Annotated in this window: 51 protein-coding genes and 5 tRNA genes (2 of these 56 running past the window's edge); 23 read left to right on the top strand and 33 right to left on the bottom strand. The window is 38.8% G+C overall.

Annotated elements, in window-relative coordinates; genetic code table 11:
* A protein-coding gene (gene mazG, locus GYM74_RS02135; protein ID WP_220218853.1) for a nucleoside triphosphate pyrophosphohydrolase crosses the window boundary here: on the bottom strand, positions 1-37 show its beginning. 761 nt of this gene lie to the left of the window's left edge; 37 of the gene's 798 nt are visible here — the first part of the coding sequence; the start codon lies at positions 35-37; its stop codon lies beyond the left edge, outside the window.
* 229 nt (positions 38-266) lie between these two features.
* On the opposite strand from mazG, the gene GYM74_RS02130 reads away from it, so the two are divergent.
* Positions 267-2,273, top strand: coding sequence for an OPT family oligopeptide transporter (locus tag GYM74_RS02130; RefSeq protein WP_220218852.1), 2,007 nt, complete (start codon positions 267-269; stop codon positions 2,271-2,273).
* 48 nt (positions 2,274-2,321) lie between these two features.
* Here the strand turns inward: GYM74_RS02130 and GYM74_RS02125 are convergent, their stop codons facing one another.
* The 6 genes from GYM74_RS02125 to GYM74_RS02100 all read right to left on the bottom strand — a co-directional run bounded on the left by GYM74_RS02125 (position 2,322) and on the right by GYM74_RS02100 (position 9,353).
* Positions 2,322-3,470 (bottom strand): glycerate kinase, encoded by a 1,149-nt coding sequence (locus tag GYM74_RS02125; protein ID WP_220218851.1) that lies wholly within the window; start codon positions 3,468-3,470, stop codon positions 2,322-2,324.
* 63 nt (positions 3,471-3,533) lie between these two features.
* Positions 3,534-4,415: a 2-hydroxy-3-oxopropionate reductase gene (gene garR / locus GYM74_RS02120; RefSeq protein WP_220218850.1), complete on the bottom strand. Its 882-nt coding sequence runs from the start codon at positions 4,413-4,415 to the stop codon at positions 3,534-3,536.
* A gap of 35 nt (positions 4,416-4,450) precedes the next feature.
* Complete coding sequence (gene garL, locus GYM74_RS02115) at positions 4,451-5,221, bottom strand: 2-dehydro-3-deoxyglucarate aldolase (protein ID WP_220218849.1); 771 nt, start codon at positions 5,219-5,221, stop codon at positions 4,451-4,453.
* Between the two features lie 43 nt (positions 5,222-5,264).
* Positions 5,265-6,599, bottom strand: a complete 1,335-nt coding sequence (gene gudD, locus GYM74_RS02110) for a glucarate dehydratase (protein WP_220218848.1) — start codon at positions 6,597-6,599, stop codon at positions 5,265-5,267.
* Between the two features lie 41 nt (positions 6,600-6,640).
* Positions 6,641-7,978: a glucarate dehydratase family protein gene (locus tag GYM74_RS02105; protein WP_220218847.1), complete on the bottom strand. Its 1,338-nt coding sequence runs from the start codon at positions 7,976-7,978 to the stop codon at positions 6,641-6,643.
* A gap of 43 nt (positions 7,979-8,021) precedes the next feature.
* Positions 8,022-9,353, bottom strand: a complete 1,332-nt coding sequence (locus GYM74_RS02100) for an MFS transporter (protein WP_220218846.1) — start codon at positions 9,351-9,353, stop codon at positions 8,022-8,024.
* A 419-nt stretch (positions 9,354-9,772) separates the two neighbouring features.
* On the opposite strand from GYM74_RS02100, the gene garD reads away from it, so the two are divergent.
* On the top strand, positions 9,773-11,323 hold the full coding sequence (garD, locus tag GYM74_RS02095; protein ID WP_220218845.1) for a galactarate dehydratase: 1,551 nt from the start codon (positions 9,773-9,775) through the stop codon (positions 11,321-11,323).
* A gap of 79 nt (positions 11,324-11,402) precedes the next feature.
* Here the strand turns inward: garD and GYM74_RS02090 are convergent, their stop codons facing one another.
* Positions 11,403-12,563, bottom strand: coding sequence for a sugar diacid recognition domain-containing protein (locus GYM74_RS02090; protein WP_220219609.1), 1,161 nt, complete (start codon positions 12,561-12,563; stop codon positions 11,403-11,405).
* 90 nt (positions 12,564-12,653) lie between these two features.
* Between GYM74_RS02090 and GYM74_RS02085 the strand changes: the two genes are divergently transcribed.
* Entirely contained in the window at positions 12,654-14,573 is a 1,920-nt protein-coding gene (locus tag GYM74_RS02085; RefSeq protein WP_220218844.1) for an ABC transporter ATP-binding protein, read from the top strand.
* Between the two features lie 144 nt (positions 14,574-14,717).
* Here the strand turns inward: GYM74_RS02085 and nusG are convergent, their stop codons facing one another.
* The 9 genes from nusG to tcdA form a co-directional block, all read right to left on the bottom strand.
* Positions 14,718-15,263: a transcription termination/antitermination protein NusG gene (nusG, locus tag GYM74_RS02080; RefSeq protein WP_220218843.1), complete on the bottom strand. Its 546-nt coding sequence runs from the start codon at positions 15,261-15,263 to the stop codon at positions 14,718-14,720.
* Position 15,264: 1 nt separating this feature from the next.
* Positions 15,265-15,666 (bottom strand): preprotein translocase subunit SecE, encoded by a 402-nt coding sequence (gene secE, locus GYM74_RS02075; RefSeq protein WP_220218842.1) that lies wholly within the window; start codon positions 15,664-15,666, stop codon positions 15,265-15,267.
* A 134-nt stretch (positions 15,667-15,800) separates the two neighbouring features.
* On the bottom strand, positions 15,801-16,985 hold the full coding sequence (gene tuf, locus GYM74_RS02070) for an elongation factor Tu (RefSeq protein WP_220218841.1): 1,185 nt from the start codon (positions 16,983-16,985) through the stop codon (positions 15,801-15,803).
* 183 nt (positions 16,986-17,168) lie between these two features.
* A tRNA-Thr gene (locus GYM74_RS02065) sits at positions 17,169-17,244 on the bottom strand.
* A gap of 3 nt (positions 17,245-17,247) precedes the next feature.
* Positions 17,248-17,322: transfer RNA gene (locus GYM74_RS02060), tRNA-Gly, on the bottom strand.
* Between the two features lie 55 nt (positions 17,323-17,377).
* A tRNA-Tyr gene (locus GYM74_RS02055) sits at positions 17,378-17,462 on the bottom strand.
* A 34-nt stretch (positions 17,463-17,496) separates the two neighbouring features.
* Positions 17,497-17,572, bottom strand: a tRNA-Thr gene (locus GYM74_RS02050).
* Between the two features lie 153 nt (positions 17,573-17,725).
* Positions 17,726-20,422, bottom strand: coding sequence for a bifunctional acetaldehyde-CoA/alcohol dehydrogenase (adhE, locus tag GYM74_RS02045; protein WP_220218840.1), 2,697 nt, complete (start codon positions 20,420-20,422; stop codon positions 17,726-17,728).
* A gap of 315 nt (positions 20,423-20,737) precedes the next feature.
* Positions 20,738-21,541 (bottom strand): tRNA cyclic N6-threonylcarbamoyladenosine(37) synthase TcdA, encoded by an 804-nt coding sequence (gene tcdA / locus GYM74_RS02040; RefSeq protein WP_220218839.1) that lies wholly within the window; start codon positions 21,539-21,541, stop codon positions 20,738-20,740.
* 285 nt (positions 21,542-21,826) lie between these two features.
* On the opposite strand from tcdA, the gene GYM74_RS02035 reads away from it, so the two are divergent.
* Together GYM74_RS02035 and dhaL are read left to right on the top strand one after the other, a co-directional pair.
* Positions 21,827-22,831: a dihydroxyacetone kinase subunit DhaK gene (locus tag GYM74_RS02035; RefSeq protein WP_220218838.1), complete on the top strand. Its 1,005-nt coding sequence runs from the start codon at positions 21,827-21,829 to the stop codon at positions 22,829-22,831.
* A 1-nt stretch (position 22,832) separates the two neighbouring features.
* Positions 22,833-23,462, top strand: coding sequence for a dihydroxyacetone kinase subunit DhaL (dhaL, locus tag GYM74_RS02030; protein ID WP_220218837.1), 630 nt, complete (start codon positions 22,833-22,835; stop codon positions 23,460-23,462).
* Positions 23,463-23,557: 95 nt separating this feature from the next.
* Here the strand turns inward: dhaL and GYM74_RS02025 are convergent, their stop codons facing one another.
* From GYM74_RS02025 to GYM74_RS01995, 7 genes are all read right to left on the bottom strand, one after another.
* The gene (locus GYM74_RS02025) at positions 23,558-24,220 is read right to left on the bottom strand and encodes a class II aldolase/adducin family protein (protein WP_220218836.1); all 663 of its coding nucleotides are present in this window, start codon (positions 24,218-24,220) and stop codon (positions 23,558-23,560) included.
* 27 nt (positions 24,221-24,247) lie between these two features.
* Entirely contained in the window at positions 24,248-26,311 is a 2,064-nt protein-coding gene (locus tag GYM74_RS02020; protein WP_065562055.1) for a BglG family transcription antiterminator, read from the bottom strand.
* 87 nt (positions 26,312-26,398) lie between these two features.
* Positions 26,399-27,787, bottom strand: a complete 1,389-nt coding sequence (locus GYM74_RS02015) for a PTS galactitol transporter subunit IIC (RefSeq protein WP_220218835.1) — start codon at positions 27,785-27,787, stop codon at positions 26,399-26,401.
* A 10-nt stretch (positions 27,788-27,797) separates the two neighbouring features.
* Positions 27,798-28,076, bottom strand: coding sequence for a PTS sugar transporter subunit IIB (locus GYM74_RS02010; RefSeq protein WP_220218834.1), 279 nt, complete (start codon positions 28,074-28,076; stop codon positions 27,798-27,800).
* Between the two features lie 9 nt (positions 28,077-28,085).
* A complete protein-coding gene (locus GYM74_RS02005) occupies positions 28,086-28,562 on the bottom strand; it encodes a PTS sugar transporter subunit IIA (RefSeq protein ID WP_065562052.1) in 477 nt (158 codons plus the stop codon).
* A gap of 370 nt (positions 28,563-28,932) precedes the next feature.
* Positions 28,933-30,288, bottom strand: coding sequence for a PFL family protein (locus GYM74_RS02000; RefSeq protein ID WP_220218833.1), 1,356 nt, complete (start codon positions 30,286-30,288; stop codon positions 28,933-28,935).
* Positions 30,289-30,330: 42 nt separating this feature from the next.
* Positions 30,331-30,600: an ACT domain-containing protein gene (locus tag GYM74_RS01995; RefSeq protein ID WP_065562050.1), complete on the bottom strand. Its 270-nt coding sequence runs from the start codon at positions 30,598-30,600 to the stop codon at positions 30,331-30,333.
* 146 nt (positions 30,601-30,746) lie between these two features.
* Between GYM74_RS01995 and GYM74_RS01990 the strand changes: the two genes are divergently transcribed.
* Complete coding sequence (locus GYM74_RS01990) at positions 30,747-31,961, top strand: pyridoxal phosphate-dependent aminotransferase (RefSeq protein WP_220218832.1); 1,215 nt, start codon at positions 30,747-30,749, stop codon at positions 31,959-31,961.
* A gap of 136 nt (positions 31,962-32,097) precedes the next feature.
* On the opposite strand, the gene GYM74_RS01985 is transcribed toward GYM74_RS01990, so the two are convergent.
* Positions 32,098-32,856: a M48 family metallopeptidase gene (locus tag GYM74_RS01985; protein WP_220218831.1), complete on the bottom strand. Its 759-nt coding sequence runs from the start codon at positions 32,854-32,856 to the stop codon at positions 32,098-32,100.
* A 154-nt stretch (positions 32,857-33,010) separates the two neighbouring features.
* Between GYM74_RS01985 and queA the strand changes: the two genes are divergently transcribed.
* On the top strand, positions 33,011-34,051 hold the full coding sequence (queA, locus tag GYM74_RS01980; protein ID WP_220218830.1) for a tRNA preQ1(34) S-adenosylmethionine ribosyltransferase-isomerase QueA: 1,041 nt from the start codon (positions 33,011-33,013) through the stop codon (positions 34,049-34,051).
* Positions 34,052-34,129: 78 nt separating this feature from the next.
* On the opposite strand, the gene GYM74_RS01975 is transcribed toward queA, so the two are convergent.
* Entirely contained in the window at positions 34,130-34,810 is a 681-nt protein-coding gene (locus tag GYM74_RS01975; RefSeq protein ID WP_220218829.1) for a M48 family metalloprotease, read from the bottom strand.
* Positions 34,811-34,948: 138 nt separating this feature from the next.
* On the opposite strand from GYM74_RS01975, the gene tgt reads away from it, so the two are divergent.
* Both tgt and GYM74_RS01965 read left to right on the top strand, forming a co-directional pair.
* Positions 34,949-36,085 carry a tRNA guanosine(34) transglycosylase Tgt gene (gene tgt, locus GYM74_RS01970; protein ID WP_220218828.1) on the top strand — a complete coding sequence of 379 codons (1,137 nt, stop codon included), beginning with the start codon at positions 34,949-34,951 and terminating at the stop codon, positions 36,083-36,085.
* 72 nt (positions 36,086-36,157) lie between these two features.
* Positions 36,158-36,234: transfer RNA gene (locus GYM74_RS01965), tRNA-Pro, on the top strand.
* A 750-nt stretch (positions 36,235-36,984) separates the two neighbouring features.
* Here GYM74_RS01965 and GYM74_RS01960 read toward each other — a convergent pair.
* Both GYM74_RS01960 and GYM74_RS01955 read right to left on the bottom strand, forming a co-directional pair.
* A complete protein-coding gene (locus GYM74_RS01960) occupies positions 36,985-37,308 on the bottom strand; it encodes a hypothetical protein (protein ID WP_220218827.1) in 324 nt (107 codons plus the stop codon).
* Positions 37,309-37,438: 130 nt separating this feature from the next.
* Complete coding sequence (locus GYM74_RS01955) at positions 37,439-38,467, bottom strand: LacI family DNA-binding transcriptional regulator (protein WP_220218826.1); 1,029 nt, start codon at positions 38,465-38,467, stop codon at positions 37,439-37,441.
* Positions 38,468-38,800: 333 nt separating this feature from the next.
* Between GYM74_RS01955 and GYM74_RS01950 the strand changes: the two genes are divergently transcribed.
* The 4 genes from GYM74_RS01950 to rimL all read left to right on the top strand — a co-directional run bounded on the left by GYM74_RS01950 (position 38,801) and on the right by rimL (position 41,706).
* Complete coding sequence (locus tag GYM74_RS01950) at positions 38,801-39,244, top strand: PTS sugar transporter subunit IIA (protein WP_220218825.1); 444 nt, start codon at positions 38,801-38,803, stop codon at positions 39,242-39,244.
* A 31-nt stretch (positions 39,245-39,275) separates the two neighbouring features.
* The gene (locus GYM74_RS01945) at positions 39,276-39,548 is read left to right on the top strand and encodes a PTS sugar transporter subunit IIB (RefSeq protein ID WP_220218824.1); all 273 of its coding nucleotides are present in this window, start codon (positions 39,276-39,278) and stop codon (positions 39,546-39,548) included.
* A gap of 20 nt (positions 39,549-39,568) precedes the next feature.
* Entirely contained in the window at positions 39,569-40,936 is a 1,368-nt protein-coding gene (locus GYM74_RS01940) for a PTS ascorbate transporter subunit IIC (RefSeq protein ID WP_220218823.1), read from the top strand.
* 218 nt (positions 40,937-41,154) lie between these two features.
* Complete coding sequence (rimL, locus tag GYM74_RS01935; RefSeq protein WP_220218822.1) at positions 41,155-41,706, top strand: 50S ribosomal protein L7/L12-serine acetyltransferase; 552 nt, start codon at positions 41,155-41,157, stop codon at positions 41,704-41,706.
* 68 nt (positions 41,707-41,774) lie between these two features.
* On the opposite strand, the gene GYM74_RS01930 is transcribed toward rimL, so the two are convergent.
* Positions 41,775-43,223, bottom strand: a complete 1,449-nt coding sequence (locus GYM74_RS01930; RefSeq protein ID WP_220218821.1) for an APC family permease — start codon at positions 43,221-43,223, stop codon at positions 41,775-41,777.
* Positions 43,224-43,423: 200 nt separating this feature from the next.
* Positions 43,424-44,458: an alcohol dehydrogenase AdhP gene (gene adhP / locus GYM74_RS01925; RefSeq protein WP_220218820.1), complete on the bottom strand. Its 1,035-nt coding sequence runs from the start codon at positions 44,456-44,458 to the stop codon at positions 43,424-43,426.
* A gap of 335 nt (positions 44,459-44,793) precedes the next feature.
* On the opposite strand from adhP, the gene GYM74_RS01920 reads away from it, so the two are divergent.
* Genes GYM74_RS01920 through GYM74_RS01895 form a run of 6 tightly spaced genes read left to right on the top strand, consistent with a single transcriptional unit; the run spans position 44,794 to position 51,534 of the window.
* Positions 44,794-46,389, top strand: a complete 1,596-nt coding sequence (locus GYM74_RS01920) for an ABC transporter substrate-binding protein (RefSeq protein ID WP_220218819.1) — start codon at positions 44,794-44,796, stop codon at positions 46,387-46,389.
* 11 nt (positions 46,390-46,400) lie between these two features.
* Complete coding sequence (locus tag GYM74_RS01915) at positions 46,401-47,381, top strand: ABC transporter permease (RefSeq protein WP_220218818.1); 981 nt, start codon at positions 46,401-46,403, stop codon at positions 47,379-47,381.
* Between the two features lie 2 nt (positions 47,382-47,383).
* Positions 47,384-48,214, top strand: coding sequence for an ABC transporter permease (locus GYM74_RS01910; RefSeq protein WP_267332338.1), 831 nt, complete (start codon positions 47,384-47,386; stop codon positions 48,212-48,214).
* On the top strand, positions 48,211-49,851 hold the full coding sequence (locus tag GYM74_RS01905) for an ABC transporter ATP-binding protein (RefSeq protein ID WP_220218816.1): 1,641 nt from the start codon (positions 48,211-48,213) through the stop codon (positions 49,849-49,851). Before GYM74_RS01910 ends, GYM74_RS01905 begins: the two co-directional genes overlap by 4 nt.
* Positions 49,852-49,863: 12 nt before the next feature.
* Positions 49,864-50,715, top strand: a complete 852-nt coding sequence (locus tag GYM74_RS01900; RefSeq protein WP_220218815.1) for a VOC family protein — start codon at positions 49,864-49,866, stop codon at positions 50,713-50,715.
* A 15-nt stretch (positions 50,716-50,730) separates the two neighbouring features.
* Positions 50,731-51,534, top strand: a complete 804-nt coding sequence (locus GYM74_RS01895; RefSeq protein ID WP_220218814.1) for a pyrroline-5-carboxylate reductase — start codon at positions 50,731-50,733, stop codon at positions 51,532-51,534.
* A gap of 62 nt (positions 51,535-51,596) precedes the next feature.
* On the opposite strand, the gene GYM74_RS01890 is transcribed toward GYM74_RS01895, so the two are convergent.
* A complete protein-coding gene (locus tag GYM74_RS01890) occupies positions 51,597-52,916 on the bottom strand; it encodes an MFS transporter (RefSeq protein WP_220218813.1) in 1,320 nt (439 codons plus the stop codon).
* 255 nt (positions 52,917-53,171) lie between these two features.
* Here GYM74_RS01890 and GYM74_RS01885 point away from each other — a divergent pair, with 255 nt between their 5' ends.
* Positions 53,172-54,206 carry a tagatose 1,6-diphosphate aldolase gene (locus GYM74_RS01885; RefSeq protein WP_370634045.1) on the top strand — a complete coding sequence of 345 codons (1,035 nt, stop codon included), beginning with the start codon at positions 53,172-53,174 and terminating at the stop codon, positions 54,204-54,206.
* Positions 54,207-54,320: 114 nt separating this feature from the next.
* Here the strand turns inward: GYM74_RS01885 and grxB are convergent, their stop codons facing one another.
* Positions 54,321-54,968, bottom strand: coding sequence for a glutaredoxin 2 (gene grxB, locus GYM74_RS01880; RefSeq protein ID WP_220218811.1), 648 nt, complete (start codon positions 54,966-54,968; stop codon positions 54,321-54,323).
* Positions 54,965-55,597, bottom strand: a complete 633-nt coding sequence (locus tag GYM74_RS01875; RefSeq protein ID WP_220218810.1) for a Pr6Pr family membrane protein — start codon at positions 55,595-55,597, stop codon at positions 54,965-54,967. The genes grxB and GYM74_RS01875 overlap by 4 nt, the downstream gene beginning before the upstream one ends.
* 275 nt (positions 55,598-55,872) lie before the next feature.
* Here GYM74_RS01875 and xerD point away from each other — a divergent pair, with 275 nt between their 5' ends.
* The 3 genes in view from xerD to recJ are tightly spaced (at most 50 nt apart) and all read left to right on the top strand, a layout consistent with a single transcriptional unit that may run on beyond the window.
* Positions 55,873-56,772: a site-specific tyrosine recombinase XerD gene (gene xerD / locus GYM74_RS01870; RefSeq protein WP_366518701.1), complete on the top strand. Its 900-nt coding sequence runs from the start codon at positions 55,873-55,875 to the stop codon at positions 56,770-56,772.
* Positions 56,773-56,797: 25 nt separating this feature from the next.
* Complete coding sequence (dsbC, locus tag GYM74_RS01865) at positions 56,798-57,493, top strand: bifunctional protein-disulfide isomerase/oxidoreductase DsbC (RefSeq protein ID WP_220218808.1); 696 nt, start codon at positions 56,798-56,800, stop codon at positions 57,491-57,493.
* Positions 57,494-57,543: 50 nt separating this feature from the next.
* A protein-coding gene (gene recJ / locus GYM74_RS01860; protein WP_220218807.1) for a single-stranded-DNA-specific exonuclease RecJ crosses the window boundary here: on the top strand, positions 57,544-57,671 show its start. It continues 1,609 nt past the right edge of the window; only the first 128 of its 1,737 coding nucleotides appear in the window; the start codon lies at positions 57,544-57,546; its stop codon lies beyond the right edge, outside the window.

Here is a 57,671-nt window from a genome sequence, read left to right as displayed (position 1 = left end):
GTTTGGTAATCGCCTGTAAGCACTTAAGTTGGTTCACTGGTTTTCTCTTAATAGTTTAGATTGGTCATTGAAAAATAAGTGTAACACAACTTGACCATTTTTACTGTCTACTGGCACTTTCAGCTTTAATTTTGTTTTTTAAAGCCTGTTTTTGTTAAAAAACAAGCATAAAAACGGTTAAAAACTGTTAAAAAATATAACTTGTAGCAGATAAACACCAATTAAGTATATAATGTTCACATAACAAATTAACTTAATTACATTTAATGAATAATTTACGCGAACTGACATTGAGAGGTACAATTCTTGGTGCCCTTATTACAATTATATTTACCGCATCAAATGTTTACCTTGGCTTAAAAGTGGGGTTAACTTTTTCTTCCGCTATCCCAGCCGCGGTGATTTCCATGGCGGTATTAAGGCTATTTTCCGGCTCAACCATATTAGAAAACAATATGGTGCAGACTCAAGCATCGGCAGCCGGTACACTTTCCTCGATTATATTTGTTTTACCCGGATTGTTAATGATCGGCTATTGGCAAGATTTCCCGTTTTGGCTCACTTTTGCTATCTGTGCCGCCGGGGGGATGCTTGGAGTACTATTTTCAATTCCACTACGCCATATTATGGTGGTAAAAAGCACCTTACCTTATCCGGAAGGGGTTGCCGCTGCGGAGATATTAAAAGCAGGCTCAAAAACTGAGGGTGATGATTCCAATGCCGGATTGAAAGATATTTTAGTTGGTGGCGTTATTGCCTCTGGTGTGAGTCTGTTTACTAACGGTTTTCGGGTTTTGTCAGAAAGCGCCTCTTATTGGTTTACTGGCGGTAAATCAATCTTCCAATTACCGATGGGCTTTTCATTAGCTTTACTCAGTGCCGGTTATTTGATTGGTATTATTTCCGGTATTGCCGTGTTAATCGGCACCATTATCGGCTGGGTGTTTGGCATACCTATTTTAAGCGCAATTACCGACTATGACACCAGCGAATCATTAGCCAGTGTGGCTATGGGGCTTTGGGCTAAAGATATTCGTTTTATCGGCGCCGGCACCATTGCAATTGCTGCAATTTGGACACTACTGACGTTAATCAAACCCGTGATTGAAGGATTAAAAATCTCATTTAGAACATTACGTGCCGATGTTTCGGTTGATGATATTGCACCAACCGAACGTGACTTATCACCAAAAGCGATCTTTTCGATTATGGCTGGTATGGTTGTTATCTTAGTCGCCACTTTTTATGCGTTTATTTCCGACAGTGGCTTATCCGCTGGTGTTGCTTGGATGTTAGTTATTTGCGCTGTGTTATTTGCATTTATTATGGGCTTTCTTGTTGCGGCGGCGTGTGGCTATATGGCAGGTTTAGTCGGCTCTTCAGCAAGCCCAATGTCCGGTATTGCCATTGTTGCTGCAATTGCCATATCACTTATTTTATTGGTAATTGGGCAAGCCAATGATTTGTTATCTACCCCTGAAGGGACTAATTTTGCAACCGCATTAGCGCTATTTACTACCAGCACAGTTTTAGCCGTTGCCTGCATCTCAAACGATAATTTGCAAGATTTAAAAACCGGTTACTTAGTCAATGCAACACCATGGAAACAACAAGTTGCACTTTTAATTGGTTGTGTTGTTGGTGCCATTGTTATCGCACCTATTCTTGAAATTTTATATAACGCTTATGGATTCACCGGCGCCTTACCTAGGGCAGATATGGATCAATCTCAAGTATTAGCGGCGCCTCAAGCGACACTAATGACCACCATTGCCAAAGGGATATTTTCTCATCAGCTTGATTGGACAATGATTTTAATTGGCTTAGCGGTTGGATCAATTATTATTATTATCGATTTAATTTTAGCTAAAAACCAATCTAAGTTTCGCTTGCCGGCATTGGCTGTTGGTTTAGGGATCTACTTACCACCAACCATTACCACTCCGATTTTTATTGGTACACTACTTTCGTGGATAATTAAGCGTAAAGCTTATGCTAAAGCCAAAAAAGCGAACCTAGATCCGGAAGAACAATTTAAAAACGTCGATCGCAAAGCGGCATTAATTGCATCGGGGTTAATTGTCGGTGAAAGTTTAGTTGGGGTATTGCTAGCTATCGTAATCGTGATTAGCATTACCAGTGGCGGTAGTGATGCGCCGCTTGCAATATCAGCCGATCTAGGGCTATTACCACAATACTTAGGCTTAGCGGTGTTTGTGATTATCTGTTTATATTTTATTCGTCGGGCACTGACTGCGATTAAAAAATCCTAATATTGCGTAAGCAAAAAATAAAGCCCTTTAACTTAAAGGGCTTTTTTATTAGCACAATGTTTTACCGATTTTTAAGGTTAATGCAATATTTTTCGAGGTGTGATAAAGATTCGTTTCGGCGACTTTTCGATCCAGTGCTTGAGATAAACTCGACACTTGACTAAGAATACTAAACATAGCAGTTATGCCATAAGGATAGACCGCCTCAGCTTTATCGCCTAAACTGCCAACAATAGCAATAACCGGTTTATTATACTTTTTGGCGATATTTGCCACCCCAACCGGTACTTTACCGTTGACACTCTGATAATCTAACCGACCTTCACCGGTCACCACTAAATCGGCTTGTTCAATTAAGCTATCTAAATTAAGTAATTCGGTAATAATTTCAATGCCCGGCCTTAATTTTGCTTGCATAAATGCCAATAATGCCGCGCCCATTCCGCCCGCCGCTCCGGTACCGGGAACGGTCTCTATGTCGATATTAAAGCAACCTTTAATCAGACTGGCAAAGTGTTTAAGATTTGCATCAAGTAATTGAATATCTTGCGGTGTTGCCCCTTTTTGTGGACCAAAAATAGCCGATGCGCCATTTTCACCGGTAAGTGGATTGGTAACATCACAAGCGACTTCAAATTCACAATGCTTTATTCTCTCATCCATTTGGCTGATATCGATACTATCAAGTGCACTGAGCGAAACGCCACCAAAACCTATTTGGTGACCAAATTTATCTAACAGTTTGACACCTAATGCTTGTAGCATCCCTGCCCCACCGTCATTGGTCGCACTGCCGCCAATACCGATGATAAATTTTTTACAACCCCGATCTAAGGCATCTTTGATAAGTTCACCGGTACCATATGAGGTGGTAATTTTAGCATCTCGCCGTTCAAACGGAACACGTTCAAGCCCGCTGGCGGTCGCCATTTCGATAATGGCAGTTTGTCCGTCTTGTGATATGCCATAAAAAGCATGTCCCGGCTCGCCTAACGGGTCAGTTACTGTGACTGTCACTTTATGTCCTTTTAATGCATCAACCATTGCATTAACGGTACCTTCTCCGCCGTCAGCGACAGGTAATAACGAGTATGTTGCATCAGGGTAAACCTGTAAAAATCCCGCTTTTATTGTCTTAGCAACATCTATGGCACTCAGACTTTCTTTAAAAGTATCAGGCGCAATGACAATGTTCATAAATATCCTTTTGGAATTGGTCAAGGTGATTGAGTATGTTGCCATACTCAATATTGACATAAATTACTTAATTTCGATTTTCGCTAAAGCTTCATAATAACGAGCAAGGGCACTATGGTCACTTTCGCCCATACCGTCGGTTTTCAGTGCTTGCATCATCTCCATAACAATTGCTGTTAACGGTAATGAAGTCCCCACCCCATGAGAGGTATCTAAAGCATTTTGCAGATCTTTGATATGGAGATCGATTTTAAAGCCCGGTTTAAAATTGCGTTCTAACACCATTGGCGCTTTGGCATCTAACACCGTACTACCGGCAAGTCCGCCGCGTATTGCTTGATATACGAGTTGCGGGTTAACCCCAGCTTTCGTGGCTAAAACCAATGCTTCTGACATGGCAGCAATGTTGAGTGCTACGATGACTTGATTAGCAAGCTTAGTCACATTACCTGCGCCAATTTCACCGGTATAAACCACTGAACCAGCCATAGCTTTCATTAAATCATAATGTTTATCAAATACCGCTTTATCCCCACCAACCATGACAGATAAGGTGCCGTCTATCGCTTTAGGCTCGCCACCGCTCACTGGCGCATCTAACATCACTAAGCCTTTTTTAACGACTTCATCATGAATCTCCCGGCTGGCTAATGGCGCAATCGAGCTCATATCAATAATGGTTGTACCGGCTTTGGCGCCTTCAACAATCCCATTTTCACCTAAGACAACCTCTTTCACATGTGGTGAATTAGGTAACATAGTAATAATCACATCACATTGTTGAGCAACTTGTTTTGCGTTGGTGGCACTTTGTGCACCCGCTTTGATAAGTTCATCAACTGAAGCTTGATTTTTATCGCAAACGACCAGTGAATAACCTGCTTTTAGCAAGTTTTTGCTCATCGGTTTACCCATTATTCCTAAACCAATAAAACCAATTTTCATTTTACTCTCCTTTATTACGCTTATAGTAATGGCTGTTATTTTAGAAATTTATCGGCTAATGATTGCGTTGCCATTCTTAGCAAGCCCAGATCATTGCCGACGGCAACAAACGTTGCCCCCATTTCGATATAATGATGTGCGTCAGCTTCTATCGGGGCTAATATGCCACAAGCTTTCCCTTGTTTTTTTGCTTCATCAAATACCTGTTTGATCGCCGCTTGCACCTGTGGATGTTTTGGATTGCCAAAATGCCCTAACGAGGCAGAAAGATCGCTCGGGCCAACAAAAATACCGTCGACGCCGTCAACAGCGGTGATTTGAGCAACGTTATCCACCGCTTGTTGGGTTTCAACTTGAACGATCACACAAATATTTTGATTAATTTTTTCAAAGTAATCCGGTATTGTGCCAAACGCATTGCTACGATGTGAAACCGACACTCCCCTTAAACCTTCAGGTGGATAGCGGGTATAAGAGACCGCTTGTTTTGCTTGCAAAGCCGTCTCGACATACGGAATTAAGAAGTTATAAAAACCAACATCAAGCAAACGTTTAATCAGTACTTGATCATTCCAGGCCGGGCGCACAATTGGCACGCTCGGGCTATCTTTTAAGGCCATTAATTGCGGGACAAACGACACCACATCATTAATGGCATGCTCGCCGTCCAGCAGTAACCAATCAAAACCGGCTAAGCCCAATATTTCTGTTGAGATCGGACTACCTAATGCAGCCCAACAACCAATCAATTTTTTTCTTGCCAACATGTCTTGTTTAAATTGATTGTGACAAGTGAGTTTTTTCATGCAATTACCTCGATTTTTATCTATTTTTAATCATCCATGCCAACTATCTGACCAAACACGGCCTTTTATTGTCGAATTGCCAGTTAGGGATGAGATATTGCATAGCTACGGCATCATTACGATTGCCCAGCCCCATGCTTTTAAATAGCTCGTGGGCTTTGAGAACTTGATCGATATCAACCTCGATACCTAAACCCGGTTTTTCCGGTACTTTGATTTTGCCATTGACTATTTGTAATGGCTCTTTGGTTAAACGCTGATTACCTTCTTGCCAGATCCAATGTGTATCTAACGCAGTTGGTTCACCCGGCGCCGCTGCACCAACATGGGTAAACATGGCGAGCGAGATATCAAAATGATTATTGGAGTGTGAGCCCCACGTTAAGCCAAACTCATGGCACAGTTGCGCAACCCTTACTGAGCCGTTCATTGTCCAAAAATGCGGATCAGCAAGTGGGATATCGACCGATTGTAACGATAAAGTGTGTCCCATTTGACGCCAGTCAGTTGCAATCATGTTGGTTGCGGTAGGCAAACCTGTCGCACGGCGAAATTCAGCCATAATTTCTCGCCCAGAGTAGCCTTGTTCTGCGCCACACGGATCTTCTGCATAGGTCAAGGTATCTTTTAAGTATTTGCCGATTTGTATCGCTTCATCTAATAACCACCCGCCATTTGGGTCGAGCGTTACGCGTGCTTCAGGGAATTTTTGCTTAATGGCAATCACGGCTTCGGCTTCATCTTGCGCAGATAACACACCGCCTTTTAATTTAAAATCACAAAAGCCATATTTTTCATAAGTTGCCTGCGCTAAACGAGCAATTTTGTCTGGGGTTAAGGCTTCTTCATGTCGCAGTCGATACCAATCGCACTGCTCATTGGGTTGGCTTTGATAAGGTAAATCGGTTTTTTGCCTATCGCCGATATAAAATAGATAGCCAAGCATTTTCACTTCATCACGTTGCTGTCCTTCGCCTAAAAGCGAAGCAACGGTAACGCCTAGATGCTTGCCTAGCAGGTCTAACATTGCCGCTTCAATCGCTGTCACCACATGAATGGTTGAGCGCTGGTCGAATGTTTGATTACCTCGCCCACCGACATCACGGTCAGCAAACGCCGTTCGGACACGATTCATAACATTTTTATATTGGGCAATCGATTGTCCCACAACCAGCGGTTTGGCATCTTCAAGGGTTTGAGTAACTCGGCCTACGCAAGGAACTTCCCCGACGCCAATGTTACCGGAATTATCTTTAAGAATGACGATATTACGGGTGAAGTAAGGGGCGTGTGCTCCGCTTAAATTCAGTAACATGCTGTCATAACCGGCCACCGGATAGACATGCATTTGCGTAATAATCGGCGTTGATGAACTCATAGTTTTTACCTCTTTTATTTCTCAATTTCTTTAAATCTGTTTTAACGAACCATGCATGGGCGCTTGCGGTCAAATTGCCAATTTTCAATGAGATATTGCATGGCAATGGCATCATTACGTGCCCCATTTGGTAATTTTTTATAAAGCTCATGTGCGCAATTGACTTGCTCCATATCCAATTCAATCCCAAGACCGGGCTTGTCGTGTAATTTGATCTTGCCATGGCGAATTTGCAGCGGGTCTTGCGTTAAACGGGCTTGACCTTCTTGCCATATCCAATGGGTATCAAGTGCAGTTGGATTACCGGGCGCAGAGGCACCGACATGGCTAAACATTGCCAGTGAAATATCAAAATGGTTATTCGAATGGCACCCCCAAGTCAGCCCCCATTCATGACAAAGTTGTGCGACACGACTGGCGCCGGTTAATGTCCAAAAATGGGGATCGGCTAGCGGTATATCGACCGCTTGTAACATAATGGAATGGCACAGTTCACGCCAGTTGGTTGCAACCATATTGGTGGCAGTTGGTATACCGGTTGCCCGACGAAATTCAGCCATGACTTCACGCCCGCAGTAGCCATGCTCTGCGCCACAAGGGTCTTCGGCATAAGTCAGCACATTATTAAGCCCTTTACAAAGTTTAATGGCATCATCTAACCACCAACCACCGTTTGGATCTAAGGTAATGCGTGCATCGGGAAACTGCTTTTTAAGTTCTATGACTGTTTCAATCTCTTGTTCACCCGCTAACACTCCACCTTTCATTTTGAAGTCTTTAAAGCCGTAGCGATCTTGTGCCGCTTGCGCCAGCTCAACCACTGACTCAGTTGTCATAGCTTGTCGCCGGCGAATGTTGTACCATGGGTGGCCTTTCGTTGCGGGTTGGTCATACTCGAGATCGGTCTTGTTGGCATCACCGATATAAAACAGGTAGCCGAGCACGGTAACTTCATCTCGCTGTTTACCTGCCCCAAGTAATTCAGCAACCGGTACATTTAAAAATTGCCCCATTAAATCGAGTAATGCCGATTCGAGTGCCGCTACGGCATTGACTCGTAATTCAAATGTCCATGCACCTTTACCAAAAGAGTCATAATCATCATCAAGGTAGCCTTGATGCATATCATTAACAATTCGATTAAGGATAGAAATAGGTTGCCCTTCGACATGTGCAATAGCTTGTTTCAGAGCGTTTTCAATCGTCACTCCGCCGGGTGCCTCCCCTAAACCGATATGGCCGCTATTGTCCTTCAAAATAACGATATTTCGGGTAAAATAGGGGCTATGTGCACCACCAATATTCATCAGCATGCTGTCATACCCAGCCACCGGAATAACTTGCATAGAGGTAATCACTGGCACTGATTGCGTATTCATATTCGATCTCTCCTAGGTAGTTAATTCAATAAGCACGTTGTCGTTAAGGTTTTTTCTTCAGTTCCATGCGTTTAATCGGGCCAACAAGCACCAAATAACTAAACGCTGCAACAAAAGCATGACCGGCGACAAACACTAGCGCCCATTCAAATCGACCTGTCCATGCCACGATATAACCGATAATAATTGGTGAGATGATGCTTGATGCATTACCGAACATGTTAAATAATCCGCCAGCCAGTCCACTCATCTCTTTGGGTGCGGTATCGGCCATTACTGCCCAACCGAGTGCACCGACGCCTTTACCAAAGAAAGCCATGGACATAAATAAAATGACTAATCCAATTGAATCGACGTAGTTACATAAAATCATGGTCATTGAAAACAACATACCTAAAATGATTGGTGTTTTACGGGCAATAGAGAGCGATCCGGTTTTTCGCATCAGAAAATCGGAGAACACGCCACCACTGATACCACCAATAAATCCACAAATAGCCGGAATCGCAGCGGCAAAACCAACTTCTTTAATATTCATTCCTCGTTGAGTGGCAAGATAGATAGGAAACCAAGTAATAAAGAAAAACGTTAAACAGTTAATACAATACTGACCAAGGTAGACGCCTAATAACATTCGATTCGTTAAAAGTTGGGTAAGATAAGCTAATTTTGGTCCCTCTTTTTTCGTCTGGCTTTTTTTCTGATCCATATCGACCAATGCCCCGCCATCGACGATATAATCAACTTCGGCTTGATTTGCCCATGGATGATCTTTAGGGTTGTGAATCACAAAGAGTGTCACCACACTAATTAGTACACCTAAGCCACCCATAAAGAAAAACACCGATTGCCAACCATATTCATGGGTTAACCAGCCCATAATGGGCGCAAATATTACCGTAGCAAAATATTGTGCAGAATTGAAAATAGCGACCGCAGTGGCTCTTTCTTTAGCCGGAAACCAAGCGGCGGTAATTCGGCTATTGCCGGGGAATGACGGCGCTTCAGCAAGTCCCATTAAGAAACGGAACGTAAAGAGCATAATTAACGCCCAAGCCCCGATAAAAAAATGTACGGTGCCTTGTAATAAAGTAAAAATAGACCAAAATAAAATACTGCAAAAATAGACACGTTTTGAACCAAATCTATCTAATAGCCAGCCTCCCGGTAACTGCCCGATGACATAGGCGATACCGAACGACGACATAACCCAGCCCATGGCTGCGGCATCAAAACCCAATTCGCCTGACATTGCTTTGCCGGCAATACCTAAGGTCGCCCTGTCACCATAATTGATAGCAGTGACAATGAATAAAAAAATGACTGTTAACCACCGAGTATTAGTCCTTTTTTGTTTTGCTGTGTTTATTTCCATGTTTAGCCCCTACACTGATAATGAAATGTTGATCTTGAATTTTTTACAGATGTTGCTGAGTAGAAAATAAATAGATTTTGAGTCTGTCTAAGTAATCCACTATTAACGTTAAGTATGGATAGTTAAGATGAAAATTTCATTGGCAAAACCAACAAAATAATAGGTGGAAATTGATTTATTTATGTGCAGATGAACAAACAAATGTTATGTCCTTCACAAAATTTTTGGCAGTAGGGGGATTTTTGTGACCTATCACACATTTTTATGTTGATAGTGACAAATTTAAACGGAATTAAGCACGAAAAATTGTGAACATTCACAATGCTATTTGTCTATTTCAGATTTAAGATATGTCTAATCAGATAAGAAACTGTGACTAATAATAAATTAAAAGATAGGCGTTGAATGGGAGTTAAGCAATGGAGCATCACAATAACAAGCCGCTTTATATCAAAATCAAAGAATCGGACAATGTCGCTATTATCGTTAATGATAATGGATTGCCAAAAGGTACGGTATTTGCTGACGGGTTAACATTGATTGAGGATATTCCTCAAGGTCATAAAGTGGCGTTGAATGATATCAATCAAGGGCAAGCGATTATTCGCTACGGTGAAGTGATTGGCTATGCAAAGGTGGAGATTAAAAAAGGAGCTTGGATCAATGAATCTGTCACACAAATGCCAACTGCCCCCATGCTACACGAGCTTCCCATTGCCACTAAAAAAGCGCCGGTATTGCCCCCCTTAGACGGTTACACTTTTGAAGGCTATCGCAATAAAGATGGATCGGTCGGCACCCGAAATATATTGGGGATCACAATGAGTGTGAATTGTGTTTCTGGCGTTGTGGAGTACGTTTGTAAAATTATCGAACGTGACCTATTACCTAAATATCCAAATGTCGATGGCGTTGTGGCGTTAACGCATCTTTATGGTTGCGGGGTGGCAATTGATGCGCCGGCGGCTATCGTGCCAATTCGTTCGATTCATAATCTAGCCAAAAATCCTAATTTTGGTGGTGAAATCATGGTTGTCAGTTTAGGTTGTGAAAAACTGCAACCGGCAAGGTTATTAAAAGGCACCGAAGATACTATCCCGATCAGAATCGAAGATGATGATCTGGTTACACTGCAAGACGAGCATGGATTTAAAGCCATGGTTGACCATATTTTAATGGTGGCTGAAAAACATCTGCAAAAATTAAATCTTCGAAAAAGAGAGACCGTGCCGGCATCTGAATTAGTGGTCGGTATGCAGTGTGGCGGCAGTGATGCTTTTTCCGGGGTAACCTCGAATCCGTCAGTCGGTTATGCATCTGATCTATTAGTCAGATGTGGGGCGACGGTGATGTTTTCGGAAGTAACCGAAGTGCGTGACGGTATTCACTTACTTACGCCTAGAGCGGCTGATGAGGCGGTCGGTAAAGCGCTGATTCGTGAAATGCAGTGGTATGATGAATATTTAGCCGCAGGGAAAGTTGACCGCAGTGCTAATACCACACCGGGCAATAAGAAAGGCGGATTAAATAATATTGTCGAAAAAGCAATGGGATCGATTGCTAAGTCGGGCACCAGTCCTATTGTGGAAGTGTTATCGCCCGGACAACGCCCAACCAAAAAAGGATTAATTTTTGCTGCAACGCCAGCAAGTGATTTTGTTTGTGGTTCGCAACAAGTTGCCTCCGGCATCACGTTACAAGTTTTTACTACTGGTCGAGGGACGCCTTATGGTTTGGCTATGGTACCGGTGATAAAAATGTCCAGCCGTAATATTGTTGCCGAACAGTGGTTTGATTTAATTGATATTAGTGCTGGCGATATTGCGCTTGGTAAAGCAACGATTGAAGATATTGGCTGGCGTTTATTTCATTTAATTTTAGATGTGGCAAGTGGGCGAAAGAAACCATGGTCAGATCATTGGAAATTATACAACCCATTAGCCATTTTTAATCCGGCACCTATCACGTAATATTTCGATAATCCCATTAATTAATCGCTTAAATGTTATATTGTTCTTATTGAATATCGGTAAGAACAATAAGCCTCTCTTAGGCATGTTTGTCTAATTGTAAGCCAATATACAAAAGCAATCGGTCATCAAATTTTGCTAAATTTAATTGGGTAAGCTTAGCAATTTTATTTAGCCGATACTCTAATGTATTACGATGAATAAACAGTTCTTTGGCGGTGTCGCTATTTTGAACGTTGTTTTTAAACCACGTCTGTAACGTTTTTTGTAATACACCATTATTATCGCCCATTTTGAGTTTTTTCAGCGGCAGTAATAACTCCTCAGCTTGCCAATCGTAACTTAATCCATGTAAAAGTACCGGTAAAATTAGCTCTTGATAGTAGTAGTTACGCACATTAGGCATTCTTTGTTTACCTATCAACATGGTGGTTTTTGCTGTTTGATAAGATTTTACCAGTGGGCAAAGATGCTGTTCAAAGTAATTACCCAGCGAAATTCGAATATCTAATTGAGTCATGTTTTTAATGGTAATAATGAGTTGCTCAAGTTTTTTCTTGTGTTCAAATAAATCCCAACGACCATATCGATTCAGTGCTGGAATTAAAATCACTAATTCAGTAATCGATTTAATCGCCACTAAATTATTATTACTTAATAGCTGTATTTGGGTTTGCAGATTTTGTAATTCACTCATCGCCGTATCAATACCCAATTGCCCACTATCCACTTCAATCATACCGACAACTCTGGGTAGATTGAGATCAATATCGAGCCGTTTGACCCATTGAATCATACTATCGGGTAAGATCTCTTTTTCAATAAGGGTAAGAATCAGCTCTTCTTTTAAGCGATTATCATAGGAGAGTTCTTGCAGTAATTGAGTTTGCTCCATCATCATTTCAGCAGACATACAAACAAGTTCACCAAATTGGCGAATATCGGACGGTTCACCAGTTAGCCCTATCACGCCAACGATTCGATCGTTGAGTTTCAACGGTAAGTTAATACCCGGTTTAACACCTTGTAAGCTTTTAACTGTGTTACTGTCAATTGATACGGTGCGTTTTTGCGATATCGCTAACATCGCTCCTTCATGTAGTTCGCCAATACGCTCTAAATCCCCACTACCAATAATACATCCGTTAGCATCCATAACATTGATATTACAATCAATAATCTTCATGGTTCTATCAACAATCTGTTGAGCAATTTTTGGGGTGAGGCTATAAGGACTCATCGCCATTTTAGATATCCTATTTTGATTTTGCATAACTCTCAATTTTTGTTAGGATAGCATATTTTATTTTGAATAATAGACAACAATATCATGATAGTATTTGATTCCATTCAAGTTCGTCGGGGCGTTAATCTACTTTTAGATAATGCTTCTGCCACGATTAATCCTAAACAAAAAGTCGGTTTAGTTGGCAAAAATGGTTGCGGAAAGTCTACGCTATTTTCATTAATAAAAGGCGAAATTCAAGCTGATGCCGGCACGGTGAGTTTTCCCTCTCAATGGCAGCTTGCATGGGTAAATCAAGAAACCCCGGCATTAGACACTCCAGCAATTGAATACGCCATTGACGGCGACCGAGAGTATCGCCAATTAGAACAAAAGTTAGCCATTGCCAATCAAGAAAATAATGGTGAACAAATCGCTATTATCCATGAAAAACTCGACAATATCGATGCGTGGACTATTCAAGCTCGAGCGGCAACACTGTTACACGGTTTAGGCTTTTCCAACGAGCAGTTGCAATTACCGGTTAAATCCTATTCCGGTGGGTGGCGTATGCGTTTAAATTTAGCGCAGGCTCTGATGTGCCGTTCCGATCTGCTCCTACTAGATGAGCCAACTAACCATTTAGATTTAGATGCGGTTATTTGGCTGGAAAAGTGGTTAAGCAATTATCAAGGCACACTAATTTTAATTTCCCATGACCGGGACTTTTTAGATCCATTAGTTAATAAAATTATCCATATTGAGCAAAAAAATCTATTTGAATATACCGGCAACTACTCTTCTTTTGAAATTCAGCGTACAGCGAAGTTAGCTCAGCAACAATCGCTTTATGAAAGCCAACAACAAAAAGTGGCGCATTTGCAAAGCTATATTGATCGCTTTCGAGCAAAAGCGACCAAAGCTAAGCAGGCACAAAGCCGAATTAAAATGCTAGAAAAAATGGAGCTTATTGCACCGGCACATGTGGATAATCCGTTTCATTTTAGTTTCAAACCGTCTGAGTTTTTACCTAGCCCATTATTGATGATGGACAAAGTGGTCGCCGGTTATGAAGATAAAATTGTGCTGGAGAAAATTAAGCTAAACTTAGTCCCCGGCTCACGAATTGGGTTATTAGGGCGTAACGGCGCAGGTAAATCAACGTTAATTAAATTATTAGCGGGCGAACTGGCACCAAAAGAGGGGCATATTAACTTAGCTAAAGGCGTACAATTAGGTTACTTTGCGCAACACCAATTGGAATATCTACGAGGTGAAGAGTCTCCGCTATGGCATTTAACCAAACTTGCCGATCCCAATATTACTGAACAAGAGCTACGTAATTACTTAGGCGGATTTGATTTTCATGGCGATAAAGTTAGCGAGCCTGTTAATACCTTTTCCGGCGGTGAGAAAGCCCGGTTAGTTTTAGCCCTGATTGTATGGCAAAAACCCAATCTGCTGTTGCTTGATGAGCCAACCAACCATTTAGATTTAGATATGCGTCAAGCATTAACTGAAGCGCTTATTGATTTCGAAGGGGCGTTAGTGGTGGTATCGCATGATCGCCATTTATTACGCTCAACTACTGACGAGTTTTATTTAGTTCACGATCATAAAGTTGAGCCATTTAATGGTGATCTCGATGATTATCAAAAATGGCTTGCCGACGAGCAGAAAGCGGAAAAACAACCAACGCAACAAGATGATAGTCAAAATGACAATAGCAAAAATCTTTCAGCGCAAGATCGTAAAGAACAAAAACGTAAAGAAGCTGAGCGACGTGCACAAATGCAACCGCTGAAAAAACAGTTACAAAAAGAGGAGCAGACCCTTGAACGGTTAAGTAAGCAGTTAAAATTGATTGAAGAGCAATTAGCCGATCCCTCTATTTATGAAGCGGATAAAAAGAGTGAGTTAACACAATTATTGTTACAACAAAGTCAATTAAAAGGCGAGCAAGAGGAGTCAGAATTGACATGGTTGGATTTACAACAACAAATTGAAGAGTTTGAATCGGCTTAAATTAAAATGATTGGTAACAATTGACTCGTACCATGGGGTATAAGTCAATTCAGATATCACACTATATAATACCGTTTTACGTTAATAAGGCAAAAAAAATCACAGAATTGATTCTGTGATTTTTTATCTGGGGATATTGCGATATTAGCTTTTTTCGACTTGGCTAAAATCAAGTTCAACCGGTGTTGAACGACCAAAAATGGATACCGATACTTTTAAGCGGCTCTTCTCATAATCCACTTCTTCAACCACGCCATTAAAGTCAGCAAATGGACCGTCATTAACACGCACAAGTTCGCCCGGTTCAAATAAGGTTTTAGGACGTGGCTTATCGCCAACTTGTTGTAAACGATTCATGATAGCATCAACTTCACGTTGGCTGATTGGTGCAGGTCGATCTGATGTACCACCAATAAAGCCCATTGTTCTTGGCACACTTTTTACTAAGTGCCATGTTGCATCATTCATCACCATTTCAACTAAAACATAACCCGGGAAGAATTTACGTTCACTTTTACGGCGTTGACCACTTTTCATTTCAACAACTTCTTCGGTCGGTACTAATACTTCACCAAAAAAATCTTCCATGTTATGTAATTTGATATATTCACGTAATGATTGTGCAACACGTGCTTCATAGCCAGAATAAGCTTGAATAACATACCAGCGTTTTTGTTGTGTTTCACTCATATTAGCGTCCTAATGATGTTAGATAAAAGACAATTGAACGGAATACCGAATCCATTCCCCAAAGCGCTAATCCAACAATAACAGTTACAGCAGCAACGAGCAAAGTTGTTTGCACTGTTTCTTTACGTGTCGGCCATACAACTTTTCGAAGCTCTTTTCTCGATTCTTGTAAAAATACAAAAAATGCTTTGCCTTTATTTGTTGTGTACGCAATGAATAAAGTAAATAGCGAAATCGCAACAACAGCAACAATGCGGACGATCGTATTAGGTTGATATATATCATTAGGACCAGAAAAATAAGAATTTCCCCAGACAATAAACGCAATCAATACTAGAACTAAACCCCATTTGAATTTGTCTAGAATCGTGTTTGTAGCTTGACTCTCGTTACTTACTAGCATATAAAACCTATGATTATGTTATTTAATAATATCTATTTTCCAAAATGCTCTCACAATAAAAAAACATTTTGCTAAACAGACGAGATAAGAAAGGGCATCTAACGATACCCTTTCTATGGTTATTCATACTTTAATTATTTGATAACCTTAGCAACCACACCAGCACCAACAGTACGACCACCTTCACGAATCGCAAAACGTAAGCCTTCTGCCATTGCGATTGGGTGAATTAATGATACTGTCATTTTGATGTTATCACCTGGCATTACCATTTCTACGCCTTCTGGTAATTCGATAGTACCCGTTACGTCAGTTGTACGGAAGTAGAACTGTGGACGGTAGCCTTTGAAGAATGGAGTATGACGACCACCTTCATCTTTGCTTAGGATATACACTTCTGATTCAAAATCTGTATGTGGAGTGATTGAACCTGGTTTTGCTAATACTTGACCACGTTCGATTTCTTCACGTTTTGTACCACGAAGTAATACACCTACGTTCTCACCAGCACGACCTTCGTCTAGTAATCTACGGAACATTTCAACGCCAGTACAAGTTGTTTTTGTTGTTGGTTTGATACCAACGATTTCAACTTCTTCACCAACTTTGATTACACCACGCTCTACACGACCTGTTACCACTGTACCACGTCCTGAAATTGAGAACACGTCTTCAATTGGAAGTAGGAATGGTTTATCGATATCACGCTCTGGTTCCGGAATGTAGCTGTCTAAAGCTTCAGCTAATTCAACAATTTTATCTTCCCATGCTGCATCGCCTTCTAACGCTTTTAACGCTGAACCACGAATTACTGGAGTGTCATCACCCGGGAAGTCGTATTGAGATAGAAGTTCACGTACTTCCATTTCAACTAATTCTAATAACTCTTCATCATCAACCATATCACATTTGTTTAAAAATACGATGATGTAAGGAACACCTACTTGACGTCCTAAAAGGATGTGCTCACGAGTTTGTGGCATTGGGCCGTCAGTTGCTGCTACTACTAGGATAGCGCCGTCCATTTGAGCCGCACCAGTGATCATGTTTTTAACATAGTCAGCATGTCCCGGACAGTCAACGTGTGCATAGTGACGAGTTGGTGTGTCGTATTCAACGTGTGAAGTGTTGATGGTGATACCACGTGCTTTTTCTTCAGGTGCGTTATCGATTTGATCGAATGCACGAGCTTGACCGCCGAATTTTTTAGCAAGTACAGAAGTAATTGCAGCAGTTAAAGTTGTTTTACCGTGGTCAACGTGGCCGATTGTACCAACGTTAACGTGGGGTTTTGTACGTTCAAATTTTTCTTTAGACATTGATAGTCCCTCAAATGTAATACAAATCGGTGGCAATTCACCACATTAACCAAGTATTATATTTAATATCAATATAATACTAACTTAAAATTAGCTCTGAATGATAACAGATAAAGCTATCGAGTGACAAGCTTTAAAGCAGCCAAATTCGATATTTTTAGAAGTTTAGGAGATTAACAAGAATGGTGCTGATAGGCAGATTTGAACTGCCGACCTCACCCTTACCAAGGGTGCGCTCTACCAACTGAGCTATATCAGCAATTGGAGCGGGCAGCGGGAATCGAACCCGCATCATCAGCTTGGAAGGCTGAGGTAATAGCCATTATACGATGCCCGCATGTTCAAACTCGGCTACCTAAATGCTTCAATTAGCAATTGCTAATGTTAGATGATGGTGGTGGGGGAAGGATTCGAACCTTCGAAGTGTGACACGGCAGATTTACAGTCTGCTCCCTTTGGCCGCTCGGGAACCCCACCCCGAATCTTTTTTAAATTTGTCTACTTAGGAAAATGGTGCCGGCTGCCGGAATCGAACTGGCGACCTACTGATTACAAGTCAGTTGCTCTACCTACTGAGCTAAGCCGGCCTAAGTGCTGCGCATTATGTACTAGAACATTTAAGCTTGCAAGCAAAAAAAACAAATTTTATTTTGTTTGATTAAAAAAAAATCAAAAATATAAAAAAAACCTGAAATATAGACTATTTCAGGTTTTTATTTAATCACATTAATGATTTTAGATTATTTTTTCTTAGTGGCTTTTTTCTTCGGTGCCGCTACACCTTTAGCCGCAGTGTGAATTGCAACATCTTCACTGATATCACCATGGTCTTTATAAGCACGGCCATAATAAGTATCTAGAAGAATTTGTTTTAACTCTGCAATTAATGGATAACGAGGATTTGCCCCAGTACATTGGTCATCGAAAGCATCAACTGCAAGTTGGTCTACTTGTGCTAAGAAAGCTTTCTCATCAATACCAAACTCTTTAATAGAGAATGGAATTTCAAGATCTTTTCTAAGTTGATCTAACCAACCAATTAATTTTTCAACTTTTTTCTCGTCGTTATCCGTTGCGGCAGTTAAACATAGATGATCAGCAATTTCGGCATAACGTCTAACCGCTTGTGGGTAACCATATTGGCTGAAGGTACCTTGTTTAGTCGGTTTATCTGTTGCATTAAAGCGAACAACGTTACTAATTAACATTGCATTAGCCACACCATGCGGAATATGGAAAGCCGCACCAATTTTATGCGCCATTGAGTGACATACACCTAAGAATGATTGAGCAAATGCCACACCCGCTAATGTTGCTGCACTATGGACTTTTTCACGAGCGAGAGGGTTTTTAGCGCCATCTCGATAACTCGCCGGTAAATAGGCTTTTAATAAGCTTAATGCTTGTAACGCTTGACCGTCAGAAAACTCGCTTGCCATGATTGATACATAAGCTTCTAATGCATGGGTAACAGCGTCATAACCACCTGCTGCACAAAGCGATTTTGGCATATTCATCACTAAATTAGCATCTACAATTGCCATATTAGGCGTAATAGCATAATCAGCTAATGGATATTTTTGACCGGTTGCATCGTCGGTTACCACCGCAAATGGTGTTACTTCAGAGCCGGTACCAGATGTCGTTGTCACACAGATTAATTTAGCTTTTTTACCCATGTTAGGGAAGTGACAAGTACGTTTACGAATATCCATAAAACGCAATGCTAATTCATCAAATTTAGTTTCCGGATGCTCATAAAGTACCCACATAATTTTAGCCGCATCCATTGGCGAACCACCACCTAAAGCAATAACCGTATCCGGTTGGAAAGCAGTCATTGATTCGGTACCTTTACGCACAACACTTAACGTTGGGTCTGCTTCAACATCAAAGAATGTTTCACAAATTACGCCATGTTCTTCAAGTTGGTCGGTAATTTGTTTAGAGTAACCATTGTTAAATAAGAATTTATCAGTGACTAAAAAGACGCGTTTAGCACCTTGCTCAATCACTTCATTTAAAGCAACTGGAAGTGATCCACGTTTAAAATAGATAGAACTTGGTAATTTATGCCATAACATGTTTTCTGCTCTCTTAGCGATTGTTTTCTTGTTGATTAAGTGTTTCGGACCGACATTCTCAGATACCGAGTTACCTCCCCAAGAACCACATCCTAGCGTTAAAGATGGCGCTAAATCAAAGTTATATAAATCACCAATACCACCATGAGCCGCAGGTTGATTGATCAAAATACGACATGTTTTCATTTTGCTGCCGAAGTAAGCAACACGATCACGATTGCTGTCTTGGTCAGTATAAAGCACAGAGGTGTGACCCATACCGCCCATTTCAACTAATTTTTCGGCCTTTTCAACCGCTTCAGTAAAGTCTTTTGCTCTAAACATTGCTAACGTTGGCGATAGTTTTTCATGCGCAAATGGTTCAGATAGATCAACTTTACTCACTTCACCAACCAGTACTTTGGAGCCAGCAGGAACTTTGATTCCAGCCATTTCAGCAATTTTTGTTGCTGGCTGACCAACGATATTGGCATTTAATGCACCTTTATCATTTAAGATAATACCTTGTACCGCTTTTGTTTCTTTAGCATTTAAAACATAAGCACCATACTGAGTTAATAAATCACGGACTTGATCATATACTGAATCAACAACAACGATTGCTTGTTCAGAAGCACAAATCATACCGTTATCAAACGTTTTAGACATTAATACAGACGCTACCGCACGTTTTAAATCAGCAGTTTCATCAATAATTACTGGTGTATTACCGGCACCCACACCTAAAGCAGGTTTTCCTGAACTGTAAGCAGCTTTAACCATACCCGGGCCACCTGTGGCCAAAATGGCTGCAACATCGTCATGATGCATAAGTGCATTAGATAATTCGATAGAAGGCTCATCAATCCAACCGATAATATCTTTTGGCGCACCAGCTTTAATTGCTGCATTTAATACAATTCGAGCTGCTTCAATGGTTGATTTTTTTGCGCGAGGGTGAGGGGAAAAGACAATTGCATTACGGGTTTTTAAACTAATTAATGATTTAAAAATTGCCGTTGAAGTTGGGTTAGTCGTTGGTACAATACCACAAATTATCCCTAAAGGTTCGGCTAAAGTGATTGTTCCATACGGTTCATTTTCAGCCACAACACCACAAGTCTTGTCATGTCGATATTTATTTAGAATGTACTCAGCAGCAAATAAGTTTTTGATGACTTTATCTTCTACAATCCCCATGCCTGATTCTTCAACTGCTTGTTGGGCTAAAGGGATTCGAGCTGCGGCTGCGGCTGTCGCTGCGGCGACGAAGATTTTGTCCACTTGCTCTTGAGTATAAGTTGAATAAGTTTCTTGTGCTTTTTTCACACGTACCATTAACTCATTTAACTCATTCATGTTGGTTACTGCCATAGATTTCTCCTTGAAATTAAAAAAATAAATCTGGATCGTTTGGCGTCTTCCTTGAATTTAATGCCTAAGCATAACAACAAAACGAAATTGACGTTATCGTAAATCAGTTTATTACTTTATACAATAAGATAATGCACAAAAAACGAATGTTTTTAGCCGAAAAATCATAGCTATTATTAAGTAACCCTATCGAGAAAATAAACCGACACATTATACCGACGATATTCAAATACTAATTATATTAATCATGGACTTATCGTTTTCACGCAACACCGGCTAACCACTATCAAAAAAGCGCCACTCACATTATGCAAACTAAGATGACTTAGGCTTGCATAACTTATCTAATACATAACTTACTGCCACAAAACCAAAAGTCGCTGTCACGGTAGTAATAGCGCCAAATCCGGACTGACAATCCATTTTTTTGCTACCTTCAGCTTGGCTTTTAGTGGAACAAACCTGACCATTTTGAGCTGGATAAGTTAACTGCTCAGTCGAAAAGACGCACGCAATGGCATACTTACCTTTGCTGTCTTTATTGAGTTTATAATCATTTTTTAAGCGCTCACGCAATTTAGCCGCTAACGGGTCTTGAACAGTTTTGGCTAAATCAGCAATTTTAATTTTGGTCGGATCTTTTTGCCCGCCAGCGCCACCAATGGTGATAACTTTTAATTTATTTCGCTTGCAGTGCGCTAAAAGCGCAGCTTTATCACGCACGCTATCAATGGCATCAATAATAAAGTTGAAGCGAGGGTTTTGTTTCGACCCTAAATAGTTTGCAACATTATCCGGACTGATAAAATCATCGATGACATTGACGATGCATTGAGGATTGATCTGTAAAATTCGTTCAGCCATAACAGCAGTTTTAGCTTTACCAATATTGGTATTTAACGCATGAATTTGCCGATTAGTATTGGTGATACACACATCATCCATATCAATTAAGGTAATTTGCCCAATACCACTACGCGCAAGGGATTCGGCCACCCATGCCCCAACACCACCAATACCAATGACACAAATATGAGCTTGTGAAAATTGCGTTAATGCCGCTTCACCATAAAGCCTTGCAATACCGCTAAAACGTTGAAAGTAGGATTCTGATTTCATAATTGATTATCGAAGGTGCTTATCGTTAAACACCCAACACTCCAAAAACTTGTTTACCAATAATAAAGATAATTTGCTTTGCTAACTAATTTATACATAAATAATGTCGATATATTCGTTTTCAAGGACTCAAGTTGCAATATATGCTTTGCAAGGCACTTTAAATGTACATCCCGATGATGCGCAACCAGTGGGATATTATTTGTCATTAATTGTATTCGTTTCAATTATTTGTTTTTCCTAAAATATCGCTGGTTAATTATGCTTAAAAAAGAGGAAAAGCAAATGCGCAAACCTAAAAAATTACTCAACGATCCTAACAATGTCAGGCAAGAAGTGATGCAAGGCTTAGTATATGGATATAATGGCAAACTCACTGCAATTCCAAACTACTTTGCAGTTTATGGCAATCACATCACAGATGATCAAGTTGTGGTTATTTCCGGCGGCGGTAGCGGTCACGAGCCAACTTTTGCCGGCTTTATCGGTGAAGGTAGCATTGACGGCTGTGCACTTGGCGAAGTGTTTACCTCGCCCTCGCCTGATCAAATAATTGAAGTGACCAAAGCCACACATCAAGGTCATGGCGCACTATTTTTATATGGTAACTATTCCGGGGACGGGATGAATTTTGATATTGCCGCCGAAATTTTAGCCGAAGAAAATATTACCACCAAAACCATTCGCGCAACCGATGATATTGCTTCTGCTCCGCTTTCTAAAATCTCAGATCGTCGGGGCGTTGCCGGTATTATGTTTCTTTATAAAATAGCCGGCGCAGCGGCGCAATTGGAAAAATATGATCTTGACCAGCTTTATCAAGTCGTAGCAAAAGCCAATAATAACGTACGCACTATCGGTGTAGCGCTCAATGGTTGCGCATTGCCTCAGTCGAATAACTTTAACTTTGAACTGGCCGATAACGAAATTGAAATTGGTATCGGTATTCATGGTGAAGCCGGTTTACGCCGTCAAACAATGACCTCCACCGACGATGTGGTTAAAGAGATGATAGATAGATTGTGTGACGATCTACCTTTTGTGCGTGCCGATCGGGTGTGCGTACTGATTAATAACCTAGGTGCAATGAGTAATACCGAACTATTAATTATTGCCAGAAAAGTCGGTATTGAACTCGATTCACGAGGCATAATCAGCCATGATATTGCCATTGGCCATTTTTGTACCTCATTGGAAATGTCCGGCTTTTCGATCACCTTAATGAAATTAGATCAGCAGTTACAACACCTTTATGACCTACCTTGCCAAACCTTAGGATGGAGAAAATAGAATGAACTTGTCACAACTACGTAAAATGATGTTATTTGTCGCCGAAAAAATGGTGGAAAGTGAGCCAACATTAACCGCTTTAGATCAAATTGTTGGCGACGGCGATCATGGTATTGGTATGAAGCGAGGATTTGCGACATTGATAGTACTGTTACAAGATGATCAGTTTAAGCCAAATGATATTGGTGATTTTTTCAATCAAGTTGGTACAAAATTAATGACCAGTATGGGCGGGGCTTCCGGCGCAATATTTGGCACTTTATTTAGAGCTGGCGGTAAAAGTATTATTGGTAAGGCAGAATTTAATACCAGCACATTAGCAACACTACTTAATCAAGGTTGGCAAGCTGTCTATCAACGAGGCAATGCTAAACCGCGTGATAAGACCATGGTTGATGCTTTAGCAGCTGCGGCAACCAGCGCAAATGAATTATGCCAATTACCCTTGAAAGAGGCGTTACCTAAAATTGCCCAATCTGCAATGGAAGGCGCAGAGCAAACCAAACAGATGATAGCGGTATTTGGTCGAGCTAAAAACTTAGGTGAACGTGCTATTGGTCATATGGATCCGGGCGCTGTTTCAATGGCTTATATTTTAAAATATATGAATGAATATATTCAGATGCCTTAAAAAAATAAATCCGCTAACAGTGTTGGCGGATTTATTAACTTATTTGTTTCTGTCATTTAGACGTGACTTTTCCTCTCTTTCATTATCCACCTACCCTATTGTTTAAATTTTATTTGGGAAGGATATGCCCAACTTTGTAACTCTTGTGGCGGGAATCCACCCGGATCTTTACCACCATTAATCAACAATGCGTGATAATAAATCTCTGCCATTTCTTCAATGTAGGCCGCTTTTAATACCGCTTCATAAGGATCTTTATCCACCGCAATGGCGCCATGTTTTTCCATTAAAATGGCATCGGCTCGCTTAATTGGCTCAATGACACTAGTTGACAGTTCCGGCGTACCAGGGCGACCATATGGCGCAACCGGAATCACGCCGTCTTTTAAATTCAAAATAGCACACTCATAAACAACTGCCGGTATGGGCTTTGCTAATACCGCAAATGCCGTTGCAAAAATTGAGTGGGTGTGTGAAACGGCAAACACATCCGGACGAGCCTTATAAATTTCCAAATGCATCAAACATTCACTGGTCGGTCTTAATCCGGATTGCGCTTCAATCACATTATCATCTAGATCCATAACCACAATATCACGTGCGGTTAATAGTTGTTTATCAATGGTTGTTGGGGTTACTAGCACATAGCCGGTCTGTTTGTCACGGACACTTGAATTACCTGCTTTATGTTTACAAAGTCCCCATTCACTGGATTTCTTAGCCATATCGACAACATATTGTTTTTGAATCTCTAACATTTTAACACTCCTTTTTAGGCAAAATATTCATTGATAGCGGGCAAATAATTCCCAAATTTCTTGATTATTTTTGGCTTGGCGTAAATGGGTTGAACCGTCATGAAGTTCTAATAACTCATTTAATTGCGCCAATGCTTTAAGATGTTTTTGTGGATTGTTGGTCGCTAGCACTACAATTAAATCGGCTTGCATATAGCCACCAATATCGATTTTGTCGGGTAACCTAAGTAGCGACATGGCAACTTGATTGACACCATCATCAATACCGGCATGCGCAATAATTAACCCTTCAACCAGCATAATGTAGGGCTGTTCAAATTGGATTTTGTTGATCATTCGTTCCAGATAATAACGTTCAATAAATTGCCCGTTTAATAGTGGTTTAGCCGCTAATTCCAGTGCCTGTTGCCATGAAATATCGGCTGTTTGGGCAAGGTAGATATGCTCTTTTTGCATTAAATCCGCCAACGAAGGGATCTCTTGTTGGTTGATTCGTAGCGGATTGTCATTGAGTTCATCATTATACAGGTAGGCGGTAAGCTCTTTTTGTAGCGCCTTTCTGTCTTTTATATGGGTGAACTTTTCAACAATTAACATCAGTTCTTCAACTTGGATAATGCTTGGGTCAATCCCTTGTAATGTGCCAATAACTTGGTTACGTAATGCATTTTTATGCAAATTATTCAACGAAGGGTTAACAATAAAGAGCAGTTTATCGGTGGATAAATGTGAGGTTGAAAAAACAATGTCATAATAGTGTTTATACTTTTCAAACTCTCGTTTAGACATGGCATCAGAAAAGTGAAGTTCCGGAAGCAACACCTGTAAAGTCAAATATAAGTAAGTAGAGACTGTGGCGCTATTTTCACAAACAACTATGGCAATTTTCTTTGTTTTAATTTGGTTAATTAGCCCTTCTCGTGTTAACCAGCCGCCTAATAAAACGGTAATAAACGCCACTTCCTCATCCGGCATATTACAATGCAGTATCTTTTCAAACGGCGCTATGGCTTTACGTACCATTTCATGTAAATGACCGAACTCTTGCAAAACAATATCGTAAACACTGTTGATGTTGGTGATATGGTAACGGATGCGATAATAGGCCGGTTTCCAGTGTTGATAAATACGTTCAATTAATTCACTTTTGTCCTGAAAGGTAATACAGCTGATCTGTTCAAAATTATCGATAACTTCAACTGCACTCTCTAATAACACGGCATCGAGATGAAAATATTTGTCTGATAATGTTTGGATATTGGAACTTTGTACCAATACCGTTAAAAAAATCTGCTCATTCAGATCGGTAATGCCAAAGCGTTCAATTAATTTTTTCATTAATTGAAAATCACGACTGTTTGCTACATCGGTATAGTTTTCCGGCAATAACTCTATTTTTTTGTTGGTTTCAATTCGGTGTAGCATAAAACCAATAAAATAGGTTAATTCTTGCAGTTGTTCATCGGTAAAAACAATTTTTAATTTTCGTTCAATTTCACTAAACACTTGTCCGACTTGTTCTAATCGGCCTTGAGTAATAATCTTATTGTGCCGAAAAATTTTATCGGCTATTGGCATATTAATGATACGATGAATTAGCTTTAATAATAAATAGCGCTTATTAATTTCTGTGCCAACAATGCGATAACCATTTTCACGATCATAAGTTACCTGCATATGGTATTGATCGAGCAGGGTTTGCACTTTTTTAATGTCATTAATCACCGTATTTTGGCTAACGGTCAGCGCTGAGGAGAGATGAATTAATGACAAGCGCTCAGTTCTGGTTAATAAAAAAAATAGCAGTAGATGCACTCTTTCATCTTCTGAATAGATATATCGACCAATAGAAAGCGAGACGGGTTCGTCTCTAAAGGTTTCAATCACGACTTTAGGAATGCTAAATTTTCCGGTTTTAAATCGTTTAATTAATTCAAGATTTGATGATTCAAGAAAATCATTAATCTTTTTTAAGGTATAACTAAGCTGTTTACGGGTTAACCCAAATTTATTTTGCAGCTCTACGCCACTGACACTTGGATTTTGAATTAATGCATTTAAAACAGCATGAATTCTTTTATCAACAACCATATAATTATTAGCCTCTTGCTCGTTATCTGATGATAACGAGCATTACCATCAGTTTGTACTAATTACCTGTTTACAAATAGTCCAGTTTTACTCATCTATTTTCAGATCAACACTATCTTGTTGTGCCTCTTTTTTCAGTTCACGTGCATAAAAGAAATAGCCAGTGCACCAATAAATAGCCAATATCAATGGAACAAAATAGCCTTGTAAACATTGCCAAATAAATGAAAATGCATAAGTAAAGACAGGTGCATCAATAGAGCTGTTAGAAATAAGTTGGTTGTTTGGAATATCAATCGCCTTAGTGGCTAAGCCTAAATCGGTAATAATTGGCGCAAATTGCGTTCCGACAAACAGAAAAAATGGCACACCGATGATAGCTAAAATCACCATTCTTAATGTATTGCCTTTGGTTAAAATATAAGCTGGCACAACCAGTGCGATATTAATAATGCCAGCAAATGGTAAGATTTTATTACCGGGTAAAATTACTGCCCAAATTAAGGTGATAGGAATGGCGACAATTAAAGTAAACCAGATTTCACTTGCTCCCCCCATAAACGGCCAATCAAGACCCACAAACAGTTTACGACCGGCAAAGCGTTTATTCATATAATCGCTGATCGCTTCGGAAATCGGGGATAGCGCCTGCATAAATAATTTTGAGATCATCGGGAACAGCATTAAAGCGGTCGCCGCTTGCACTCCTAGCATTAAAATGGCCGCCACATCATAACCAGCAATAATCCCAAAAATGACACCTAATAAAAATCCGATTACGTGATTTTCAGCAAATACCCCTAGTTTAGAACGCAAGGTTGCTGCATCCATTGGCTTATTCAAAGCGGGGATTTTGCGTAATAGAAGATCAAAAGGATAATAAATGGCACTGAAAAATAGCATTCGGTGCGTACAAGTTACGCCCGGAATACCGGTTAACTTTTCGATTCGATGCTGATTAATATCACCGGAATTGAGCTCTAAAATGATTTGCAACGTTGCAACAACAAAAGCCAATATCAGCGCAATTATTCCGCCCACAAGTGGCGTTGCTACGGCAACAACAATAAAGGCAGTAAAAATTTTACCCCATACATTCCATAAATCAGCATTAAACGTATCGGTCTTTTTCAATACCAACATTAAGATATTGACGCCTACTTGCAGTGGAAACATTAAAAAAGCATATGGCCAAGCCCACGAAACATTTGCCATTGTTGTCCAACCACCGTCAACAATACTAAGCTCAATACCGGTTCGCTCCATCATGGTTTGTGCAGCAGCGCCTATTGCGCCAACCATAAAACCAATCAGCATACTCATTCCAACAAACGCAACACCTAGCGTAATGGCAGCCGATGCCCCGTCTCGAAATTTCATACGGACAATTAAGCCCGCAATGAGCATTATGATAGGTACAAATACCGGTGCACCTAAATTCAAAATATAATTTATAACTGTTCCAAGAAAGTCCATAATTACACTCCTATTTGCAGGCATCGATAATTTTTTGTAGTTCTGCATCCATATTTATTCCGGTTAAAAAAGCAATGCCATTAATAACCGGGATAGGATATGTTTTCTCAATTTTGGTAATGGCAATGTATGCCGCACTGTTTTTAATGTGAGAATCAACCGACTTAAGATCGACAACTTCCACTTTAATATCATTAAGATTTCTCTCTTTTAATAAGCGTGTCACTTTACTTGCAACCGTTTGTGATGTGGCCACTCCACTCCCACATGCAACAATAACCTTTTTCATAATGCCTCCTTATAACTGGATATTTGACGTCAATAAGTTAAAAACTTCATGTTCTGTTTTTGCCTGATATAGCGCCTCTAAAAAACATGAATTTACCAAGCAGGACATCAATTTTTGTAATAAATCAATATGTCCATCTTTTTGGTTAAATCCCAATAGAAAGATAAAATTAGCATCTAAAACATGATCATTATTTGCCATTTCACACCAAGGGATTGTTCCTTTCACTCGAGTAAAGAAAATGAATGGTCTAATAACATGTTCGATATCGGTATGTGGCATTGCCACCACATAAGGTTTGGTCGGTAAAGCGGTCGGAAATAAAGACTCTCGGTGTTTAATCGCTTCTAAGAATGTTGGATTAACATAACCACCACGTTGTAGAATTGAAAAAGTAAAATCAAAAAATTGATTTGAATTTTGGAAGTCTCTATCTAACACAATCAGATCGTTACAAAACAGCTGGTTATTAGATTCATTTTCCATTTCATCCTCCATCATTATGTCGTTAGTCATTTTTAAATCGGGCTGATTTTGATGACTAACTCATACAGTAATTATTTGATGTCATTGATTTTAGGAAATTAAAACAGCGCAGACTATTGGATTTGATACCAAAAAATATCCATAAAATTGCACATCATAGGGATAAAAGTTATCGCTTGAAAAATGCGGGAAATATCTGAGAATAGTTATACCAAGTTAGATAGTTAGATAGTTAGATAGTTAGATAGTTAGATAGTTAGATAGTTAGATAGTTAGATAGTTAGATAGTTAGATAGTTAGATAGTTAGGCAATTGTGATTCTGCTATTAGCAATTTAATAGACAGAATCACAATAAGTATTGAAGGTTATTTAATTTTTGAAAGAGTGAATTGGTGCCGGAATTCGTCCGCCACGATGAATGAAATCAAATGAACTGAATTTACTCACCGGCATCACAGGAGCATGACCGAGTAATCCACCAAACTCAATATTATCACCCACCTTTAATCCCGCAGCCGGAATAATCCGCACGGCAGTGGTTTTGTGGTTAATGACACCGATTGCCGCTTCATCAGCAATAATAGCAGAAATCGTTTCAGCGGAGGTATCACCCGGTATGGCTATCATATCAAGACCAACTGAACACACACAGGTCATGGCTTCGAGTTTTTCCAGATTAAGTGCCCCGCAATTAACCGCATCAATCATGCCGGCATCTTCGGAAACGGGTATAAAGGCGCCACTTAAACCACCAACATGACCACACGCCATTACGCCGCCTTTTTTAACGGCATCATTTAACATTGCCAAAGCTGCCGTTGTGCCATGTGTGCCGACAACTTCCAGTCCCATTTCTTCTAAAATATGCGCAACCGAATCACCAATTGCCGGCGTCGGTGCGAGCGATAAATCTACGATACCAAATTTCACACCTAAGCGCTCTGATGCTTCTTTTCCAACTAATTGTCCCATACGGGTAATTTTAAAAGCAGTTTTTTTAATCGTTTCGGCAACCACATCAAAAGGTTGACCTTTTACTTTCTCAAGCGCACGTTTAACAACACCCGGTCCACTAACACCGACATTAATCACACAATCAGCTTCACCAACACCATGAAATGCGCCGGCCATAAAAGGGTTGTCTTCAACTGCATTGGCAAATACAACTAATTTTGCACATGCCATACTGCTATTATCAGCGGTTAACTCTGCCGCTTGTTTGATAATTTGTCCCATTTGCTTAACCGCATCCATATTGATACCGGTTTGAGTTGAGCCAACATTGACCGATGCACACACTCGCTCAGTTTCAGCCAGCGCTTGCGGAATGGATTTAATTAAAATCTCATCCCCTTTGTGATAGCCTTTTTGTACTAAGGCAGAAAACCCACCAATAAAATTAACACCAACGGCTTTAGCTGCACTATCAAGGGTTTTAGCAAAGGCAACATAATCTTTATCATCACTGGCGCCGGCAATCAAAGATATTGGCGTGACGGAAATACGTTTGTTAATAATAGGGATGCCAAATTCGGAGGTAATTTGATCCCCAACTTTGACAAGATCTTTAGCTAATGTCGTTATTTTGTCATAAATTTTTTGGCGAGCTTTCTCACCATTACTATCGATACAATCAAGGAGAGAAATACCCATGGTTATTGTGCGGATATCAAGTTTTTCTTCCTCAATCATTTTAATTGTTTCGAGGATCTGTTTTGTTTCCATTAGTCCTATCCTTAAGTAAGAAATGTAGAATTAGAATTGAAATTACAAACGATGCATAGCATCGAAAATCTCTTCTCGCTGAATATTTACTTTTACCTTGAGTCTGTCACCTGTTTGCGTTAACGAAGTTTTAACTTCATCAAACGAGACTTTTATTTTGGATAAATCAAGCAACATAATCATGGTAAAATATTCATCCATGATCGTCTGGCTCACATCTAAGATATTGATATCTAATTCAAACAGCTTCTGACTAATTCCCGCAATTATTCCGGTTTGGTCTTTTCCAATGACAGTTAAAATCGTTTTCATCACATACTCCGCACAAAATTCACACAATTAAAAGATATTTATTGAGTTGATTATAATAACATCTTCAAAAATTATCGAAATAGGAGTAGATTGTTTTTTTCAACAAAAATAAAAATATCATTAGAATAAACTGAAAGGGCGAAGTTATGATAAATTTCCAAAAATCCAATAAATTGGATCATGTCTGTTACGACATTCGTGGACCTATCTTAGATCATGCAAAACGACTTGAAGAAGAAGGTCAAACTATCCTTAAACTCAATATTGGAAATCCCGCCCCTTTTGGTTTTGCCGCCCCTGATGAATTATTGGTTGATGTCATTCGTAATTTACCTTCTGCGCAAGGATATTGCGATTCAAAAGGGCTTTACTCAGCTCGTAAAGCCATTATGCAACACTATCAAGCCAGAGGAATTACCAATTTAGATATTGAAGATATCTATATCGGCAATGGTGTGTCGGAACTGATTGTGCAATCGATGCAAGCACTACTTAATAGCGGAGATGAAGTTTTAGTGCCTATGCCTGATTACCCATTATGGACAGCGGCAATTAGTTTATCCGGTGGCAATGCCGTTCACTATTTATGTGACGAAGAGGCCAACTGGTCACCGGATTTAGAGGATATAAAACGAAAAATCACCCCCAAAACTAAAGGGATTGTGATCATTAATCCTAATAATCCAACCGGCGCAGTTTATAGCAAAGAAGTGTTACTTGAGATTGCCGAAATTGCTCGCCAACATAATTTGCTTATTTTTGCAGACGAGATTTACGATAAGATTTTATACGATGATGCCGTGCATCATTCGATTGCGGCCCTTGCTCCTGACTTATTTGTTGTTACCATGAGCGGCTTATCAAAAACTTATCGTGTCGCTGGCTTCAGACAAGGTTGGATGGCGCTTTGTGGACCTAAACAGCATGTAAAAGGCTATATTGAAGGATTAAATATGCTCGCCTCGATGCGTTTATGCGCCAATGTGCCATTACAACATGCTATTCAAGGCGCATTAGGCGGATATCAAAGCATAAATGAATTTATTGTGCCGGGTGGCCGTTTATATGATCAATGTATGTTAGCTTGGCGGTTGTTAAATGAGATTCCGGGCGTTTCATGCACCAGACCACAAGGCGCGTTATACCTGTTTCCAAAGCTGGATCAACAAAAGTTTAATATTCACAATGACCAAAAATTAGTATTAGACTTTTTATTACAAGAAAAAGTATTGTTAGTGCAAGGCAGTGGCTTTAATTGGCACAAACCCGATCATGTAAGAATTGTTGCACTGCCACATACTGGTGATCTTGAAGATGCCATTAACCGCTTTGGTAACTTTTTATCTCGCTATAAACAATAAAAAGGTTGCTATGAGTTCCCCTCGCCCAATGCCGGGGGATATTTACCTGACTCACCATAATTTATAAAACGATATCTGTATCTTCTTTACAAAAAAAGCGCCAAATATGGCGCTTTTATACATTCCTAAAAAAGAATTATTTTTTCGATTTAGCAATTCTATTACGGATGTTATCAATACGATCTTGATTAGACGGATGGGTACTTAAAATCGAAGCGTTACCACCACCTAATTTTTCAAACGCAGTTGCTAGACCAATTGGGTTAATTTTTCTTTCAGTTAAATAATCAAATGAAAAATTATCAGCATCTTTCTCTTGTTTTTGTGAGAATTGTGAATTAACTACAGCTGCAGCTAAAGCACCAATTTCTGATTGAGAGATTGCTGCTACAGTTGAATTTCCTGAAGCTGATGCTGCTTCAAGAGCAATTTCTGTTGCATAAGCAACTTGTAATGCTTTTTTACTATGACCTAAAGCAACGTGACCTAATTCGTGACCTAATACGCCTTGAATTTCGTTATCAGTCATTTTATCCATTAAACCACTGTATACACGCACACAACCGTTAGCCATTGCCCATGCATTTACATCTTTAGTGATATAAACTTTATAGTTGATTGGCGTACCGTTTACGTTGTTACCTAGTGCTTTAACAATTTTATTTAAACGTTTGGTATAAGCGCTTTTAGCTGGTGCAATTTTAGCTTTCGCATCCATTTGGGCGCAACCTTTTTGGCTCAATGTTCTGACATCATCATCACTAAGTGTTGCTGCGCTTAAACCTTTCATGCCGAGACTAGCGATACTGTCAGCACTCATAGACTTACAGCCAACTAGTGACATTGCTGCTACTAAAGGAAGTGCTACAAGCAATGTTTTTTGATGTGTTTTCATAACCTTATCCTTATATTGTTGTAAATTACATTTGTCTAACTTTAAGTTAGATTTGCAGAATTTTAACGTAATTGTCATAATAATCAACAAATAATTACTTGAATAGTCACAATTTGAGATTTAGACTAATGCCTCTTTTTTTGAGGTACCGACAATGCAACTATCCGATTTTGATTTTACCCTGCCCAAAGAACTGATTGCCAAACACCCTGCAACAACCAGAAGTGCGTGTCGCCTTTTATCGCTTGATAGTTATACTGGTCAAATTGAAGATAAGGTATTTACGGATATCACGGATATGATTAATGCCGGTGATTTACTTATTTTTAATAACACAAAAGTGATTCCTGCACGCATATATGGCAAAAAGGCATCTGGCGGAAAAATCGAAATATTGATAGAAAGAATTTTAGATGATAACCGTGCGCTCGCCCATGTTAAAGCATCAAAATCGCCTAAAGCGGGAGCACAATTAATCCTAGGGGAAGATGAATCTGTTAGCGTCACCATGCTTGCAAGACATGATGCTCTATTTGAATTGCAATTTCCTGATGATGTTCTATCAATTTTAAACAAAATTGGACATATTCCATTACCGCCGTATATTGATCGTCCTGATGAAGAACAAGATCGCACAGTTTATCAAACGGTTTACAACAAAGTGCCCGGAGCCGTTGCAGCACCAACCGCTGGACTGCACTTTGATGAGCCATTGCTTGAAAAGTTAAAGCAAAAAGGCGTAGAGATGCAATTTGTCACTTTACATGTCGGTGCTGGCACCTTCCAACCGGTAAGAGTTGAAAATATTGAAACTCATGTTATGCATTCAGAGTATGCCGAAGTGCCTGAATCGGTTGTTAATGCGGTATTGGCTTGTAAAGCAAGGGGCAATAAAGTGATTGCAGTCGGTACAACATCTGTTCGAGCATTAGAAAGCGCAGCGCTAAAAACCGGTCAAATTGCGCCATTTTTTGCTGACACCCAAATCTTTATTTATCCGGGCTATAAGTTTAATGTCATCGATTCACTTATTACTAACTTTCATCTACCCGAATCGACTTTAATTATGCTTGTTTCAGCATTTGCCGGATACCAAAATACTATGCACGCCTATCAACACGCCGTTGACCAGCAGTACCGTTTCTTTAGTTATGGCGATGCTATGTTCATCCATGCAAGCAATAATAAATCGTGATGCGCAGCACTAAGTAAATAGCCAATAGTCTCAATTCGAATCAGACACGTTGGCTATTTAGATAACTTTTCTATCAGCTTACTTAGCGTTTAACTTATTGACAATATTACTTATCCGTTTTGATCTTGAAGGATGAGTCATTGATCCGGTTACTGAATGAAACGGGATCTTTAAAAGCATATTCACTAAACCTTGCGGATCTATATTTTCATTTATTAATAGCTGTAAAGCATAATTATCCGCTTCGATCTCGTGCTGTTGAGCCGTCTCTTCTTTTGTAAGAATGACCAGCTCATTGGCTTTATGAGTAAACTCAATATAGGGCGCCTGACGAATTAAACTAATGGTATGCTTAAGGGCAACATGCGCTTGTTCATGCGCCAAAACAGCTTGCAACTCGTTATCATCTAACAATTTCATTAACCCACTGTTCACCCGGATGCAACCATTAGCCGTTGACCATGCATTGGGCTGAGTGTCGATATAAACCTTGTAATTTAATGCAATATTGTTGACTTTTTGCGGTAAGGTCTTAGCCACAGCGTTTAATCGTTTAGTTAACTTGTGATTATCTGCCGCTATAATAGCGCGGTCATCTATCTCAATACACGCGAGTGTAGTTATCGCAAACATATCATTTTCAGATAATGCCTTAATTTGTTCGGCAGTAATAATCTTAGGCAATTTAGTTTGATCAGATTGGCATCCAAACAAAAAAAACGTCAATAAAGATAAAAATAGTAAAATTATTGGTTTCAAAAGTGTCTAATTCCTTTCAAATATTGTTTATTCAACCTAAGCACGATAAACTACGCACCGCAAAATAATACGATAACGTATTATATCAATAATTAGCGCCAAACTGTTTATTTGGTCGCAAGAGGTTAACACAAAAAAATGAAATTTGAACTCGATAATACTGACGGCTTAGCTCGCCGTGGACGAATGAAGTTCGATCGCCGTGGCGTCGAATATACTGTTGAAACACCCGCATTTATGCCTGTTGGTACCTATGGCACTGTTAAAGGGATGACGCCTGAAGAAGTCGCAGCAACCGGCGCACAAATCCTACTGGGTAATACTTTCCATTTATGGCTAAGACCCGGACAAGAGATTATGCGTAAACATGGTGACTTGCATGATTTTATGCAGTGGCATGGTCCAATTTTAACCGATTCGGGCGGATTCCAAGTGTTTAGCCTTGGTGATATTCGCAAAATTAAAGAAGAAGGGGTCTATTTCCGCAACCCAATTAATGGAGATTCAATCTTCTTATCGCCTGAAATTTCAATGGAAATTCAATATGATCTTGGTTCTGATATCGTCATGATTTTTGATGAATGTGCGCCGTTTCCTGCCGAGTGGGACTATGTTAAAAAATCAATGGAAATGTCTCTACGCTGGGCAAAACGTAGTCGCCAACGTTTTGATGAATTAGGCAATAAAAATGCCTTATTTGGTATAGTACAAGGCGGTATACATCAAGAATTACGTGATATCTCGATTAAAGGATTAACCGAAATTGGTTTTGACGGCTATGCCGTTGGTGGATTAGCAGTTGGCGAACCTAAAGCCGATATGCATCGTATCTTAGAAGGCACCTGTCCACAGTTACCTGCTGATAAACCACGTTATTTAATGGGTGTAGGCAAGCCCGAAGATTTAGTAGAAGGCGTTCGTCGTGGTATTGATATGTTTGATTGCGTGATGCCAACTCGTAATGCACGTAACGGGCATCTGTTTGTCACTAATGGGGTCATTAAAATTCGTAATGCCAAATATAAAGATGACACAACCCCACTCGATCCTGAGTGTGATTGTTACACCTGTAAAAATTACACGAAATCGTATCTTCATCATTTAGATAAATGTGGTGAAATATTAGGGGCACGGCTCAATACCATTCATAATTTACGTTATTATCAACGTTTAATGGCTGAAATTCGTGAAGCGGTTGCTAGTCAACGTTACGAAGAATTTGTTGCTGAGTTTTACCAAAGAATCGGCAAAACCCCCGCCCCTTTCACAAAATAAAAAATTATCATCATAATTTTTAGGGGTAACTATTGACACATCGAGGTTAGCGCAGTATTATGCGCATCCTAACGGCGAGTAGCGCAGCTTGGTAGCGCAACTGGTTTGGGACCAGTGGGTCGGAGGTTCGAATCCTCTCTCGCCGACCAATTTTAATAAAAAAGCCTACTCATTGAGTAGGCTTTTTTATTTCTGGGGTTTGATAATAAAATTTACCCCCATTAATTCTCTTTTTTTATTTAACATATATCTTAAATAGCGATAAACTTCACTCTAGCTTGAATCATCAGCTCTAATTGGAGTAATGTAGGTTCGATCAAATCCGTTTTGTTATTTAATTTATGTAATATTAAAGCCGCCATATATCCTCCAATTTGTTTGAAAATAATGTGACATTCGTTAATGGCGAAAAGCCCACTTCACTAAATTTATTGTTATTTCCATTTTTTCTTTTTTAAATACTCTTTTGGACTTTCTAACCAGGATATTGAAAAAAAATTATAAATAATTAGAAACATAAATCCCGATAATAAAAGAGGATAATAATCTTGATTAGAACGAACTAAAATTTTAAGTTTACATACAATTATAATTTGAACAGCTAAAGCAATATAATGTAAAACCAACATAATGCGCCTTTGCCATTTCAAACGTTTATTATAATGATAATCACTTATTGTATATTTTCTAAAGCGATAAGTAATAATAATAGGCAAAATTGAGAAAAAGTAATACGCAATGTAAATCAATATAATCATGTGTGTTATTCCTTTTACTTAATAGATCCGTCTTGAATATTGGCAACAAAATATTGTCGATATGTAATCCCCCCTAGTGCGTACACAATGAATAATTAGGTGGTCATTTACATTATTTAACATATTTCACTAAATTTATTATTATTTCCATTTTTTCTTTTTTAAATACTCTTTTGGGCTTTCTAACCAGGATATTGAAAAAAAATTATAAATAATTATAAATATACATGCTGATAATAAAAGAGGACGATAATCTTGATTATAAGGAACGATACGTTCAAGTTCACATCCAATTATAATTTGGATAACCAGAGCAATATAATGTAAAACCAACATAATGCGCCTTTGCCATTTCAACTTTTTATTATAGTGATAATCACTTATTGTATATTTTCTAAAGCGATAAGAAATCATAATAGGCATAATTGAGAAAAAGTAATACGTAATGTAAATAAATATAATCATGTGTGTTATTCCTTTTACTTAATAGATCCGTCTTGAATATGGACATCAAAATATTGCTGATAATTTATCTTTATATAAAAAAAGCCTGCTCATTGAGTAGGCTTTTTATTATCTCTTTTATTATTTTTTATTACAAACTAGCTCGTGATTTTATAATCGGTAAAAACTCCGTGCTTTCTGATTTAATTGGCTCCCCATTTTTTAATTTATTTAGCAATAACGCCGCTGTGTATTCGCCAATTTGTTTAGACGGTAACGCAACACTGGTTAACGGCGGAAAGCAGACTTCACTAAACTCATTATCACCAAAACCGCTGACTGCCAATTGATAAGGAACTCGAATATGTCGCCGTTGACACTCATATAGCACACCGCAAGCTAATTCATCGGTGGTACAAATTAACGCATCAACCTCAGACCAGTTTAACAAAATATCGGCAAGCAACTGTGCGCCGGTACTAAAGTTCGCTGGTTTGGCGGCATGAATGATGCGATGAGTCGGCAAGTGATAATTGAGCATCGCTTTATGCCAACCATGTAAACGCTGTTGAAATAGATGATATTGCTGATTTGCACAAAGTAAGGCAATATTTCGATACCCTTTATTAATCACATGCTCTGTTAATTTATACATCGCTAAACTATCATCATAGCCAACATCGACATCGATTGATTCATCATATTTTTTACCGATATTCATTACGGTGATTGTTTTATTTTGAACAATTTTTTTTATCAGATCATCATTTTCAACATAAAACAGCAAGACAGCTTCAAGATTATGGCTATAAAGTGTCTCTAATAATTGGGACTCTTGTTTATGATAATGATAAGATTCAATGATAAGCGTGGTATACCCCTCTTTAGCTAACTGTGTCTGTAGCGAATCAAGCAATATTCTTACGGAATAATCATAAATTCGAGTGGTAATAACGGCAATCACTCGATTGGCGCTGGCTGATGCTAATAAACTGGCGGCGACATTCGGCTTGTAGCCCAATGTCTCAACAGCTAATTGAATTTTATGTCGAAGCTTATCTGATACCCTTTCCGGCGTGCGTAAAGCCCGAGAGACCGTCATTGTTCCCACGCCAGCATATTTAGCAACATCAAATAAAGTAATCTGCCCTGTATTTCGACGTTTTTTAGTATCCTGCATCTTTCATCCCGATTGAATTTGATTTATATATTCATTTACGCATACAATTTTTGCTGTAAAGATAGTAAAAAACAGAAGATTACTCAATAATCATCTACAATGCATCAAGCAGTTTATAGCTAAATTATGACTTTTTTCTAATTCTAGTATGTCAAAGCGGAATAGTTTAGAATTAATACATTAAAAATGTTATCTATGTCACACAATCGAAAAAAAATTTTCTAACTTTGATAGCGCTATCACATTTCTGACAATTTTTGATTTCTATTATTACTTAATATGATAATTTTCTAACCGATTATCAAAATGATTAACGGTCTTAATGGAGGTAAAATGTTAGGTACATGGTTAACTAATGAAACAGTCAATGTTGTTGATTCAGTCGAAGATTGGCAAGAAGCGATAACACTTTGTGCTGAGCCATTATTAAAGAATAAAACAATTACATCAGATTATATTAAGGCTATTTTTGAACTACACAAATCAATAGGGCCTTATTATGTTTTGGCACCCGGAATTGCAATGCCTCATGCAAGGCCAGAACAAGGCGTAAACCAATTAGGCCTATCGATGTTACTGGTTAAACAAGGCGTTAAATTTAATTCAGAAGAAAACGATCCAGTCTATTTAATCACTCTATTAGCCGCTAACGATAGTACCAGCCATATCGAAATGTTAACTCAATTGGCGGCACTGTTTGGCGAATCTGACGATATCCAGAAAATTTTCAATGCACAAAATCGTGATGAAATTTTGGCGGTTATCAAACAATATTAATTTCCAACGTATAAGTAAAAGGATAAACAATATGAAAATTATGGCAGTTTGTGGCTCAGGCCTTGGTAGTAGTTTTATGGTTGAAATGAATATCAAAAAAGTCCTCAAAAAACTTAACATTGATGCAGAAGTGACCCATGCAGATCTTGCTTCGGCAACGCCAGATCAAGCAGACCTGTTTGTGATGACAAAAGATCTTGCCGCCAGCTCCGGTATTCCAGCCGATAAATTAGTTGTACTAAATAATATTATTGATATCAACGATTTGGAAGCAAAACTCGTTGAACATTTCGCTAAGCAATGATCAAATCATGAGGTGTTGCTATGATTCAAGAAATAATAAAATTTATCGTCGATATTTTAAAAGTGCCCGCAGTATTGGTGGGGCTGATTGCTATGGTGGGGCTGCTTGCTCAACGCAAATCATTTGCCGATACGGTTAAAGGAACGATTAAAACTATTTTAGGTTTTTTGGTTTTAGGTGGCGGTGCAACGGTACTTATCAGCGCAATTACGCCATTAGGCATCATGTTTGAACAAGCGTTTAAACTACAAGGAATCGTTCCAAATAATGAAGCCATTGTTTCTATGGCATTAAATGAGTATGGTACGGCAACAGCCCTAATTATGGCGTTTGGCATGATTGCAAACATTATTGTGGCACGCTTTACTCGCTTAAAATTCATCTTTCTAACCGGTCACCATACTTTTTATATGGCTTGTATGATCAGTATTATTTTAACTGTTTCAGGGTTTAAAGATTGGCAATTAATCTTGACAGGTGCATTAGTGTTAGGATTGATTATGGCGTTTTTCCCCGCTTTAGCGCAACCGCAAATGCGTAAAATTACCGGAAATGATGATGTCGCATTTGGTCACTTTGGTACACTAGGTTATGTTTTAGCTGGCTGGCTTGGCATGGCGGTAGGAAAAGGGTCACGTTCAACCGAAGAGATGAACTTACCGAAAAACTTAAGTTTTCTACGAGACAGTTCCATTTCAATTTCATTAACGATGATGATTATCTACCTTATTTTGGCAGTATTTGCCGGTTCGGACTATATTGAAGCCAATCTAAGTAATGGTGATAATTATTTAGTTTATGCCATTATTGAGGCAATTACGTTTGCCGCAGGCGTCTTTATTATATTGCAAGGTGTACGCTTAATACTTGCTGAAATTGTCCCGGCATTTACAGGGTTTTCTGAAAAGTTAGTCCCAAATGCAAAACCAGCTTTAGATTGTCCTGTCGTCTTCCCTTATGCCCCTAATGCCGTATTAATTGGCTTTTTATTCAGCTTTTTAGGTGGATTAGTCGGATTATTTGTTCTAGGTCAACTTAACGCTGTGCTCATTTTACCGGGCGTGGTTCCACATTTCTTCTGTGGTGCAACTGCTGGCGTATTTGGTAATGCAATGGGTGGGCGTCGAGGCGCAATGCTTGGCGCATTTGCCAATGGTTTATTAGTGACATTTTTACCGGTGGTATTATTACCGGTATTAGGATCACTTGGTTTTGCCAATACCACGTTTTCTGATGTCGATTTTTGTGGCGTCGGCATTATTTTAGGTAATATGGCAAAATGGTTTAATAAAGATGTCATTATGTGGATTATTATTGCTATCTTTGCTTTGTTAGTCGTTTACAACTACACTGTCAAAACTAAGACAGATGAGAATGAAAACCAATAATAGTCAATAACCCTAAACCCTATAAAATGCCGGACAAAGATGTCTGGCATTTTATTATTGACTAAACTGTAATGAATAATCGATGATAACCGCTTAGCGTGATAGTATACTGACTTTAACGCTCATTTATCGCAATTTTTTCCCTAAAATTAGCCGAAGTGCAATAAACAAATATAGTTACGCTATGGGTAGCCCGAACGCATTTAATGGAATAAATCATGATAACCCCAAACACCGATACTATCTATGTCAATCAAAATGTATATTTAACAGCGCCAAATACAATTTATGCAACAGCGCTATACTCAGTCATCGATGCCAATCGTGATAATTTTAGCCAATTTATGGCCTGGCCTAAGTGGGTAAAAAATCGTTCTGACACTGAAAAATTTTTGAGCGACAGTTTAATTACGCATCAACAAGATATCAGTAAAACCTACATTATTCTATTTGAAGATAAGCCGGTAGGTATCATTGCTTTTAACCAAATTGATAAAGCAAACAAAACGGCTTATATTGGCTATTGGCTTGATAATCAAGCACAAGGTAAAGGGATTATCACGCAATCAACGCTGGCATTAACCGAATATTACGCTGTGAATAAAATGATTAAACGTTTTGTTATCAAATGTTCAGTAGCCAATGATAAAAGTAATCGGGTAGCTAAACGTTGTGGCTTTGAGCACGAGGGAGTACTTAAGCAAGCAGAATATTTAAACGGTACTTTTTATGACCAAAATCTGTATGCACTAATTTCATCTTATCTCTAAAATTTGGCACAAAAAAACCGACAGACGTCGGCTTTTTAATCATCGTTTTATCAGATTATTGCGGTTCATCAATGACTAAACAGGCAGCCATAAAAGACTAAACCGGCAATAATACACATCAACATGACAACAATCATATATTTGGTTTTCGCTTGATAGTTTTTCATTTCACCGAGTGAAAGGTCTTTATCTTTATTTTTTCGGTGATAATAGTAGTACAACGGTAAGCCAATTAACGTCAAAATAATTGAAGCAATGCCATTTGTTGTTTGATAAACCAACATACCATAAATCACATAACCGGCACCTAAAATTGCAATAATCGGAATAATTGGATAGCCGATAACTTTATAACTTCTTGGTACATCAGGATATTTTTTGCGAGCAATAATCACCCCGACAAATGTTAATAGATAAAATACCCATATTGAAAACATCGAAATTTCCGATAAGCGATCTGCATCGAGCAAGGTGGAATATAAGAAAGAGAAGATCACCAGCACAATAATGGCATTAATTGGCGAGCGACTATTTTCATCAAGGGTACTTAAATAACGCGCACCGACGATCGTTCCCCGCTCTGCCATACTAAAAATAGTGCGGGATAATGTCATAATATAACCATTAATACCGCCTAAAATTGAGATCATAATTCCCACAGCAACTAAGTTTCCACCTAAATGCCCGAACATACGTTGCGATGCCACCGCAGATGCATCATGACCGAGCGAAACCATCTCTTGCACCGGGAAAATTTTAAATAAAGCAATATTGATACAGGCATAAACCACCACCAAAAAGATAATGCCTAAAATAATCGCCTTAGGTAACACTTTTGCAGGATTATGAATCTCACCGGCAACCGATGCCACTTGCGCCCAACCGTCATAAGCAAACAAGGTCGCTAAAATCGCCACCGCAAACGGTGCATAGGTTTCGATACCTTGTCCGCTGGCACTAAATAATGCAACTTGACCATTACCTTTCAGTAAACCAAATACAGCTAACAGTAATATCGGAATAAGTTTGCAAACGGTGGCAATAGTTTGCAGATAGCCTGCTTGTTTAACACCAATTGAATTGATTATAGCAATAAAGCCTAACACACCGGCACTTACAGCCATTCGGTAGGCATCATTAATACTGAATAAAAGGCAAAAAACCGAGCTGAAATAGCCGACTAATGCCCCCACTAATGACGGTGCAAATAATACGGTTATCATCCAACCATAAAGGTGGGAAACTTTATCGCCGTAAATTTTTTCTAAGTAAACCAGCATGCCACCGGTTTTCGGAAACATGACACCCAATTCACAAAGGGTTAATCCGCCACAAATTGAAAAAACGCCACCAATGATCCACGCCAATAGCGCAAGGTTATAATCGCCCGCAACTTCCAACACCGCAGGAGGTTTCATAAATGCACCGGCACCTAAAACCATACCGACAACCAGTGATAACGCAGAGACTAAACCCAGATCTTTGCGCAATTTATTTTCTAAATTGTGTTCAGACATAACTATCCCCTAAACAGATAAATATACTAGCAAAATTCGCCTATAATAGGGCTTTATAGATAAAATACAAGAAAGATTGATGATATTTGACAAAATAAGGTGACAATGCAAGCAAAATAAAGGTTGAATTGTTTAAAAGCAACAAAGCCAGCAATAAGCTAGCTTTGTTTTATTTTAGCTGAAATTAAAAGATTATTGCCCTATTTTTGCTTTTTCATCTTCATATCAATAACCATACGACCCCGGATTTTACCGGCTTTCATCTCTTCAATCATTTCGTTGATATCTTCTAATGGGCGTTTTTCAACAATAGGCACCACTTTTCCTTCGGCGCTAAATCGGAATGCTTCAGCCAGATCTTCACGTGTACCCACCAGTGAACCTAAAACTTGAATACCGTCTAACACCGTTTTCGGGATACTTAAGTCCATGGTTTCTGAAGGCAAGCCTAACGCCACCACACGCCCTAACGGACGCACAGACTCAATTGCCTGATTGAATGCAGTTTTAGTAACTGATGTTACAACGGCACCATGTACGCCACCGCCAGTATGCTCTTTAATATAAGCACCCACATCCGGTACTTTTTTCGGATTGACAACTAAATCAGCGCCCAGCTTTTTGCACAGCTCTAATTGACTGTCACTATTACTGATCGCAACAACTTTATTATTGAAAACATTCTTACCATACTCAATAGCCAGCGTACCAAGCCCACCAATACCAAAAACGGCAAGCCATTGGCCCGGTTTGGTGTCCGCCACTTTAATGCCTTTATAAGTTGTCACACCAGCACAAGTGACGCTGGTTGCTTGCGCCGGATCTAAATTGTCCGGGACTTTCACAGCATAATCCGCTTTCACAATGCACTGCTCTGCCATTCCACCGTCAACGCTGTATCCTGAATTTAAGGCGCTACGACAAAATGTTTCATTACCTGATATACAATACTCGCAAGTCCCACAGCCGGCATGGAACCAAGCGATACTGACCCGATCTCCGACTTTTAAGCTTTTTACATCTGGCGCTATTTTGGTCACAATCCCTACACCTTCATGACCAATCACCCGACCAGGTTTTTTACCAAAATCGCCGGATGCGACATGGATGTCTGTATGACAAAGACCACAATATTCAACCTCAACTAAAGCTTCACCCGCTTCTAAAGGACGAACCGGAATATCTTTAATCTCAACTTGACCATCGCACTCTTGTCTAATTACAGCTGCTTTCATTTCTTTCTCCTAAATATTTAAAAATTCAAAACCAAATTGGTTGTATTTTAGACTATTTATTAAAAAAAAATATGCGCTATTTCACAAATATTAATAAAAATAAGAATTATTTTTAACGTTATACCGATAAGCGATATTTACATTAAACATCTAAAAATAATGATGATAATGAAAATTCTACAACTTAGCCTCGCGAGTAAATATATAACTAAAAGTAATATAAATATGCGATATCGGCATTTCTCAACGTTACTAAAAATTTTTATAGTGAAATCCTAAAAATTTCATAGTGATAAATACCGAAAATATGGTGACAACAATTGTAAGGAGCATACATGAAATTATTCAATATCAAACAAACATTTATTATAGGACTACTCTCAATTTTGTTACCATTTTATTCAATGGCGGATGAAAAAACACCGCAACGAGGTGGAACACTAGTTGTCCATTATTCAGGAGAACAAAGAGTTCTCAACCCAGCTTTACGCGCGTCAACGGGGGTATATGAAGTATCAGGAAAAGTAGTTGAATCATTAGTCGATCTCGATGCAGATGGTCAAATTGTTCCTGTTCTTGCTACATCATGGACTTCCTCACCGGATGGAAAAACAATAACATTTAAATTACGCGAAGGCGTCAAATGGCACGACGGTAAACCATTTACATCACAAGATGTGAAATATAATGCACTAGAGTTTTGGAAAAAAAGATTAAATTTCTCAACTACATTACAACTTAATTTAACCTCTGTCGATACACCTGATGACCATACAGTGGTATTCAATTATTCTCGTCCAATGCCATTAGATTTACTATTAAGAGCTTTAGTTGATCTTGGCTATGTTGTTCCCAAACATTTGTACGAAGGCACCGATGTGTTAAATAATCCTTATAACACCGCACCTGTAGGGACTGGGCCATTCAAGTTCGTTGAATATCAACGAGGACAACATATTATTGTTGAACGCAATGCTGATTATTGGCGAAAAGGATATCCTTATTTAGATAAAATAATCTGGCGCATTATTAACGATAACTCTTCAGCATCAGCTGCACTTGAAAGTGGACAAATTGATTTAAGTGCCTACTCAAAATTAAGCCTTGCTGATATTAATCGATTCAAACAAAACTCAAAATTTGAGGTTTTAACAAAAGGTTCTCAAGCAAATATTTTCAATAATACTTTAGAATTTAACTTCCGCAATCCGATCATTGCTAACCTAAATGTTCGCAAAGCAATTGTTCAATCACTCGATATTCCTTTCTTCATCGATGACTTTTTATACGGATTTGGTAAGCCTGCAACCGGTATTATTCCATCATCAAACGTTTTTTACCCTAAAGACAGTAAAATTGTTTACCCTTTTGATAGAGAAAAAGCTGAACAATTATTAGATGAAGCGGGTTATCCACGAAAAGCTGACGGCACTCGTTTTACCTTAAAATTAGTCCATATTAATAATGGTGAAGATGTTCCACTTTTTGCAACATTTATCCAACAATCTTTAGCTGAAATCGGCATTAATGTGGTTATCGTTAATCTCGACACTGCTGGCGCTTTAAATGCCGTTTATAAACTCCACGATTTTGATATTGCTACAGGGTGGCACCAATATAGAGGCGATCCAGCAGTTTCGACAACTGTTTGGTTACGTTCTGGCAGTCCTGAAGGAGCACCTTGGACAAATCAATATGGCTGGAAATCAGATGCTGTCGACCAATTAATCGATAGTGCCGCAACTGAAATAGATCCAGTCAAACGTAAAGCACTTTATGGTCAACTAGTTGATGTCGTGAATACTGAACTACCACTCTGGTTCGCAACAGAACGTGAATTCATCTCAGTGATTAATAACAAAGTACACAATCATCATAATACAGCACGTTGGCCATCAAGTAGTTGGTTTGATGTATGGATAGAACACTAAGTTAAGGTGAAATGATGACGCATATACTGGCTTTAGCACTTAGACGATTATTAACCACGATTCCAGCACTGGTTATCATACTAATTGCGCTATTTTTATTATTACAATTGGCGCCTGGCGATACAGTGGATGCTTTACTTGCCCAAATTGGTGGTGCCGAGTCAAGCGTTATTGATGAAATGCGTCATCATTATGAACTTGACCAATCAACAAGTTCAAGATTAATCAATTATTTATGGCGATTAGTGCATCTCGATTTAGGGCAATCAGCGATATATAACAAACCTGTCAGTCATATAATTCTGGAACGTTTACCGGCTACATTATTGTTAATGGTTTGTGCAATGCTATTAGCATTTACTTTCGGAACAATTCTCGGCATTTTATCTGCTCAAAAAGTGAATCGTTGGCCAGATACACTCATTTCAGTACTGGGACTAATTTTTTATTCAACACCTTCATTTTGGTTAGCTCTCATGGGAATTGTCTTCTTCTCAATTTATTTGAATTGGTTACCACCCAGTGGGTTTGGCAGTATCGGCGAATCATTAACGGGTATTTCAGCATTTTTTGATATTGCATGGTATTTAATCTTGCCAACTACCACCCTAGCTTTAGTTTATCTAGCAATCTATTTACGCATTATGCGCGCTTCATTACTTGAAGTATCGACCTTAGACTTTGTTAAAACAGCTAAAGCGAAAGGATTAAGTAGCCGCCAGATACTGGTTAATCACATACTACGTAACGCCATGTTACCAATGATAACGCTAATCGGTCTACAAGCAGGCACCATGTTAGGCGGTTCGGTGGTTATTGAAACCATTTTTGCTATTCCAGGATTAGGACGACTTGCCTATGATTCTGTAGTACAAAGAGATCTAAACACTTTACTTGGCGTAGTATTTGTTTCAGCAATACTCGTTATCATTATTAATTTTATTGTCGATATGCTTTACGCAAAGCTCGATCCACGCATTACAGGACATTAATGATGGCGATATTAAAAGACTATTTCCGTAGCCCAATTGCTAGAATTGGTACAATTTTACTTTTATTAATTATCATTATTGCATTAAGCGCAGATTGGTTTTTTCCTGGCAATCCGCTTCGCTTAGCTGGCCGCCCCTTACAATGGCCTTTTACAAATCCTAAATTTATCCTGGGAACAGATCAGGCAGGAAGAAATATCGCTGCCCAGCTTTTTCATGGTGCAAAAGTATCACTGATTATCGGACTTATCTCAACATTCATAGCAATTATTATTGGTGTGGTTATTGGTGCCATCTCAGGATTCTACGGAAGATGGGTTGACGACATACTGATGCGCCTTACAGAAGCATTCCAAATTTTACCTAACTTTTTACTATTACTCGTTGCTGTTGCGGTATTTGGTTCAACAATCAATATTGTGGTGATTGCAATTGGTGTTGTTTCTTGGCCACCCGTTGCAAGGTTAACTCGAGCAGAATTTTTATCATTACGCACTCGTGAATTTGTACAGGCGGGAAAAACCATAGGCATGAGCTCAACTAGACTCATGTTTAAAGAGATTTTACCAAACGCATTACCGCCAGTAATTATGTATGCCAGTGTTATTTTATCAACCGCGATATTAATGGAAAGTGCGCTAGCTTTTTTGAGCCTTTCCGATCCCAATATTTCATCATGGGGGAATCTGGTCGGTAATGGACGACTAGTATTACGTCAACAATGGTATGTTTCAGCTATTCCTGGCATTGCAATATTGCTAACCGTTTTATCTGCATCATTAGTTGGACAAGGTATAAATGATGCACTCAATCCAAGGTTAAAAAAACGATGAATCAAAAAAGACTAACTATTAAAAATTTAACCCTAGATTTGCCTCATGGTTCGGATCGAAAATATGCGGTTAATGATGTCTCACTAAATCTTTATGCTAACGAAATCCTATGTATTGTTGGTGAAAGTGGTTCGGGTAAATCTTTATTATCCAATGCAATCATGGGATTATTACCTGACGGTATTATTGCTTCCCAAGGTGAGATTGATTTCGACGGAAACAACTTACTCACTTACCATGATGAACAAATGCGTAAAATTCGTGGTGCGCATATTGGTATGGTTTTCCAAGACCCGATGACTGCGCTAAATCCATTAAAAACCATCGCTAATCAAATTAGTGAAATGTTCACTATCCACACTAAGCTAGCTAAACAAGAGATTAATCAGAAAGTTATCCAATTATTAACGGATGTGCAAATGCCCAATCCGCAGTCTGTTGCTAAAGCTTATCCACATCAACTTTCTGGTGGCCAGCGTCAACGAGCCATGATTGCTATGGCATTAGCATTAGAACCCGCTATTTTGATTGCTGATGAACCAACAACAGCTTTAGATGTCACAACTCAAGCATGCATATTGAAATTGATACGTGAACTACAATCACGTAAAGGTACCGCTGTATTATTCATTACTCATGATTTTGGTGTAGTTGCTGATATTGCAACTCGTATTGTGGTTATGCAGAAAGGAAAACTTGTTGAGCAAGGCTTAGCGAGTGAGGTGTTAAATTCACCAACACATCCTTATACACAAGCGTTAATAGCCGCTGTCCCTCCTCTTACTCCTGGAGATGTTCAACGTATTAATAAAGAGATTATTCTTGAAGTGAACAACCTATCAAAAACGTATCACAACCATAGCTTTTTTAAGCAAAACCGACGTACAACCTATGCGGTTAATAATGTTAGCTTTAAGTTACATAAAGGGAGTACTTTAGGCGTTGTGGGAGAAAGCGGCTCAGGTAAATCAACGTTAGCCAGATGCATTATTAAATTATTAGAAATAGACAGCGGTCAAATCAACTTTGAAGATGTAGATATTGCCAATTTAAAAGGGAAAAAACTTAAACAATATTCACGCCATATTCAGATGGTCTTTCAAGATCCCTATGCCTCATTAAATCCACGTCGAAAAGTCGGCGATCAAGTTACGATTGGACCAATACTTCACGGAACAAACAAACACGAAGCAATCAAAAGAGCAAAAGCGTTATTCAACATGGTGGGATTGGAAAGCGAGGCATTAAACCGTTATCCTCATGAATTTTCGGGAGGACAAAGGCAACGAATAGGCCTTGCTCGAGCATTAGCATTAGAGCCGAAAATATTGATTGCTGATGAACCGGTATCGGCGCTTGATGTTTCAGTTCAGGCACAAGTTCTTGAACTATTAACACAATTACAAAAAAAGCTAGATTTAACGGTTCTATTTATCACCCATGACCTGCGAGTTGCTGCACAAATTTGTGATCATATTATTGTAATGAAATCAGGAAAAATCGTCGAGCAAGGTATCGCATCACAAGTCTTTCTAAATCCGACAGCATCTTATACCAAAGATCTACTTGATGCGGTTCCTGGTAAAGGATGGAATCCACATCGATTAATTGATATGTCTCCCGCTATTCATATTTAAGGAGTGAATATAATGACAATACTTAGTCCACAAATTGATCATGTTGTAATCACCGTATCAGATCAGCTCGATCAAGCAAATTATCAATATCAAAAACTGGGATTCACAACAACCCCAAGAGGACACCATTCACTAGGAACAAGTAACAATTTAGCGATATTTACGACCACATATCTTGAGCTTTTAGGTTTTGAACCTCAAAATGCGGGTAAAGTAGATAAAAGTTGGTGTTTTGATGACGGGCTAACTGGGTTGGTTTTCAAAACCAAAGATGCCAACAAACTTTATCAACAACTAGTTAGCCAAGGTATAAAAGTTGAGGGTGACGGTCCTAAATCCTTTTTTAGACCTGTCGAATTAAATGATGGCACTAAACCTGAGGCGCGTTTTAAAACCGTCAGATTAGACCCTTCCTATACACCAAATGGACAGATCTTTTTTTGCGACCAACTGACCCCGGAACTCGTTTGGTGTAAAGAGTGGCAAACGCACCCAAATGGTGTAATAAATATTAATCAAGTCATTATTGAAGCTCAAAAACCCCGTTCCTCAATTAACTTGCTTGAAAAAACTTTCCCTTTAGCAAACATTATCGAAATTGACGGAGGCGTACGTCTAAAAGCAGAAGATAAATTTATTGATTACCTTACACCAAGTGCAATACAGCATCTTTTTGGCTCGTCAGTAAGTAAAGCGAATAACGACCAAGATCGTAAAGTTGCTTTAGGCTTCACAACAAAATCATTAGCGCAAACCCAACAAGCACTAGAAAAAGGAAAAATTAAATACAATTTACAAAATGATGCGATTATCGTACCTGCCAGTGAAACATATGGTGTTGTAATGATCTTTAGCCAATTATAAATAGGAACGATAAGTATGAGTACAATTTTATTTATAGGTAGTGGCCATATGTCTGAAGCGATTATTAGCGCTTTGATAAAAAATAAAACATATGAACCCCAAGATATATTAGTGAACGATATTGTTAAATCTCGCTTAGACTATTTACATTCAACTTATGGCGTTACCCCAACTGTTAAAATCGTCAATGCAGATATTATTGTATTGGGGGTTCGACCTCAAGATGCATGGCGTAACATTGTTCAACAATTGGATGTTAAAGAGACTATTATCATTTCAATCATTGCTGGAGTAACAATTGCCCAAATAAAACAATCCTTAAAAGTTGATCTTCCTGTTATTAGAACAATTCCAAATACACTTACCGATACAGGTTTTGGTTATTCAGGTATTGCTACCGACGAGAATGATCAGGCTGTTGCGAAACAAAAATCCGTCACCCAATTCTTCAAAAGTTTTGGTAAACTTGAATATATTGACGAATCACTGCTTGATAGTTTTACTGGCTATGCTGTTGCAGGACCGAATTATATTTATTATTTTTATGAATCGTTAGTTGATGCTGGAGTTTTAGTTGGATTGCCCCGAGATATGGCAAAACGCATTGCAATTGAAAATTTACACGGCGCAGCCTCAATGCTTCAATTAAGTCAAAAACATCCAAGGCAATTGCTTGATATTAATAACTCGCCAGCCGGAGTTGGAATGCATAGTTTGTATGAACTAAATAATAGTGATTTTGCCGCAGGGTTACAACGAAGCGTGAAAGCTGGAGTCATTCGAACTATTGAGCTGGGAAAAAGCAGTAAAATTGAGTAAAAGCAATACTTGAGGAACATAAAAAAACCCCGTTCCTCAAACTTTTTATTGCCTATTGAATTTTATGAGATGTCTTTTGCTATATATTTTTGAGTATTATTATTAATTAATAAAAATAGCCCAATTAATATACCTAGTAAAAATAGTCCTACAACATAAATTGCCGGCGCCATTTTACTCACAAAATCACTAAAAAATGAGATTAGTAATGGCGTTAAACCACCCGCAATGGCATACGCCATATTAAAGGAAAACGACACACCGCTATAACGCACCGAAGTTGGAAAGACTTTCACCATAAAATAAGCAAACGATCCAACAATACCGACGCTAAAGCCCGCTAGCGGATAGGTAATAAATAGTAGCTGAGCGTTATCTAATGAGCCAAAAAAGATCGCTATCATCACAGCGGCAATAATACAACCAATTAAAAGCACTTTTGCCAGCGCAAATTTGTCCATCATCATGCCATAAAAAGTACAACTAATAATCAACCCGATAATGGCTAATATATTACCTTGTAACGCTTCTATAGCCGAATAGCCAAACTGTTTTTGTAATAAAATTGGGGTCATGAGCATTATCACCATAATGCCTGCTGATAACACCCAAGTAAGTAACATTGATAGTATGGTTTGCGGCAGATATTGGGTTAAGACTGTTACTACCGGTAATTTTTGGGATTGTTCTTGCTGTTTACGTTTTTGGATCTCAAGAAAAATTGGGGTCTCTTTCAACCAACGACGTAAATACATCGCAATTAAGCCAAAAATACCGCCGATAATAAAGGGTATACGCCAACCCCAATCAACCATTTGTGCTGGAGATAAGCTTTTATTCATGACGGTTGAAACTAACGATCCAAGTAAAATACCTAAACTTAATCCGCTGGTTAAAATGCCGCAGGCTAAACCGATTTTATTTCTGGGAACATGCTCAGCCACAAATGTCCATGCGCCTGGCACTTCGCCGCCAACGGCTAAACCCTGACAAAGCCGCATGAGTAGGAGTAATATCGGCGCAAAAATACCAATACTGGCATAAGTGGGTAAACAACCAATAAACAAGGTGGGTAGTGCCATAAGCAAAATACTGAGTGTAAACATTCGTTTGCGACCAAACAGATCACCAAAATGCGCCATAACAATGCCACCAAACGGGCGAATCAGATAGCCAGCGGCAAAAATACCAAAGGTTTGTACTTGACTTAGCCATTGCGGCATATCTTGCGGAAAAAACAGATGACTAATGGTGATAGAAAAAAAGACAAAAATGATAAAATCATAAAATTCTAAAGCCCCACCCAAAGCAGAAAGCGCAAGCGTTTTATAGTCTTGATTATTGAGTTTGCGCAATGGAGCGTGTGAAACAAAGTCTGACATAGTAATCCTTGCAAATTATTGTTTACAAACAGTCGGTTATGCTGCCTTACTATACCCGAACGTCTTTTTATTGTGAAGAAATTATCATTTGAAACCTGTTTTATTAATGACATAATAGTGACATCAGTTATCATATCAACTAATTAAATCAATTAAATGTAGAATTGGATTGAAACTAGCACAAATGATTAATAAACGGTCATTCATCCAATCTATAATAATTTCTCATTATTAAATGGAGAGTTGAAAATGGCTATAAAACGTATTTCTCGCGGCAAATTTAACCGTATGCAACAATTATCAAACCAAGATGGTGTGATTGCCGCTTTAGCTATCGACCAACGCGGCTCAATGGTCAAAATGATGGAAGCCGCAGTCGGTAAAGATCGTTATCACGTTGATATGGTCTATGAATTTAAGGAGCTGGTTTCTCAAGAATTGACGAAATATGTCAGTGCAATTTTACTTGATGAGCAATATGGTTATAAAGGCATGGCAGCCAAAAATGAGAATGCCGGATTAATCATGTCGTATGAAAAAACAGGCTATGATGCCAATACGCCGGGACGTTTACCCGATATTTTGCCCGAAGACTCACTCCAACGCCTTATCAAAAAAGGTGCCGATGCTGCAAAAGTATTGGTTTATTACAATCCCGATGATCCACAAGATATTTTAGATAAAAAGCATGCATTTTTAGAACGCTTAGGCAACGAAGCAAGAGCAGCCGATATTCCTGTTTTTGTTGAGCCAATTGTCTATGACAATCAAATCACCGATGATAAGAGCCCCGAATTTGCCAAAATTAAACCACAAAAAGTGATTAAAACCATTGAAGAGTTTACTAAAGATCACTATTACATCGATGTGTTAAAAGTTGAAGTACCGGTACTTTTCAAAAATGTCGAAGGCTTTAATGATAATAACATTGTGGTTTACTCCCAAAAAGAAGCAGCAGACTATTTTAAACAAGCAAGCGATGCCGCTACTCGTCCTTTCATCTATTTAAGTGCCGGCGTACCGACGAAGACTTTCCATGAAGAGCTAATTTTTGCCGGTGAACACGGCGCTAAATATAGTGGTATTTTAGGTGGTCGAGCTACATGGTTTGAAGGTGTTGCCGCTTATGCTAAAGGTGGTAAAGATGAGCTAAAACGTTGGTTAGATAAAACCGGACGTGAAAATGTTGAACACCTCAATAAAATTTTAAAACAATATGCTACCCCTTGGTATGATATCTACGGTGGTAAAGATAATATCGAAGTAATTGATATTAAATTGGGTAATTAAGGACGTTAGATTTTGTTATTAATGGATTAAAAAAAAAGAGTACAAGTTTTCTTCCTATTTTGCTTGTACTCTTTCCCCCGCAGGAATCGAATGCAATCTGCAATAACGACAATCTTAAATAGCTCTATCAAAAAATAGATCCACGCCGCTATCTGCCGCCATAGATAAAAGATAGGCTTTTATTTTCGGTGGAAAAGTTAACCCTTTCACGCAGGTTAAATTACGTAGCACCGGAAATAAGCAAATATCATCTAACGATAGTTCGCCATTACACGCATTTTGCGAAACAATAACAGCGTCAAACTGGTTTAAAATTTCACTCACCGCTAAAATTAATTTTTCACTTTGAGCTAAACACTCGTCGATAGAACCAATTTTTGCCAATTTACTGTTAATAAAATAATCAATCGCACTTTGGGTGGCAAATTCCGCTAACCCTAGCTTGATATAACGAGGGATTTCAAGCTTATAATCATATTGCTGTAGCTGTTTAATCAAGTCGGCTATTTGGGGAGATTTAGCGCCGGTTAAAATAGGCTGACCATAGTTATTATCAATATATTCGACGATATCTAAACTTTCCGGCATATAACTACCATCCGCTTTTTGCAAAATCGGCGCCATTTTTTTGCCAATCATCTTTTCGGGCGTTTTAAAATCATCACTCAGCAAAACATGTTGCTCAACGGGTATATGTTTTAAACCAAATATCATTCTTGCTCTTACACAAAATGGACAGTGCTCATAGATATACAGTTTCATTTTCTTCTCCTTAAGGCATCTATACCCCAAAACAATAAAGCTAAGGCTACAAACATGAGGAAAACAATACCGGCAGCAAGCAAAGCTTTGGGATAACCAATGCGAGTAACATTGATAAATGGATAGGGGTATCGATTAGTATAATAACCACGCACAAAAATATAAACCCCATAAGCCAACAACGAAAGTGCTGAACCCATTACGACCTTAAAATTGATACGCCTAAATGGTCCCCAAATCAGCCAAGTCAATACAGCCAGAGCAGGCGCAATAACATGTAAACTTTCATTGGCAAACCGGGCGATGCTGTTTGGAGGTATATGAATCTTTCTTAAAACTAAATTATAAACAATAGCCGTAATGACTACACCAATTAAGCCATTTAGCCGAATCACCTTAAAACCATATCGATCACATTGAGGATTTAAGCTTAAAAATATGCAACTTACCGCTAACAGAATATTTGAAAGCACAGTAAAAAAACTGAAATAATATTCAAGGCGCCCTAATGGTGATTTTGGTTGCCAAGGGCGAAGTTGGATATGCCAATAGGTATAGGTCTCAATACCAATTACAAAAAAAATATATAACGCAATAAGACAATAGATATTTCGTTTCAACATGATCATAAAGTGAACAGCCCAAATTTTGGCAGGAAGTATATATCAGAAAATAAAAAAAATACAAAACAATGTATAAATTAAAATCCTTTTAGCAACGTTTGACAAGAAGTTTCAGAAATACCCTATGTTTAAGTATAAAAATAGGTAAATTTATAGCAATTTAAACTCAATTGAATGAGCTTCGTCTAATCTTTTCGCCGAAACTGCAACTTGACTCTTGTTGGTATATAATAGTTGCAATACGTGTCATAAAGAGCAGGCTTTTTATGTCTGAAAAAGATATACCACCACAAAATAAAATGTTAATTGAACAATTTTTAGATTCAATTTGGTTAGAACGCAATTTAGCCGAAAATACGGTTGAATCTTACCGGCACGATCTATTTGCATTAAGCCAATCACTACAACAGCAACAAGTTAATTTTGTCAACGCACAAACGCATAACTTGCAAGAATTTTTGATGTCGAGAGTCAATGCCGGTTACCAAGCCAGTAGTTCAGCTCGGTTACTGAGCGCAACTAAACGCTTTTTCCAGTACTTATATCAAGAAAATTATCGCACTGACGATCCGTCAGCGGTTTTATCCGCGCCCAAACTACCGAAAAAGCTCCCGAAAGATCTCACTGAATCACAAGTTGATGCTTTACTTCAATCGCCTAGTATAGACGATCCAATCGAATTACGTGATAAAGCCATGTTAGAAGTGCTTTATGCAACAGGTTTGCGGGTTTCTGAATTAGTTAATTTAGAGATCAGTGATATTAGCCTTCGGCAAGGAGTGATAAGAGTTATCGGTAAAGGCAATAAAGAACGGCTAGTCCCGTTAGGGGAAGAAGCAGTCTACTGGCTTGAATACTACTTTAAATATGCCCGTAATGATCTGTTAAAAACCGGGCCAATTGATATCCTGTTTCCCAGTCGATTGGGCAAAAAAATGACACGACAGACGTTCTGGCATCGGATAAAATATTATGCCATACTAACTGGGATTAATATTGACTCGCTATCTCCCCATGTACTACGGCATGCGTTTGCAACACATTTGCTTAATCATGGCGCCGATTTGCGTGTTGTACAAATGTTACTGGGACATAGTAGTTTATCCACCACGCAAATTTATACACACGTGGCAACAGAGAGATTAAAACAGTTACACACTAAACATCATCCTCGAGCATAAAAGTTCAAAAAATAAGGGTAATTGAATGAAAAAATTAGTTTTAGCTATAGCATTAATTTCAACCTCTGCGCTTGCAAGCAATAGTGATATTTTAAAAAGCTTCGAAAAACTGGGGTACAATTCCAATACAATAAAAATTAATAATTCGCCGATAAAAGGCTTAAAAGCGGTTACCACAGATGACGGAATATTTTATGTTACTGCTGATGGGAAATATCTAACACAAGGTCCTTTTTATAACGTTGAAGGTGATGAACCGGAAAATATTGCCAATAAAGATAATTTAAATGCCATTAAAAAAATTGAAAAAGATGCAATCGTTTATCAAGCTAAAAATGAAAAGTATGTCATTTGGGTTTTCACTGATTATACATGCCATTACTGTAAATTACTCCACGAAAATATTGATCAATATTTAGATGCGGGGATTTCTGTTCACTACTTTGCCTTCCCACGAAGCGGTGTTAATAGTGAAGCAGGAAAAAATATGCAGTCAATTTGGAGCGTAGCTGATCGTAAAGCAGCCTTTGACGATGCTTACAAAGGCAAAAAAATCTCACCAGCAACAAGCATGGTACCTTACGTCACCCAACAATTTGATGTGGGTAGAAGTTTAGGTATTTCTGGTACGCCAGCTATTGTTTTGCCTGACGGACAACTTGTTTCGGGTTATGTACCGGCCGATAAGTTAATTGAAATTTTAGATAAAAAAAATCTTTAAAACATTTTAATTAATTAATAAGTTAGCGCCAATGCGCTAACATTTACATTATGAGAAAAAATAGATTATTACATCGTCCGTTACCGCAATCGCTCCCGGAATTACCGAAAGATATTCCGCAACTATTGCAGCGAATTTATGCACTACGAGGCGTAAAATCAATAAAAGAACTTGACTA

The sequence above is a fragment of the Gilliamella sp. ESL0405 genome (genome assembly GCF_019469205.1).
Lineage (GTDB): Bacteria > Pseudomonadota > Gammaproteobacteria > Enterobacterales > Orbaceae > Gilliamella.
The sequence above is the reverse complement of the archived record's forward strand: the minus strand, read 5'-3'. Positions and strand labels throughout refer to the sequence as shown.

What these genes read in the sequence shown, in the direction of transcription:
- GYM74_RS02130 (WP_220218852.1), top strand. Translation starts at nt 267, where the DNA reads ATGAATAATTTACGCGAACTGACATTGAGAGGTACAATTCTTGGTGCC.
- GYM74_RS02125 (WP_220218851.1), bottom strand. Translation starts at nt 3,470, where the DNA reads ATGAACATTGTCATTGCGCCTGATACTTTTAAAGAAAGTCTGAGTGCC.
- garR (WP_220218850.1), bottom strand. Translation starts at nt 4,415, where the DNA reads ATGAAAATTGGTTTTATTGGTTTAGGAATAATGGGTAAACCGATGAGC.
- garL (WP_220218849.1), bottom strand. Translation starts at nt 5,221, where the DNA reads ATGAAAAAACTCACTTGTCACAATCAATTTAAACAAGACATGTTGGCA.
- gudD (WP_220218848.1), bottom strand. Translation starts at nt 6,599, where the DNA reads ATGAGTTCATCAACGCCGATTATTACGCAAATGCATGTCTATCCGGTG.
- GYM74_RS02105 (WP_220218847.1), bottom strand. Translation starts at nt 7,978, where the DNA reads ATGAATACGCAATCAGTGCCAGTGATTACCTCTATGCAAGTTATTCCG.
- GYM74_RS02100 (WP_220218846.1), bottom strand. Translation starts at nt 9,353, where the DNA reads ATGGAAATAAACACAGCAAAACAAAAAAGGACTAATACTCGGTGGTTA.
- garD (WP_220218845.1), top strand. Translation starts at nt 9,773, where the DNA reads ATGGAGCATCACAATAACAAGCCGCTTTATATCAAAATCAAAGAATCG.
- GYM74_RS02090 (WP_220219609.1), bottom strand. Translation starts at nt 12,563, where the DNA reads ATGAGTCCTTATAGCCTCACCCCAAAAATTGCTCAACAGATTGTTGAT.
- GYM74_RS02085 (WP_220218844.1), top strand. Translation starts at nt 12,654, where the DNA reads ATGATAGTATTTGATTCCATTCAAGTTCGTCGGGGCGTTAATCTACTT.
- nusG (WP_220218843.1), bottom strand. Translation starts at nt 15,263, where the DNA reads ATGAGTGAAACACAACAAAAACGCTGGTATGTTATTCAAGCTTATTCT.
- secE (WP_220218842.1), bottom strand. Translation starts at nt 15,666, where the DNA reads ATGCTAGTAAGTAACGAGAGTCAAGCTACAAACACGATTCTAGACAAA.
- tuf (WP_220218841.1), bottom strand. Translation starts at nt 16,985, where the DNA reads ATGTCTAAAGAAAAATTTGAACGTACAAAACCCCACGTTAACGTTGGT.
- adhE (WP_220218840.1), bottom strand. Translation starts at nt 20,422, where the DNA reads ATGGCAGTAACCAACATGAATGAGTTAAATGAGTTAATGGTACGTGTG.
- tcdA (WP_220218839.1), bottom strand. Translation starts at nt 21,541, where the DNA reads ATGAAATCAGAATCCTACTTTCAACGTTTTAGCGGTATTGCAAGGCTT.
- GYM74_RS02035 (WP_220218838.1), top strand. Translation starts at nt 21,827, where the DNA reads ATGCGCAAACCTAAAAAATTACTCAACGATCCTAACAATGTCAGGCAA.
- dhaL (WP_220218837.1), top strand. Translation starts at nt 22,833, where the DNA reads ATGAACTTGTCACAACTACGTAAAATGATGTTATTTGTCGCCGAAAAA.
- GYM74_RS02025 (WP_220218836.1), bottom strand. Translation starts at nt 24,220, where the DNA reads ATGTTAGAGATTCAAAAACAATATGTTGTCGATATGGCTAAGAAATCC.
- GYM74_RS02020 (WP_065562055.1), bottom strand. Translation starts at nt 26,311, where the DNA reads ATGGTTGTTGATAAAAGAATTCATGCTGTTTTAAATGCATTAATTCAA.
- GYM74_RS02015 (WP_220218835.1), bottom strand. Translation starts at nt 27,787, where the DNA reads ATGGACTTTCTTGGAACAGTTATAAATTATATTTTGAATTTAGGTGCA.
- GYM74_RS02010 (WP_220218834.1), bottom strand. Translation starts at nt 28,076, where the DNA reads ATGAAAAAGGTTATTGTTGCATGTGGGAGTGGAGTGGCCACATCACAA.
- GYM74_RS02005 (WP_065562052.1), bottom strand. Translation starts at nt 28,562, where the DNA reads ATGGAAAATGAATCTAATAACCAGCTGTTTTGTAACGATCTGATTGTG.
- GYM74_RS02000 (WP_220218833.1), bottom strand. Translation starts at nt 30,288, where the DNA reads ATGGAAACAAAACAGATCCTCGAAACAATTAAAATGATTGAGGAAGAA.
- GYM74_RS01995 (WP_065562050.1), bottom strand. Translation starts at nt 30,600, where the DNA reads ATGAAAACGATTTTAACTGTCATTGGAAAAGACCAAACCGGAATAATT.
- GYM74_RS01990 (WP_220218832.1), top strand. Translation starts at nt 30,747, where the DNA reads ATGATAAATTTCCAAAAATCCAATAAATTGGATCATGTCTGTTACGAC.
- GYM74_RS01985 (WP_220218831.1), bottom strand. Translation starts at nt 32,856, where the DNA reads ATGAAAACACATCAAAAAACATTGCTTGTAGCACTTCCTTTAGTAGCA.
- queA (WP_220218830.1), top strand. Translation starts at nt 33,011, where the DNA reads ATGCAACTATCCGATTTTGATTTTACCCTGCCCAAAGAACTGATTGCC.
- tgt (WP_220218828.1), top strand. Translation starts at nt 34,949, where the DNA reads ATGAAATTTGAACTCGATAATACTGACGGCTTAGCTCGCCGTGGACGA.
- GYM74_RS01960 (WP_220218827.1), bottom strand. Translation starts at nt 37,308, where the DNA reads ATGATTATATTTATTTACATTACGTATTACTTTTTCTCAATTATGCCT.
- GYM74_RS01955 (WP_220218826.1), bottom strand. Translation starts at nt 38,467, where the DNA reads ATGCAGGATACTAAAAAACGTCGAAATACAGGGCAGATTACTTTATTT.
- GYM74_RS01950 (WP_220218825.1), top strand. Translation starts at nt 38,801, where the DNA reads ATGTTAGGTACATGGTTAACTAATGAAACAGTCAATGTTGTTGATTCA.
- GYM74_RS01945 (WP_220218824.1), top strand. Translation starts at nt 39,276, where the DNA reads ATGAAAATTATGGCAGTTTGTGGCTCAGGCCTTGGTAGTAGTTTTATG.
- GYM74_RS01940 (WP_220218823.1), top strand. Translation starts at nt 39,569, where the DNA reads ATGATTCAAGAAATAATAAAATTTATCGTCGATATTTTAAAAGTGCCC.
- rimL (WP_220218822.1), top strand. Translation starts at nt 41,155, where the DNA reads ATGATAACCCCAAACACCGATACTATCTATGTCAATCAAAATGTATAT.
- GYM74_RS01930 (WP_220218821.1), bottom strand. Translation starts at nt 43,223, where the DNA reads ATGTCTGAACACAATTTAGAAAATAAATTGCGCAAAGATCTGGGTTTA.
- adhP (WP_220218820.1), bottom strand. Translation starts at nt 44,458, where the DNA reads ATGAAAGCAGCTGTAATTAGACAAGAGTGCGATGGTCAAGTTGAGATT.
- GYM74_RS01920 (WP_220218819.1), top strand. Translation starts at nt 44,794, where the DNA reads ATGAAATTATTCAATATCAAACAAACATTTATTATAGGACTACTCTCA.
- GYM74_RS01915 (WP_220218818.1), top strand. Translation starts at nt 46,401, where the DNA reads ATGATGACGCATATACTGGCTTTAGCACTTAGACGATTATTAACCACG.
- GYM74_RS01910 (WP_267332338.1), top strand. Translation starts at nt 47,384, where the DNA reads ATGGCGATATTAAAAGACTATTTCCGTAGCCCAATTGCTAGAATTGGT.
- GYM74_RS01905 (WP_220218816.1), top strand. Translation starts at nt 48,211, where the DNA reads ATGAATCAAAAAAGACTAACTATTAAAAATTTAACCCTAGATTTGCCT.
- GYM74_RS01900 (WP_220218815.1), top strand. Translation starts at nt 49,864, where the DNA reads ATGACAATACTTAGTCCACAAATTGATCATGTTGTAATCACCGTATCA.
- GYM74_RS01895 (WP_220218814.1), top strand. Translation starts at nt 50,731, where the DNA reads ATGAGTACAATTTTATTTATAGGTAGTGGCCATATGTCTGAAGCGATT.
- GYM74_RS01890 (WP_220218813.1), bottom strand. Translation starts at nt 52,916, where the DNA reads ATGTCAGACTTTGTTTCACACGCTCCATTGCGCAAACTCAATAATCAA.
- grxB (WP_220218811.1), bottom strand. Translation starts at nt 54,968, where the DNA reads ATGAAACTGTATATCTATGAGCACTGTCCATTTTGTGTAAGAGCAAGA.
- GYM74_RS01875 (WP_220218810.1), bottom strand. Translation starts at nt 55,597, where the DNA reads ATGATCATGTTGAAACGAAATATCTATTGTCTTATTGCGTTATATATT.
- dsbC (WP_220218808.1), top strand. Translation starts at nt 56,798, where the DNA reads ATGAAAAAATTAGTTTTAGCTATAGCATTAATTTCAACCTCTGCGCTT.